This window comes from Corallococcus sp. AS-1-12 (genome assembly GCF_020036995.1).
Lineage (GTDB): Bacteria > Myxococcota > Myxococcia > Myxococcales > Myxococcaceae > Corallococcus.
The window spans coordinates 458,618-516,288 of sequence record NZ_JAIQDD010000006.1; the positions used below are offsets into that span (position 1 = coordinate 458,618).

Annotated in this window: 31 protein-coding genes (2 of these 31 running past the window's edge); 17 read left to right on the forward strand and 14 right to left on the reverse strand. The window is 72.8% G+C overall.

The features are described from left to right. The 4 genes in view from K8556_RS39755 to K8556_RS39460 are tightly spaced (at most 42 nt apart) and all read left to right on the forward strand, a layout consistent with a single transcriptional unit that may run on beyond the window. Positions 1–210, forward strand: the end of a protein-coding gene (locus tag K8556_RS39755; RefSeq protein WP_223740475.1) for an AHH domain-containing protein. The gene continues 1,785 nt to the left of window position 1, outside the view; 210 of the gene's 1,995 nt are visible here — the last part of the coding sequence; its start codon lies off the left edge, out of view; it ends in the stop codon at positions 208–210. Further along, positions 207–854: a hypothetical protein gene (locus K8556_RS13565; protein WP_223740476.1), complete on the forward strand. Its 648-nt coding sequence runs from the start codon at positions 207–209 to the stop codon at positions 852–854. The genes K8556_RS39755 and K8556_RS13565 overlap by 4 nt, the downstream gene beginning before the upstream one ends. A gap of 42 nt (positions 855–896) precedes the next feature. Continuing rightward, positions 897–2,924 carry a CHAT domain-containing protein gene (locus K8556_RS13570; RefSeq protein ID WP_223740477.1) on the forward strand — a complete coding sequence of 676 codons (2,028 nt, stop codon included), beginning with the start codon at positions 897–899 and terminating at the stop codon, positions 2,922–2,924. Beyond that, positions 2,921–6,577, forward strand: a complete 3,657-nt coding sequence (locus K8556_RS39460) for a hypothetical protein (RefSeq protein WP_304503960.1) — start codon at positions 2,921–2,923, stop codon at positions 6,575–6,577. Before K8556_RS13570 ends, K8556_RS39460 begins: the two co-directional genes overlap by 4 nt. On the opposite strand, the gene K8556_RS13580 is transcribed toward K8556_RS39460, so the two are convergent. Then, the gene (locus K8556_RS13580; protein WP_223740478.1) at positions 6,560–8,023 is read right to left on the reverse strand and encodes a hypothetical protein; all 1,464 of its coding nucleotides are present in this window, start codon (positions 8,021–8,023) and stop codon (positions 6,560–6,562) included. The genes K8556_RS39460 and K8556_RS13580 overlap by 18 nt on opposite strands. A gap of 160 nt (positions 8,024–8,183) precedes the next feature. Between K8556_RS13580 and K8556_RS13585 the strand changes: the two genes are divergently transcribed. From K8556_RS13585 to K8556_RS13620, 7 genes are all read left to right on the forward strand, one after another. Beyond that, complete coding sequence (locus tag K8556_RS13585) at positions 8,184–8,594, forward strand: response regulator transcription factor (protein WP_223740479.1); 411 nt, start codon at positions 8,184–8,186, stop codon at positions 8,592–8,594. A 155-nt stretch (positions 8,595–8,749) separates the two neighbouring features. Then, entirely contained in the window at positions 8,750–9,139 is a 390-nt protein-coding gene (locus K8556_RS13590; protein WP_223740480.1) for a response regulator, read from the forward strand. Between the two features lie 415 nt (positions 9,140–9,554). Further along, positions 9,555–18,872: an Ig-like domain-containing protein gene (locus K8556_RS13595; RefSeq protein WP_223740481.1), complete on the forward strand. Its 9,318-nt coding sequence runs from the start codon at positions 9,555–9,557 to the stop codon at positions 18,870–18,872. Then, a complete protein-coding gene (locus K8556_RS39465; protein ID WP_370639919.1) occupies positions 18,869–20,047 on the forward strand; it encodes a FecR domain-containing protein in 1,179 nt (392 codons plus the stop codon). The genes K8556_RS13595 and K8556_RS39465 overlap by 4 nt, the downstream gene beginning before the upstream one ends. Position 20,048: 1 nt before the next feature. Continuing rightward, positions 20,049–21,521, forward strand: a complete 1,473-nt coding sequence (locus K8556_RS13610; protein WP_223740482.1) for a CHASE2 domain-containing protein — start codon at positions 20,049–20,051, stop codon at positions 21,519–21,521. 128 nt (positions 21,522–21,649) lie between these two features. Continuing rightward, positions 21,650–23,449, forward strand: coding sequence for a diguanylate cyclase domain-containing protein (locus K8556_RS13615; protein ID WP_223740483.1), 1,800 nt, complete (start codon positions 21,650–21,652; stop codon positions 23,447–23,449). A 214-nt stretch (positions 23,450–23,663) separates the two neighbouring features. Then, entirely contained in the window at positions 23,664–24,695 is a 1,032-nt protein-coding gene (locus K8556_RS13620; RefSeq protein WP_223740484.1) for an LLM class flavin-dependent oxidoreductase, read from the forward strand. Here K8556_RS13620 and K8556_RS13625 read toward each other — a convergent pair. From K8556_RS13625 to K8556_RS13640, 4 genes are all read right to left on the reverse strand, one after another. Further along, positions 24,646–25,146, reverse strand: coding sequence for a DUF6232 family protein (locus K8556_RS13625; RefSeq protein ID WP_223740485.1), 501 nt, complete (start codon positions 25,144–25,146; stop codon positions 24,646–24,648). The two genes, K8556_RS13620 and K8556_RS13625, sit on opposite strands and share 50 nt — an antisense overlap. Further along, the gene (locus K8556_RS13630) at positions 25,139–25,504 is read right to left on the reverse strand and encodes a DNA-binding response regulator (protein ID WP_223740486.1); all 366 of its coding nucleotides are present in this window, start codon (positions 25,502–25,504) and stop codon (positions 25,139–25,141) included. Before K8556_RS13630 ends, K8556_RS13625 begins: the two co-directional genes overlap by 8 nt. 127 nt (positions 25,505–25,631) lie before the next feature. Further along, entirely contained in the window at positions 25,632–27,002 is a 1,371-nt protein-coding gene (locus K8556_RS13635; RefSeq protein ID WP_223740487.1) for a sigma-54 dependent transcriptional regulator, read from the reverse strand. After that, on the reverse strand, positions 26,980–29,112 hold the full coding sequence (locus K8556_RS13640) for a nitrogen regulation protein NR(II) (protein ID WP_223740488.1): 2,133 nt from the start codon (positions 29,110–29,112) through the stop codon (positions 26,980–26,982). Before K8556_RS13640 ends, K8556_RS13635 begins: the two co-directional genes overlap by 23 nt. Before the next feature lie 198 nt (positions 29,113–29,310). On the opposite strand from K8556_RS13640, the gene K8556_RS13645 reads away from it, so the two are divergent. Genes K8556_RS13645 through K8556_RS13665 form a run of 5 tightly spaced genes read left to right on the forward strand, consistent with a single transcriptional unit; the run spans position 29,311 to position 33,924 of the window. Beyond that, complete coding sequence (locus K8556_RS13645) at positions 29,311–30,006, forward strand: TetR/AcrR family transcriptional regulator (RefSeq protein ID WP_223740489.1); 696 nt, start codon at positions 29,311–29,313, stop codon at positions 30,004–30,006. Further along, a complete protein-coding gene (locus K8556_RS13650) occupies positions 30,003–30,803 on the forward strand; it encodes a CoA-transferase (RefSeq protein ID WP_223740490.1) in 801 nt (266 codons plus the stop codon). The genes K8556_RS13645 and K8556_RS13650 overlap by 4 nt, the downstream gene beginning before the upstream one ends. Further along, a complete protein-coding gene (locus K8556_RS13655) occupies positions 30,800–31,546 on the forward strand; it encodes a CoA-transferase subunit beta (protein ID WP_223740491.1) in 747 nt (248 codons plus the stop codon). Before K8556_RS13650 ends, K8556_RS13655 begins: the two co-directional genes overlap by 4 nt. A gap of 48 nt (positions 31,547–31,594) precedes the next feature. Next, complete coding sequence (locus K8556_RS13660; protein ID WP_223740492.1) at positions 31,595–32,632, forward strand: zinc-binding dehydrogenase; 1,038 nt, start codon at positions 31,595–31,597, stop codon at positions 32,630–32,632. 41 nt (positions 32,633–32,673) lie between these two features. Next, positions 32,674–33,924: a hydroxymethylglutaryl-CoA synthase family protein gene (locus K8556_RS13665; protein WP_223740493.1), complete on the forward strand. Its 1,251-nt coding sequence runs from the start codon at positions 32,674–32,676 to the stop codon at positions 33,922–33,924. A 77-nt stretch (positions 33,925–34,001) separates the two neighbouring features. On the opposite strand, the gene K8556_RS13670 is transcribed toward K8556_RS13665, so the two are convergent. Both K8556_RS13670 and K8556_RS13675 read right to left on the reverse strand, forming a co-directional pair. Beyond that, positions 34,002–35,372 carry a hypothetical protein gene (locus tag K8556_RS13670; RefSeq protein WP_223740494.1) on the reverse strand — a complete coding sequence of 457 codons (1,371 nt, stop codon included), beginning with the start codon at positions 35,370–35,372 and terminating at the stop codon, positions 34,002–34,004. Between the two features lie 44 nt (positions 35,373–35,416). After that, positions 35,417–35,731, reverse strand: coding sequence for a hypothetical protein (locus K8556_RS13675; RefSeq protein WP_223740495.1), 315 nt, complete (start codon positions 35,729–35,731; stop codon positions 35,417–35,419). Between the two features lie 140 nt (positions 35,732–35,871). Here K8556_RS13675 and K8556_RS13680 point away from each other — a divergent pair, with 140 nt between their 5' ends. Then, entirely contained in the window at positions 35,872–37,230 is a 1,359-nt protein-coding gene (locus tag K8556_RS13680) for a ferritin-like domain-containing protein (RefSeq protein WP_223740496.1), read from the forward strand. A gap of 1 nt (position 37,231) precedes the next feature. Here the strand turns inward: K8556_RS13680 and K8556_RS13685 are convergent, their stop codons facing one another. The 7 genes from K8556_RS13685 to K8556_RS13715 form a co-directional block, all read right to left on the reverse strand. Further along, positions 37,232–37,927, reverse strand: coding sequence for a c-type cytochrome (locus K8556_RS13685; protein ID WP_223740497.1), 696 nt, complete (start codon positions 37,925–37,927; stop codon positions 37,232–37,234). Beyond that, positions 37,924–39,189 carry a YncE family protein gene (locus tag K8556_RS13690; RefSeq protein WP_223740498.1) on the reverse strand — a complete coding sequence of 422 codons (1,266 nt, stop codon included), beginning with the start codon at positions 39,187–39,189 and terminating at the stop codon, positions 37,924–37,926. The genes K8556_RS13685 and K8556_RS13690 overlap by 4 nt, the downstream gene beginning before the upstream one ends. Further along, positions 39,186–40,481, reverse strand: a complete 1,296-nt coding sequence (locus K8556_RS13695; RefSeq protein ID WP_223740499.1) for a hypothetical protein — start codon at positions 40,479–40,481, stop codon at positions 39,186–39,188. Before K8556_RS13695 ends, K8556_RS13690 begins: the two co-directional genes overlap by 4 nt. Positions 40,482–40,568: 87 nt before the next feature. Further along, positions 40,569–41,471, reverse strand: coding sequence for a hypothetical protein (locus K8556_RS13700; RefSeq protein ID WP_223740500.1), 903 nt, complete (start codon positions 41,469–41,471; stop codon positions 40,569–40,571). A gap of 98 nt (positions 41,472–41,569) precedes the next feature. Beyond that, the gene (locus tag K8556_RS13705; RefSeq protein ID WP_223740501.1) at positions 41,570–49,627 is read right to left on the reverse strand and encodes a non-ribosomal peptide synthetase/type I polyketide synthase; all 8,058 of its coding nucleotides are present in this window, start codon (positions 49,625–49,627) and stop codon (positions 41,570–41,572) included. Beyond that, positions 49,624–52,647, reverse strand: a complete 3,024-nt coding sequence (locus tag K8556_RS13710; RefSeq protein WP_223740502.1) for a type I polyketide synthase — start codon at positions 52,645–52,647, stop codon at positions 49,624–49,626. Before K8556_RS13710 ends, K8556_RS13705 begins: the two co-directional genes overlap by 4 nt. A 2-nt stretch (positions 52,648–52,649) precedes the next feature. Next, a protein-coding gene (locus K8556_RS13715; RefSeq protein ID WP_223740503.1) for a type I polyketide synthase crosses the window boundary here: on the reverse strand, positions 52,650–57,671 show its 3' portion. 486 nt of this gene lie beyond the right edge of the window; the window shows 5,022 of its 5,508 coding nt (coding positions 487–5,508); its start codon lies off the right edge, out of view; the stop codon is at positions 52,650–52,652.

Sequence of the window (57,671 nt, forward strand, 5' to 3'; positions counted from 1 at the left end):
TCCTTGGGCAAGCGCAAGCCTGGCTCCAGCCTGACGCCCCGTGAAATCGAAGATGCGATTCTCGAGATCGAATTAAACCTTCGTGAGGCCATTGAGACTGGCAACCTCCCTGTGGACGTCCTCAAGGAGTTGCGCGAGGATGGCATCGTCGTAGGAGTCAAGCTAGCGCTGCTGGAACTCCCCGCCCACGAGGACTCACGCACGGCATGATGTACGCACTGACGGCCGACATCTCGCACATCGAGGAAGAAGATGTCTTCGACGCCGTCAGCATTGAGTTCGACGGCTTCGAGTCCGTGACGTTCCACAAGCCCGGCGTCGACTACCAAAGGGAACGCGGCGCTCCTGAGATCATCGAGTTCGTTGGCAACCTGGAGAACGCCGCTCGGCTCGACCACCTGTTCACCGCGCCCCGGGGGCTGCTGCTGATCTCCCGGCGCATGGTGCGCGTGCTCGAATCCGTGGGGCCATTCCATCACCGGCTCATCCCCACGGTCATCTACGCGGAACGCATCAAGCACCTGGTGCGTGATCGGTTCACCCGGCAGCGGACCTGGTACCCGGTACAAGACCCCACACTGAAGAACGAGGGCTTTGTCATCCTCCAATTGCTGGAAGAAACCGACTGCCTCGACCGGGAACGGACCCTCGTCAAGGGCGTGCCCTTCCACCAAACCGGCGCGGGACTTCTGGGCAAGGAGAAAGCCCGGCCCCTCGTGCTCAAGACACCGCCGGGAGGCTTTCCTCCTGTGTTCGCAGTTCCCGAACTGGCGTTCTACTGCTTCACGGAGGAGGCCCGCCATGCCTGTGAACAGGCAGGACTGAAGGGACTCTGGTGGAGGCCCCAGGTGTAGCGCCCAGATGCGTGGAGCGAGGGAATCAGGATGTGGGGTCAAATGAGCACGAGCGGAACAGCGGCGCCCGCATTCTGGCTGGAGGTCGACCTCGCGCTGGCGGGCGATGAGGTCAGCGCCACGGCGCGGGGCAGCGGCGGCCAACAGCCCGCGCCCCACAGGTTGGGGCACTCGCGCGAAGCCCTCCTCCGCTTTGGCGAGTGGGTGCGGGACGCGGCCGTGCGCGGGGTGCCCCTGGAGTCTCCCGAGCAGGCGCGGGCGCTGCACTCCGCCCTCTTCCGCGAGGGGCTCCAGGAGGTGCTGCTCGAGCTGCGCGGCGTGTCGCGCAACACCGGGAGCCAGAAGCCGCTGCTGCTGCGGCTCCTGCCTCGGGACCGGGAGCTCCAGGCGCTTCCCTGGGAGGCGCTCTGTGGACAGTCCGGGCCGCTCGACTTCCTCGGCATCTCGCCGGAGCTGTGCATCGTGCGCGGGGTGCAGTCCACGAAGCCCTGGCTTCCTCGCGAGGTCACCGGGGCCGTGCGGCTGCTCGTCGTCTCACCGCTGGACGAAGAGGCACCAGACCGCCTGCGCGCCATGCTCCAGCCGGCCATCGACTCCGGGGCGCTGGAGTGGATGCAGCCGCTCGTGGGGCCCCGCTCGCGGCGCGACTACGTCATCGACCGGCTCCGCTCGGAGCCCTCGCCGCACATCCTGCACTTCATCGGGCATGGCGGCGTGGACGCGCGGGGAACCCCGGTCCTGCAACTCACGGACGCGGACGGCGCGTCCGCGGGGCTTCCCGTGGAGCTGCTGGCGAAGGAGCTGGCGGGAGCCTTCCGGGGCGACCTGCGACTGGTGGTGCTCGAAGCCTGTCAGGGCGCTCAACCGGGGACGCTGACGAGCGCGGCGGAGCTGCTCGCGCAGGGCGGCGCGGACGCGGTGGTGGCGCACCTGTGGCCGGTGAAGACAGACGTGGCGCGCGGGTGCTCGCGGGCCTTCTACCGCGCGTTGGTGGGGGACACCCGGCACCGGGGCGACGTGGCCCGCTGCCTCCACGACGCGCGCAGCACGGTGCTGACGGAGTTCAGCGAGAGCGCCGAGGCCTTCTCCCCCGTGCTGTACCTGCGTGGCAGTGACACCACCCTCTTCTCCTTCCGCCCCGCCCGCGCGAAGCCCGCGCCCCGCGCCCCCGTGCAGGCCGAACCGGTGCGCGGAGAGGACCCGTCCCTGCGCGGGTTGATGGACCTGGTCTCACGTCCCTTCTCCCTGGTGCTGGGCGACCACGGAGGCACCACGGACGAGGACCTCCGGGAGCTCCTGCACGGCCGGATGCGGGGCACGCCGTGGGCCGTGCCGGACGCCCTGCCCATGAGCGCGCTGGCGCAGCGGTTCACGCTGCGCTTCGGGCCCAAGACGCTGGACTCGCACTTCCAGGAGGTGTTCCGGGATGCGACGCCCACGCTGCCGCTGGTGGAGTCGCTCGCGCGGCGGCTGGGGCCCGGCGTGCACATCACGCTCCTGCGCATGCCCGTGCTGGAGCAGGCGCTCGCGCGGCACCGGCCGGAGCTGCCGCTGTATGTCATCCAGCCCTCGTCGCCCGACGAGGGCTCCGCGCTGATCCGGCGGCGCCTGCCGGGCCAGGGCTGGGAGCCGATCGACGCGCTGCCCCTGGACTTCGATCCGTCGCGCGACGTGGCGCTGGTGAGGCTGTACCGGGGCTACCTGCCGGACCGCGTCTTCGAAACGCCCCTGCTCACGGAGGACGACTACCTGCACGGCGTGCGGGACCTGGAGTCCGTCCTCCCGCCGGACCTGGCGGACGCCATCCTGGGGACCCTGGACAGCCGGCCCGCGCTGCTCGTCGGACTGTCATTGCTGGCATGGCACCACCGCATGCTGCTGTCGCGGCTGTTCGGACGCCGGCCGCTCCCTCGCAAGAGCCTGGTGCTGCTGGAGCCCGGGGTGCATGAGGCGGAGTCGTGGAGGTCGGGCCGGGGCCTGCCCGCGGGCGCGGGCATCCAGGTGGTGCAGGCGGATGCGGACGCCGTGGCCGGGTCCCTCGGCACGGGGACGCCGGGAGGTTCGCGATGAGCGGCCCGGTGAATCCCTTCCTCGGTCCGCAGCCCTACCGCGCGGCGGACCGCGAGCGCTTCTTCGGCCGCGAGACCGTGACCCAGCGGCTGGTGAACCGCATCCTCGCGCACCCGTGCCTCACCCTCTTCGGTCCGTCCGGCGCGGGGAAGTCGTCGGTGATGCAGGCCGGCGTGATTCCGCTGCTGGAGGAGGCGCACGAGTTCCGCACGGTGCGCATCGACGGGTGGCTCGCGGGGGAGGCTCCGCTGGCGCGGCTCGTGCGCACGATGCACGCGGAGCTGGAGCTGGGGCCGCCGCCGGAGCAGGCGGGGACGGCGCAGGCGCTGGACGCGGCGCTGGAGCTCGCGTCGCAGCGCTCCGACCGGCCGGTGCTCATCTACCTGGACCAGTTGGAGCAGCTCTTCCTTCCGGGGCGCGACATCGAGGCCACGGGCACGCTGCTGAAGGGGCTGGACGCGCTGGCGCGCAAGCCGGTGCGCGGGCTGCAGCTCGTGCTGGCGATGCGCGAGGACTACCTGGGGCGCTTCCGGGACCGCGTGCGGGGCCGGCGCGAGCTGCTGGAGCAGGGCTTCCGGCTGGGGCCGCTCACCGTGGGCGAGATGGTGAAGGTGTCGTGCCGGCTGGCCACCGAGAAGGGCCTGCCCTCGCAGCCCTGGTCCGAGCAGGAGGTGCGCGCGCTGATGCGGCAGGTGCGCATGGCGGGCCAGGGCGAACAGGACGATGACGCCGAGGTGCAGGCCGCGTTCGCGCAGATCGTCTGCCGGGCGCTGTGGGACGAGCGGGCGCGGGGCCAGGCCGTGGAGCCTGTCGCCGCGGAGCCGATGGTGCACCGCTACCTGGAGGCGACGCTGGACGCGCTCGGCTCCGACAAGAAGCGGGCGGCGCGCCGGTTGCTGGAGCAGCACCTCATCGCGAGCGACGGCAGCCGGACCCTGCTGACGGAGCAGGAGGCTCGCGCCGAGCTGCCACCCGAGCACGCGGACGAGGTGCTGACACACCTGGAGGCGGCGGCGGTGCTGCACGCGGAGCAGCACCAGGGCAGCCGGTACTTCGAGCTGGGACACGACTGGCTCGCGCGCAAGGTCTTCGAGCTCAAGCAGCAGCGCATCGAGCGGGAGTCCGCGCAGCGACAGCGCCGGCGTGAAGCGGCCGAGCGGCGCAGGCTCATCGTCCTGGCGTCCGTGGCGGCGGGCGTGGCGGTGCTGATGACCCTGCTGCTCGCCTGGGCCTTGAGAGAGCGAAGCACGGCGGAGGGGGCAAAGAAGTTCGCGGAGAACGCGAAGCAGGAAGCCGATAAGCAGGCGCGAGACGCGCGGGGACTGGCGTTGATGACGGGGGCTCGCGACCTGCAGGGCCGCGGCTACACCGCGATGGCCACGAAGCTGCTGCTCGAAGTGCCCGAACCCGAGCAGGCGCGCTGGTGGACGCAGTTGGCGCATGACTTCTTGAAGGAACCCCTCCCGGAGGTGACGTTCCAGGGGACAGCCCCGCTGCACCACGCGGCCTTCAGTCCGGACGGCCAGCATGTGGCGGCGTCTTCGCCGGAGGGACTGGCGTGGGTGTGGCGCGTGGACGGGACGGGCACGCCCGTGGCGCTGAAGGGCCATCTGGGCTTCATCAGCTCCATCGAGTTCAGCCCGGACGGGCAATGGGTTGCCACGGCGTCCCAGGACGCCACCGTCCGGGTGTGGCGGACGGATGGGACGGGCAAACCCAGGGTGCTCCGGGGGTACGAGGACACCGTCCACTCGGCGGCCTTCAGTCCGGATGGCCAGTGGCTGGTGACGGCTTCCGCGGACATGAGCGCGCAGGTGCGGCGGGCGGATGGAATCGGAGAGCCCCTACGGCTCGCCGGGCACGAGGCATCGGTCCTGGCGGCGCGCTTCAGTCCGGACGGGCGGCGCGTGGTGACCGCGTCGTGGGATGGGACGGCGCGGGTGTGGCGGGCGGATGGGAAGGGCTCGCCCGTCGTGCTCAAGGGACACACCAAGCCCGTCTCCTCGGCCGAGTTCAGCCCGGATGGGCAATGGGTGGTGACGGCTTCCGAGGACAGGACGGCGCGGGTGTGGCGGGCGGATGGGAAGGGCTCGCCCGTGGTGCTCAAGGGACATGAGGGGATCGTGTTCTCCGCCACGTTCAGCCCCGATGGCCTGTGGGTGGTGACGGCTTCGGCGGACAAGACGGCGCGGGTGTGGAAGGCGGATGGAACGGGCACGCCCGTCGTGCTCGGAGGGCATGTGGACCCCGTCATGTCCGCGGGGTTCAGCCCGGACGGCCAGTGGGTGGTGACCGCGTCCCTGGACAGGACCGCGAGGGTGCGGAGGGCGGATGGTAGAGGCGCGCCCCTGGTGCTCAAGGGGCACCAGGGCTCGGTCGAGGAAGCGCGGTTCAGCCCGGACGGGCAGCGGATCCTCACCGCGTCCACGGATGGCGCCCTCCGGGTCTGGAAGGCAGGCGGGCCGGAGCTTCCCGTTGTGTTCCAGGACTCGGGCAGGACGGCCGGCGGGATCCAGACCGCGGCGTTCAGCCCGGATGGGCAGCACGTCGTCGCGGCGGGCGCCGACGGAGCGGCGCGCGTCTGGCGCACGGAGGGGACGGGAGCCCCTGTCGTGCTCGACGGGCGCGACGGCCCTGTTTCGTCGGCCGCCTTCAGCCCGGATGGCCGCTGGGTGGTGACGACCTCCGAGAACGGGAATGCGCGGGTGTGGCGAGCGGATGGAACGGGCGCTCCGGTGGTGCTGAAGGGAGAGCTGCTCAAGCCCATCGCCTCGGCGGAGTTCAGTCCGGAGGGTCAGTCGGTGTTGACCACGCTCCAGTACGGAGGCGTGCCCCGGGTGTGGAGGACGGACGGGAGCGGGACATCGCGGGCACTGGGGTCCGACCCGGCGCGCCTGGCCCGGTTCAGCCGCGACGGTCAGTGGGTGGTCACCGCGTCGGGCCGGACCCTGAAGGTGCTGAGGGCGGATGGGACGGGCACGCCCGTGGTGCTCGTGGGCCATGGAGGGGACATCCGTTCGGCCGAGTTCAGCCTCGATGGCCAGTGGGTGGTGACTGCGTCCGCGGACGCGACCGCGCGGGTGTGGAAAGCGGACGGAACGGGCACCCCCGTGGTGCTCAAGGGGCATGAGGGGGACGTCTCTTCCGCCCGCTTCAGCCGGGATGGCCAGTGGGTGGTGACAGCGTCCGCGGACAGGAGTGCGCGGGTGTGGAAGGCGGACGGAACGGGCACTCCCGTGGTGCTCAAGGGGCATGGGGGGGACGTCCTCTCCGCCAGCTTCAGCCCGGATGGCCGTTGGGTGGTGACGACATCGAGCGACAGGACCGCGCGGGTGTGGAGGGTGGACGGAACGGGCCTGCCCGTGGTGATCCAGGGCTGTGAGTGGGGAGTCACCTCCGCCGAGTTCAATCCGACCGGACCGCAGGTCCTGACGGTCTGCTTCGATGAACAGGCACAGCTCTGGCCCCTGGACGTTCCGGCGCTCCAGCGCCGGCTCCGGACCGTCAACAAGGACTGCCTTCCTCCGGACGTCCGTCGCAGCTACCTGGACGAAAGCGAGGAGCAGGCACGGAGCGCCTATGCGGAATGTGAGCGGGTCCAGGGACGGGATCCGCGCGTGACGCCGCCCCCGGCGCTACGGCTGCTGCCCTGAAAGCCTCGCGGCGGGGTCTCCGAGCAACACATAGCCGCGCAAGTCATTGCGCTGCATCCACTGATAACCCTGTCGCTTCGGGTCGACCGGATCCGGAATGCCATACACCTGCGCGTCCTGCCGCGCCCGGTAGCCCGCCAGCAGCGCGTCGTTGACGCCCCGGTACGCGCTCATCAACGCGTCCAGGGCGACGCCCGCGCGGCTGCCGTTGGACAAAATCTGGAGCGCGGAGAGCACACGCGACGCGCGGCCGCGCGTCATGTCCTCCGAGTCCAGGAACCCGAGCGTCCACGCGAGGTCGCTGTGGCCGATGATGCCCAGCGGGCCGCGCGGGTTCGCCAGCAGGGCCTGGGGCAGCGCCGCCACGAAGGGCCGCTCCCCTGCCCTGGGCAGGCTGTGCAGCACGGAGTCAGGACGCCCCGAGAACCCGCCCGCCGCGGCGAGCTGCGCGAGCCATGCATGGAACGCGCTGTCCGGCGGGGTCGCCGCGCCGAAGCACGCCACGCTGAACCACATGCCCCCAGGGAGGAAGGGCGTGTCCCGCAGCAGCGCTCCCGTGAGCGGCGGGCCTCCGCCCAGCGTCAGCGCGCCCTGCAGCGCCCGCTGCTCCTGCGGAGACGCCCACCCCTTCGAGGGCCGCCCCAACCCGTGCGCCACCGTGAGCATCACCGCCGAGCGCGCACCGGCCGCGGCCTCCAGGAGCGTGTCGGGGTCCGCCCAGTCATAGGGAATCTCGTGGACCTTCAACGCGGGCCGCTTCTGCTTCCACCGCGTCTCCATCACCTGCCGGCAGGGCTCCACCAGCTGTTGGTGGCCCGAGCTCGTCGCCGTCGTCCCGTCCCGCGCCGTGTACAGGAGCATGTCGGGGGCCTCCGGCGGCGCGCCCCGCCTCTCGGCCGCGCTCACCTTCTCCGCATAGGACGTATAGCCCGCGAGGTCCGGTGCACCGTCGGGCAGCCCCACGTGAAGCCGCCCCACGAACGCGCCATGCGCGAGCACGTGCTGCAACTCCATGGACACGTCGGGCAGGTCCCCGAGCAACAGCAGGTACCTGGGGCGCTCCTCCTCGGGGACGTCCTCGGCCCGGTGCACCGTCTCCTTCCAGCGCACCGCCGCGCTCGCGTCCATGCCGGGAGGGACGCGGTAGCGCATCACCGGCGCGCCCTGCTCCTGCTCGCGGTGCTGGAGGAGCGGCTCGATGGCGCGAAGCAGGGCATCGCCCGTCGCGCCCAGCGGCGCGATGACACCCCAGCGCTGCGCGGGCAGGTCATTGGGGTTCGCGTCGGGGCGCTCCAGCGTCATCCCCTCGGCGCGGCGGGGAAGCGGCGCGGGCCTGGGCGCATCCCGGGTGGAGTCCGCGGGGAGGCCGTCCTCCAGCACGGGCCGGCGGTCATCCGCGCGCGCGAGCAGGAGGTGCAGCGCTTCATCCTTCACGGGCTCGGGCATTCCGCGACAGGGTAGCGCTTTTCCGTCCAGAATCCGGAGACCGGTCCAGGAACTGGAAAGGGGCCGTCCCCCACAGCGCCTCCCTCCACTCAATCCCTTGCAATGATTGGGATTGGAGGATGACGCCCTGCGTGGCACAACCGCTGCACTGTTGTTGTGCATGCACGGTAAAATCCTCCTCCTCGATTCGAAGCCCCCGGTTCGTGGGGCGACGGCGCGTCACCTGACGGCCGCGGGCTTCACCGTCCTCACCGCTCGCACGGATTCCCAGGCGCGAGGCCTGCTGGACACGAACCTGTTCGACGCGGTCCTCATCGACCATCCCTTCGGCCGGCCCGGCATGGAGGAAGGGCTGCGGTTCGCTCGCGACCTGCGCCTGCACGACTCGCACCTCCCCATCCTGCTGATGACGGCGCTGCCCCTGGACGAGGTCCGGCACTCGGCGTGGGCGAGCGGCATCACCAAGCTGCTGCCCAAGCCGCAGTTGATGCCGGTGCTCATCCTCCACCTGTCCGCGCTCATCCCCGCCGCGGCCAACGAGGACCAGCCCCAGCCCATCCCCATGCGCTGAAAATCCGGGCTGCCGCCCTTGTCTGTTTCAGTCCGGATTCCGGAAAATGGATCCGCAAGCTGGACAAACGCGCGCGGAGTCCGGGTTTCGGGCAGGCCAAGTGGCTGTAACGACTTCATCGATTTATTCCCGGGGCCCTGGCCTCTCCCTTGCTCATGCGTCCTCGTGTGCCCCGGAACCTGCTGATCGTCGATGATGAAACGGTCCTGTGCTGGGTCCTGGGCCGCTTCTTCTCCAGCGCCGGGTACGAGGTCGACTCGGCCACGGACCTGGACGAGGCCCTGGAGCGCGTGAAGCGCGGCCGGTACGACCTGGTCATCAGCGACCTGCGCCTGAGCGGGACGCAGTCCGAGGAAGGGCTCGTCATCGCGAAGCGGCTGCGCGAGTCCTCCCCCGCCACGCGCATGGTGCTGCTGACGGCGTTCGCGACGCCGGACCTGGGGACGCGCGCGCAGGCGCTGGGCGTGGACCTGGTGCTGAGCAAGCCCCAGCCGCTGCCGGACCTGGCGGAGCACGTCTCGCATCTGCTGGAAGCTCCGCGCTAGCAGGACGCGCGGTCGCCAGCCCTTCCTCCCCCCTGACAAGCGCATCGCGCGGATCCACTCCGTGTCCTGGTCACCCCTGCCATGACACCGCCGCACGCGTGCGCGCGATTGCTCCGCGCCCCGGAGTGACGCACCGGGACTCGCGTGGGGGCGGATCCGGATTCTGGAAAGTGGATCCGCAAGCTGGACAACTCGCTCCGTGCGAGCGCGTCACCTATTCCAAACACTCGAAAGAATTCGGCCGTGCTCGTCCGGCAGCCCTGGCCCTGGCCTTGCTTTGCATTGCTTCGTGCCCCCACCGCCGCCCACCGCCGATTCGGTGCTCCCCCAGCACCTGAACCCGCCCGCACGAGCGCCAGGACATACGGCGGGAGCGGGTTCCCGCACACCCCCGCCGCCGGACCGATGGAGCTCCATGGACCCCACCCCCAACGACCTCCCCCTCGCTTCCGGCCGGCTCACCGCCCCCTTCGCGCGTGCCTGGATGTTGTCGTGCCTGGTGCTCCTGGCACTCCTTCCCCAGGGGGCCTCCGCCGCGCCGGCGCTGCGCTACCAGGTGGATCAGCGGGGCGACTTCGTGCTGTTCGGCAACACGCTGTCGCAGGAGTGCCGCTCCGGCACGCCGGCGCCGCTGACCGGGACGGTGGGGGCGTGCGGCACCAACACCACCGACCAGGCGTCCGACGTGCACTGGAGCACCGACGGCCTCACCGCGTTCGCGGACACGTCGGTGGCGCCCGCGGATTCGAAGAGCCAGGCGGTGCTGGTGCTGCCCGCGGGCGCGGTGGTGACGTACGCGCGGCTGTACTGGGGCGCGGTGCGCTCGGTGGCGAGCCGCACGGGCACCCTGCAGCCGGGCACGTCCGTGACGCTGTCGCGGGTGGGCACGGGCGCGTTCTCCACGAGCGTCACCGCGGACTCCAGCAAGGGCTACACGAGCGGCAGCAACTACGCCTATCAGTCCACGGCGGACGTGACGGCGCTGGTGCAGCAGCGCGGCACGGGCGCGTACCTGCTCGCGGGCGCGGACGCGCTGGACTTCCGCAACGTCAACGACACCTTCCCCTACTCCGGCTGGGCGATGGTCGTCTTCTACCGGCTGGCCAGCGAGCCCCTGCGCAACCTCACCCTCTTCGACGGGCTGGACACGGTGAGCAACGGCGTGAGCGCGACGGCCACCCTGTCCGGCTTCCTGGTGCCCGCCTCCGGCTACACGGCGAAGCTGGGCGTCATCGCCTATGAGGGCGAGAACTCGTTCACGGGCGACGCGCTGAACTTCAACGGCGTGGCCCTGACCGACGCGCAGAACCCGGTGAACAACTTCTTCAACGGGACGCGCAGCCGGCTGGGCGTGGCGCAGAACAACGAAGGGGACCTGCCTCGCTTCGCCGGCACGCCCGGCACCACCGAGGGCCTGGACCTGGACGTGGTGGACATCACCTCGCGCGTCTCCGCGGGCCAGACGTCCGCCACGGTGTCCGCCACCTCCACGGCGGATCAGTACCTGCTGGGCGCGTTCATCACGTCCATCTCCACGCAGAAGCCGGACTTCATCCAGACGGTGAAGAGCGTGGCGGCGGTGTCGCCTCGGCCGGACGGCAGCCTGCGCGGCGGCGACGTGCTGGAGTACACGGTGCAGACGACGAACACGGGGGATGACTCCGGCATCCTCACGGTGCTCACGGACAACCTGCCCTCGAACGTCACCTATGTGCCGGGCTCGCTGCGGGTGACGACCGGCGCCAACACGGGCGCGAAGACGGACGCGACGGGTGACGACCAGGGCGACTACGACGCGGCGAACCGCCGCCTCACGGTGCGCCTGGGCACGGGCGCCACCGCCACGCAGGGCGGCGTCATCAACATCGGCGAGAGCACGACCATCATGTTCCGGGTGACCATCAACGCGGGGACCTCGGGGAGCATCGACAACCAGGCCATCGTGCGCAGCACCGGGCAGCAGGGAGCGCCGGAGACGACGTTCCCGTCCTCGCCCCCGGTGGGGACCGGCCCCACGACGACGCCGGTGGGAGCGCCTCCCGCGCCCACGGTGGTGGCGCCCACGGCGGGCTCCACGCTGGCGACGGGCACGCCCACGTTCAGCGGCACCGCGGAGGCGGGCAACACCGTCACGGTGCGCGAGGGCACCACCGTCCTGTGCACGGCGACGGTGAACGCGTCCGGCAACTGGAGCTGCACCCCCTCCGTGCCGCTCCCGGACGGCGCGCACACGGTGACCGCGCAGGCGGCGGACTCCAGCGGCAACCTCAGCCCCACGACGTCCGTGGGGTTCAACGTGGACACGACGGCGCCGGTGGCCCCGGTCATCTCCACGCCCGCGCAGAACGCGCAGCTCAACACGGCGACGCCGACGTTCACGGGCACCGCGGAGGCGGGCAGCACCGTCACGGTGCGCGAGGGCACCACGGTGTTGTGCACCACCACGGCCAACGCCTTGACGGGCGCCTGGAGCTGCGCGTCCACTGTGACGCTGGGGTCCGGCTCGCACACGGTGACGGCGACGGCGCAGGACGCGGTGGGCAACACCGGCCCCGCGTCCGCCGGGCGCACGTTCGTGGTGGACGTGACGGCTCCGCCAGCGCCGGTCATCGTCGCGCCCGCGGCTGGCGCGGCGGTGGGCAGCACGACGCCCACGTTCAGCGGCTTCGCGGAGGCCGGGAGCACCGTCACCGTGGTGGTGGGCGGCGTCACCGTCTGCACCGCGACGGCCAATGCCTCCGGCGCCTGGTCCTGCGTGTCGGCCACGACGCTGCCCCAGGGCCCCCAGACGGCGACCGTCACCGCCACCGACGCGGCGGGCAACACCGGCCCGGCCAGCACGACCACCTTCAGCGTGGACACGGTGGCACCGGCCGCGCCGGTGGTGACGGCCCCCACCGCGAACCAGACGGTGGCCACGAAGACGCCGGTCTTCTCCGGCACGGCGGAGGCCAACAGCACCGTGACCGTGCGTGAGGGAACCACCGTCCTCTGCACCACCACGGCCAATGCTTCCGGGGCCTGGTCCTGCACCTCGTCGACGCTTGCGGACGGCTCGCACAGCATCACCGCCACCGCTCGCGACGCGGCGGGCAACACGGGCCCGGCGAGCACGGCCGTGCCCTTCACCGTGGATGCCACTGCCCCGGTGGCGCCGATTGTCTCGGCCCCGACCTCCGGCCAGACGGTGACCACGCAGACGCCGGTCCTCTCCGGTACGGCGGAGGCCAACAGCACCGTCACCGTGCGTGAGGGCACCACCGTCCTGTGCACCGCCACGGCCAATGCGTCCGGCACGTGGTCCTGCACGTCCTCCACGCTCTCCGAAGGTTCGCACACCATTTCCGCCACGGCTCGGGACGCGGCGGGCAACACCGGCCCGGCCAGCACCGCGGTCCCCTTCACCGTGGACACGGTCGCTCCGGTGGCCCCCGTCATCGCGTCTCCCACCGCGAACCAGTCCGTGGGCTCTCAGACGCCGGTCCTCTCCGGCACGGCCGAGGCGAACAGCACCGTGACCGTGCGCGAAGGCACCACCGTCCTGTGCACCGCCACGGCCAATGCCTCCGGCGCCTGGTCCTGCACGTCCTCCACCCTCGCCCAGGGGGCGCACACCATCACCGCCACGGCGCGGGATGCCGCGGGCAACACCGGCCCTGCCAGCGCGGCCGTTCCCTTCACCGTGGACACGGTCGCTCCGGCGGCTCCGGTCGTCACGGCGCCCACGGCCGGTCAGACCCTGACCACCCAGACGCCGGTCCTCTCCGGTACAGCGGAGGCCAATAGCACCGTCACTGTTCGCGAGGGCACCACCGTGCTCTGCACCACCACGGCCAATGGTTCCGGCGCGTGGTCGTGCACGTCCTCCACGCTCTCCGATGGCTCGCACACGATCACCGCCACGGCCCGCGACGCTGCGGGCAACACGGGCCCGGCGAGCACGGCTGTGGCGTTCACCGTGGACTCCATCGCCCCGGTGGCGCCTGTCATCGCGGCGCCCACGGCCGGACAGGTCTTGGCCACCCAGACGCCGGTCCTGTCTGGTACGGCGGAGGCCAACAGCACCGTGACCGTGCGTGAGGGCACCACCGTGCTCTGCACCACCACGGCCAATGGCTCCGGCGCGTGGTCGTGCACGTCGTCCACGCTCTCCCAAGGTTCGCACACCGTCACCGCCACGGCTCGGGACGCCGCGGGCAACACCGGCCCGGCCAGCACGGCCGTTCCCGTCACGGTCGACACCGTCGCCCCGGTGGCACCGGCCATCACGGCTCCCATAGCCAACCAGACGGTGGCCACGCAGACGCCGGTCCTCTCCGGTACGGCCGAAGCCAACAGCACCGTCACCGTGCGCGAGGGCACCACCGTGCTCTGCACCGCCACGGCCAATGCGTCCGGTGCGTGGTCCTGCAACTCGTCGACGCTTACGGACGGCTCGCACAGCATCACCGCCACGGCCCGCGACGCGGCGGGGAACACGGGCCCGGCCAGCACGGCCGTTCCCTTCAGCGTGGACACCACCGCCCCGGCGGCTCCGGTCGTCACGGCGCCCACGGCCGGTGAGCAGCTCGCCACGTCGACGCCTGTCATCACCGGCACGGCCGAAGCCAACAGCACCGTCACCGTGCGCGAAGGCGCCACCGTGCTGTGCACCGCGACGGCTGACTCCAGCGGCGCGTGGTCCTGCACGTCCTCCACGCTCACGGACGGCCCGCACACCGTGTCCGTCACGGCTCGCGACGCGGTGGGCAACACCAGCCCCGCTCGCACGGTGTCCTTCACCGTCGACGCCAGCGTGCCCGACGCGCCGGTCATCGCCACGCCGACGAATGGCTCCGTGCTGGCCGCGCCTCCCGCCACGTACAGCGGCACGGCCGAGCCCGGCAGCCGCGTCACGGTGACGGTGGACGGCACTCCGCTGGGCACCGTCACCACCAACGGCTCCGGTGAGTGGAGCATCACCCCCGGGCCCGCGCTCGCGGACGGTGGCCACACCGTCACGGCCGTCGCCCAGGACGCCGCTGGCAACAACAGCCCCGTTGCCACCTCCACCTTCAGCGTGGACACCACCGCGCCGAACGCGCCGGTCTTCACCGCTCCGGCCCTGAACGCGACCGTCACCACCGCGCGGCCCGCCATCACCGGCACCGCCGACGCCGGCTCGCAGGTGACGCTGGTCATCGGCGGTACCTCCTACGGTCCGCTGACCGTGGATGGCACCGGCCGCTGGAGCTTCACGCCCGCCACCGACCTGCCCCAGGGCACCCTCACCGTCACCGCCACCGCCACGGACGCGGCGGGCAATGTCAGCGACGCGTCCCAACTGACGTTCACCGTGGACTCGGTGCCGCCCGACACCGTCATCACCTCGCGGCCCCCGGTCGCGAGCAACAGCCCGTCCGCCACGTTCACCTTCCAGGGCACGGACGCGGACGTCGCCGGCTTCGTCTGCACCCTGGACGCGACCAGCGTGGCGTGCGCCTCGCCGTACACGGCGACCGGCCTGGACGAGGGCCCGCACACCTTCACCGTCGCCGCCGTCGACACGGCCGGCAACGTGGACCCCACGCCCGCCAGCTACACCTGGACCGTGGACCTCACGCCCCCCGACGCGCCCATCGTCCTCCAGCCCACCAGCGGCGAGGTGCTCACCTCCGCGTCGCCCGTCATCACCGGCACCGCCGAGCCGGGCAGCACCGTGTACCTGGTGCTCGACAACGGCGCGCCGCTGGGCCCCGTGCTCGTCAACGCGCAGGGGGAATGGAGCTACCCGGTGCAGGCCACGCTCGCGGATGGCTCGCACACGCTGAGCGCCACCACCACGGACGCCGCGGGCAACACCAGCCCGCCCGTGTCGCTCACCTTCATCATCGACACGGACGCGCCGGACACCACCATCGAGTCGGGCCCCGCCCAGCCCTCGAACAGCGCCAGCGCCACGTTCGAGTTCAGCTCGACCGGCGGCGGCATCGGCTACGAGTGCAGCGTGGATGACGCGGCGTTCAGCGCCTGCGACAGCCCCTTCACGCTCGACAACCTCTCCGAAGGCGAACACACCCTCGCCGTGCGCGCCGTGGACGCGGCGGGCAACGCCGACCCGACCCCGGCCGAGTACACGTGGACGGTGGACCTGGGCATCCCCGAGGCCCCGGCCATCACCTCGCCCGCGAATGGCGCCCTCTTCAACACCGGCGCGGTGTCCTACGCCGGCACCGCGGAGGCCGGCGCCACCGTGCGCGTGACGGTGGATGGCGTCTTCGTGGGCACGACCGTCGCTTCCGGCACCGGCGCGTGGACCTTCACCGCGGGCCCGGTGCTGGACACCGGCGCGCACACCGTCAGCGTCGTCGCCGTGGACGCGGCCGGCAACGTCAGCCCGTCCACGAGCGCCTCCTTCAGCGTGGACTTGGTGGCGCCGGACACGGCCCTCACCGCGTCCGTCCCCGCCGTCACGTCGAGCCGCGACGCCTCCTTCGAGTTCACGTCGAACGAGCCCACCGCGACCTTCGAGTGCCGCTTCGACACGGGGACCTTCATCCCGTGCACCAGCCCCCAGGCGCGCACGGACCTCGCGGACGGCACTTACACCGTGCAGGTGCGCGCGGTGGACGCGGCCGGCAACGTGGACCCCACGCCCGCCACCTTCACGTGGACCGTGGACACCACCGCGCCGGACACCTTCATCCGCTCGGGACCGGTCGCGAACGACGCGCCGAACCCGGCCACGTTCGACCTGGACTCCAACGAGGCGGGCGTCACCTACGCGTGCAGCCTGGATGACGGTCCGTTCACGGCGTGCTCGGATCCGGCGCTCTTCACCGTGACGGCCGGGCCCCACACCCTCGCCGTGCGCGCCACGGACGCGGCGGGCAACGTGGACGCCACCCCCGCCACCTGGTCCTGGTCCGCGACCGACGACGCCGACAACGACGGCCTCACCGACGCGGAAGAGGCCCAGCACGGCACCGACCCGCGCAACGCCGACACGGATGGTGACGGCCTCTCCGACGGCGTGGAGGTCCGCTCCGGCCGCACCGACCCGCTGGATGACGACTCCGACGACGATGGCCTGCTCGACGGCAACGAGGACGCCAACCACGACGGCATCACCCAGGACACGGAGACCGACCCCACCCTCGCCGACTCCGATGGTGACGGGCTGACCGACGGCCTGGAGCTGGGCCTCACCGAGCCCCAGGGCACTGGCACCGACCCGGCCCGCTTCGTCGCGGACGCGGACCCCGCCACCACCACCGACCCGCTCAAGGTCGACACCGACAACGGCGGCGTCTGGGATGGCTTCGAGGACAAGAACCACAACGGCAAGGTGGACCCGGGCGAGACGAACCCGCTCAACGCCGCCGACGACGTGGACGCGGACGGTGACGGCGTGGACAACGCCACCGAGCTGGAGCTGGGCCTCGACCCCTTCAACCCGGACAGCGACGGCGACGGCATTCCGGATGGCATCGACGGCCTGGTCGACACGGATGGCGACGGGCTCATCGACGCGCTCGACACCGACAGTGACAATGACGGCCTGTCGGATGGCGAGGAGGACGTGAACCACGACGGCATCACCCAGCCCACGGAGACCGACCGCCGCAAGGCCGACACGGACGGCGACGGGCTGAGCGACGGCATCGAGGTGCGCGGGCAGAACCCCACCGACCCCCTGGCCAGCGACACGGACGGCGACGGGCTGTCGGACGGCGAGGAGGACACCAACGCCAACGGCATCCGCGACGCCAACGAGGCCGACCCCAACAACGCGGACACGGACGGCGGCGGCGTGTCCGACGGCGTCGAGGTGAAGGGCGGCACCAACCCGCTCGACCCGGACGATGACTTCCAGGTGCTGGGCCGTGGCTGCTCCACGGGCGGCGCCGGGGGGCTGCTCCCGCTGGCGCTGGGCCTGCTGTGCGTGCCGCTCCTCGGGCGCCGCCGCCGGTCCGGCGCGGGCCGGGGGCTGGCGCTGACGGTGGCGGTGGGCCTGTCGCTGGGCGCCGCGTCGCGTGCGCAGGCCCAGGCGTCGGTGTCGCAGGCCATCGACGTGCAGCAGTACAAGCCGGGGCCCGGCGCTTACGACGTGCTCGGGGTCCACGGCGCCCGCGTCGCGCCGCACCTGACGTGGAACGTGGGCGCGTCCCTCAACTACGCGCACCATCCGCTCAACTTCTACGACCCGCGCGAGGAGACGTTCGTCTACCGCATCGTGGAGCGGCAGGTGTCGTTGGACCTGATGGGCGCGGTGTCCCTCTTCGACCGGTTGGAGGTGGGCCTGGTGCTGCCGCTGACGGTCACCGGCTCCCAGCCCGCGGGCGTCGTGTCGGAGCAGTTCGCGGACGGCGTGGGCACGGCGGGCCTGGGTGACCTGCGCGTGGTGCCCAAGCTGGCGCTCTGGAAGCGGGGCGCGCTGAACCTGGCGGTGGTCGCGCCCTTCACCCTGCCCACCGGCGGTGGAGAGCACTTCCTGGGCGCGGACGGGCCCACCTTCCAGCCTCGCGTCGCCGGGGAGTGGGCCACGCCGTCGCTGCGGCTGCTGGCCAACGTGGGCGTGAACCTCCGCAAGGCGCAGGACCTGCGCAACCTGCGCGTGGGCAACGAGCTCGCGTTCGGCGTGGGCGCGGAGGTGCCCATCACCCAGGCGCTGTCCGCGCAGGCCACGCTGGCGGGCGCGGTGGGCCTGTCGGAGTCCGACACGGAGGAGTTCCCCCTGGAGCTGCTGGGCGCGGTGAAATACCGCTTCGCCCGGGGCTTCGCCGCGCACGTGGGCGCCGGGCCGGGCCTCACGCGCGGCTACGGCACGCCCGCCTTCCGCGTGCTCGCGGGGCTGGCCTACACGCCGGGCGGGACTCCTGCCCCGGTGGCCGCCGCGCGGGCCCCCACCTGCGCGCTGGGGCCCGAGGACTTCGACGGCTTCCAGGACGACGACGGCTGCCTGGATCCGGATGACGACAACGACGGCATCCCCGACGTGAGCGACACCTGCCCCACCGAGCCGGAGACGGTGAACGGCTACCGCGACGACGACGGCTGCCCGGACACGGTGCCCGAAGCGAAGCCGGAGCCGAAGCAGGCCTCGGAGGGCGCCCCGCCCCCGGCCGCGCTCGCCCTGCCGCCCGCTTCCGCGGACACGGACGGCGACGGCATCCCGGACGCGGAGGACCGCTGCCCCACGGCCGCCGAGGACAAGGACGGCTTCGAGGACGAGGACGGGTGCCCGGATCCGGACAACGACAAGGACGGCATCCCGGACGCGGACGACCAGTGCCCGCTGGAGGCGGAGGTCATCAACGGGGTGAACGACGAGGACGGCTGCCCGGACAAGGGCGAGTCGAAGGTGCGCCTGGAGGGGTCGCGCATCGTCATCCTGGACAAGGTGTATTTCGCCACCGGCAAGGACGTCATCCTGCCCAGGTCGTTCCCGCTGCTGGCGCAGGTGGCCTCCATCCTGCGCGCCCACCCGGAGCTGGAGCGGGTGCGCGTGGAGGGCCACACGGACAGCCAGGGCGACGACGCGAAGAACCTGGACCTGTCGCAGCGGCGCGCGAACACCGTGCGCGACTGGCTGGTGAAGGGCGGCATCGCGGCGCAGCGCCTGGAGGCGGTGGGCTATGGTGAGACGAAGCCGGTGGACACCAACGCCACGGCGAAGGGGCGGGAGAACAACCGCCGCGTGGAGTTCAACGTCCTGAAGACCGCCGGCCAGGCGGAAGGAGTGTCGCCGTGAGGAAGGCGGGCGCCCCCCTGATGCTGTCGCTGCTGCTGTCGGCCTCGCCTGTCACGGGGCTCGCGGCGGAGGCGGAGAGCGCCTGCGGCGGGCTGACGTTCGACAACGGGCGGCTCACGACGGGCCAGCCCCTGGAGGCGAAGGGGCCCCGGACGGAGGCCTGCCTGCGAGAGGTGGCGCAGGCCGTGAAGGCGCGCCCCGCCATCCGGGGCCTCACCGTGGCCGCGAAGCTGCCGGACGCGGAGCGGCTGGACGGCCAGGGCCTGGCGGTCGCGAAGGCCGCGGCGGAGGTGCTGGTGAGCGCGGGCGTCCCCCGCACGCGCGTGTCCTTCGTGGCGCCCCCGGCCGACGCCAACACGCCGGGCCGGCTGCAGCTCGCGTACGTGGAGCGACCCACGCAGGTCGCGGTGGCCCGGCTGCGCACGGCCAGCGGACAGGTGACAGCCAGCACCGGCGAGGGGCGGCCCACGCCGAGGCTGGCGGGGGACTCGCTGTACGCGGGCGAGCTCGTGGCGACGGACGACACCGGCCGGGCGGAGCTGGGGCTGGCGGACGGCAGCGTCCTGTTCCTGTCCCCCCGGAGCGCCGTGCGCCTGGGCACGCTGGAGCTGACCGCCGAGCGCCAGCGCAAGGTGCTGTTGGACCTGGTGAAGGGCACGGTGGAGACGCAGGCGGCGCCGGGCGGCGCGGGCTCCACGTTCGAGGTGCGCACGCGAGGCGCGGTGGCGGGCGTGCGCGGCACGCGCTTCCGCGTGTCCCAGCAGGAGGACGGCACCAGCCGCCTGGAGACGCTGGAGGGCAAGGTGGCCCTGGGCGCGGAGGCAGGCTCCGTGGACGTGGACGCGGGCTTCGGTTCGCGGGCCCGGCCGGCCCAGGCGCCGGAGGCGCCCCGCGCGCTCCTGGCGGCGCCGGTGCTGGAGCGGCCCCGGGGCGGCACGTACCCGAAGGCGCCGTCGCTCGTGTGGAAGGCCGTGCCGGGCGCCAAGGTGTACCGGGTGGAGCTGGGGGCGACGGCGGACTTCGCGGGCGACGTGAAGGTCCAGGAGTCGGCCCACCCCACGGTGGACGCGGCGGCGCCGGGCGCGGGGAAGTGGTTCTGGCGGGTGCTGGCGGTGGATGCCGACGGCTTCGTAGGCTACCCGTCGAAGATCTTCAGCTTCGACGTCGCCGGGTGAGATGACGCTGCCTGCTCGCGGTCCCAGGTCCACGTGGCTGTCCTCCCCCGCCCTGCCCCGGTGGCTGGGCGTGGGCGTGGGCCTGCTGCTCGCGGTGGGCACGGCGGTGACGGGCGGCGCGCCGGGCCCGGGCGAGCGGGCCCTGTACGACTTCGCGGTGAGCCGGCTCCTCCCGCCGCTGCCGCCCACCGCGGACCTGGTGCTGGTGGAGGTGGACGACCGCGCGCTCGCGGCGCTGGGCGAGCGCTGGCCGCTGTCGCGCGCCACCTGGGCGAAGGCCTTCCAGTCACTGGCGGCCTACCGTCCCAACGCGGTGGTGGTGGACGTCCTCTTCGACGCGCCGGAGTCCCGCGACGCGCTGGACCTGGGCGAGGACGTGCTGGAGCGCCTGCGCGCGTCGGGGCTCGCGGACACGCCCGCGGGCGCGTCGCTGGCCCATGACCTGGAGGCCCGGCTGTACGCGCAGGACGGTGACGCGCGGCTCACGGAGTCCTTCTCCGGAGCGGGCACCGTCATCCTGGGCAGCATGGCGCTGGCGGAGGACACCGGCGGCGTGCCCGTGCCGGGAGATCCGCTGACGCCGGTGCCCCTGGACGCGGACCGGCTGCGGCTGGGCGCCCGGGGGCTGTCAACGAACCTGGCCCCGCTGCGGCTGGCGGCCTGGGGCAGCGGGACGCTGAACGTGCTGCCGGACGCGGACGGCGTCATCCGGCGCTATCCCTACGCGGTGCGGGTGGCGGGCAGGGCGTGGCCCTCGCTCGCGCTGGCGACGGCGCTGCGCCTGTGGCCGGAGCGTTCGGAGGCGCTGCTGCGCGTGGCGTCCACCGACGACGGCGCGCCCCTGATGCGGCTGCCTGCGCCGGACTGGCTGCCGCGCGTGAGCCTGGCGGACGTGCTGGCCGCGGGGCCGTCCTCCGTGGGGCTGGACCTGGCGCTCCGGGAGAAGACGGTGTTCGTGGGCGTCACCGCCACGGGGCTCCACGGCCAGAGCACCCTGCCCGGCCAGCTCGCCGTGCCGGGTGTGGAGATCCACGCCTTCGCGATGGACAACCTGCGCACCGGCCGGGTGCTGCGAGCCACCGGGCCCGCGGAGTTCGTGGGCCTGGTGGAGACGTCGCTGGTGCTGGGCCTGCTGCTGTGGCGCAGGGGCCGCGCGCGGAGCCTGGGCGCGGTGGTGGCCCAGGCCGCGCTGCTCGTCGCCGCGCACACGGTGTTCGTGGGCTGGCTCCTGGCGGACCCGGGCTGGGTCGTGCCGCTCCTGCCCGCGGTGGTGGGCGTGGTGCTCGTGACGCTGGCGGAGGCCGTGGCGCGCACCGACGACCTCCAGCGGCAGAGCGGCGCCCTCAAGCGCCTGTTCGGCCGGTTCCCTCGCGAGCCAGCCCCTCCCCCCTCCGAGGCACATGACGCGGGTGCGGCCCCGGGCGCGGCGGCCTCCGGGGCCTCACGCCCGCCGCCGGGGGAGCCGCGGTCCTGACGCGGACGTTGTCCGTCGTGGAAATCCCCTAGTGTCTCGCACCGTCGGCCCATGGACGGGCGGCCCTCATTTGGACAAAGGGCCAGGGTACGCAACGGCGATGCGCGTGGCAGCATGAGCGGACCGCCATGCCTCGCTACGCCCTCATCGCCGAACCGGATCGCCATCGTGCCGCGGGACTGCTCGCGCTGACGCAGCAAGAGGGGCTGGAGGGCGCGGTGGCGCGCGATGGCGCGGAGGCCCAGGAGCTGGTGCGCCAGCGCGGCGCGCCCACGCTGCTGGTGACGGACCTGGCGCTGCCCCGGGTGGACGGGTTCGCGCTGCTGGCGTGGCTGCGGGGCCGCTCGGACGCGCGCGACACGGCCGTGATGGTGGTGACGGCGTTCGACGAGCTGCGCGTGCGCGCGTGGCAGCTCAAGGACGCGCTGGGCATCCACGCCCTGCTCAGCCGGCGCGCGGGGCCGGAGGCGATGCGCGACGGCGTGCGGCGCGCGCTCGCGGGACAGCTCGCGGGCCACGGCCAACTGGAGCTCAACGCGGACGAGGAGAAGCGGCGGCTCGCGCGCATCGACGCGCTGAGGCTGGTGGACCCGAACCTGCCCGAGCAGGAGCTCCAGGAGCTGGTGGCGGAGGTGGCGCAGGCCTTCGGGGTGCCCGTCGCGCTGCTGACGCTGGTGCTGGGGGACAAGCAGTGGTTCAAGGCGCACGTGGGGCTGCCCGCGGCGCTCGCGAAGGACCGGGGCACGCCGCGCGACTGGGCCTTCTGCCACCACGTGGTGCAGGGCCGCGAGGCCCTGGTGGTGCCGGACGCCACGCGCCACCCGGTGTTCTGGGACAACCCGCTGGTGCGCGACGGCATCGTCGGCAGCTACGCGGGCGCGCCGCTCATCACCTCCACCGGGGACGTGCTGGGCTCCCTGTGCGTCATCGACACGCGGCCGCTGATGCTGGGCCCGGAGGACCTGGCGGCGCTGCGGGAGCTGGCGAGCCGCGTGGCGGAGGACCTGGAGCACTCGTCGGGGCGGGCACGGCCTCCTCCCGCCCTGCCGCGTCCCCAGGCCGCGGCGGAGCCGGTGCTCAGCGAGGCGGCGGCGCTGGCGCTGGTGCGCGAGGCGGTGAGCGCCCTGGAGGTGCCGGTGCTGGTGGTGGCGCCGGGCCGCAAGCCCTTCGCCGCCAACGCGGCGCTGGCGGAGCTGCTGGGGCTGCCGGAGGAGCGGCTGTCGGGCATGGCCTTCGATTCGCTGTGCCAGCACATCGCGAGCCTGACCGCGGACCCCGGCGGCACGCTGCGGCAGTTGGACCTGGCGGCGGAGAGCTCGCGCGGGCTGCACCTGACGCTGTCGCTGGAGCGGCCCCGGCCGCGCGTGGTGCGCTGGGTGGCGCGGCCCTTCCTGGTGCCCGGGGGCGTCGCGCAGCTCCTGTCGCTGATGGACCTGGGCATCGGCGCGGACCTGAAGGGCAAGCGCGAGCGGCTCCTGCGCCAGGACGCGCTCACCGGGCTGGACACCCGGCGCTTGGGCGAGGAGCGGCTGGCCAAGGAGATTGGCCGCTGCCGCCGGGAGGGCCTGCCCATCAGCCTGCTCCTGGTGGACCTGGTGGAGCTGGGCGCCATCAACCGCGCGCGCGGCTACGACGCGGGCGACGCGGCGCTGCGGGAGCTGGCCCGGCGCGCGGAGGAGCTCTGTCCTCCCCCGGGCTTCGGGGTGCGCTGGACGGGGGACACCCTCCTGCTCGCGCTGCCCGGGGCGGACGCCGTGGTCGCGGAGGCCGCGCGCCAGCAACTCCACGACGTCCCCGCCCAGCCCGCCTGCGTGTCCATCGCCGTGACGGTGCAGGGAGAAGAGGATCCGCACGGAACCCTCGCCCGCGCCCACGCCGCGCTGGTCCGGGCGAAGTCGGAGCGCAAGCCGGCGCCCCCGCGCGATTGAAGCCGCCCCCGGGCGCGGCCGGCGGAAAACCTGTCCGACTGTCGGACAGGTTTTCAGGCGGCGGTCCCCGCCCCCGGCGACAAGCCCGGCTGATGGGTGGCATGGCCCCTGCCTGCCGGGCCGGGGGGCCTGGGGGGCGTCAATGGCGTGAAAACCCCGGGGGCGCTGGCTATCGAAGGGCTTTTCCGCCCCCCGTGGCGCGAGGGTCCCCCCGATGATCCCCTTCTCCGTCCTCGACCTGTCCCCCGTCATCTCCGGGGGCGACGCCGGCCTGGCCCTCCGCAACAGCCTGGACCTGGCCCGCCACGCGGAGGCGTGGGGCTACAAGCGCTTCTGGCTGGCCGAGCACCACAACATGACGGGCATCGCCAGCGCGGCCACGTCGGTGGTCATCGGGTACGTGGCGGGGGGCACGAAGACGATCCGCGTGGGCGCGGGCGGCGTGATGCTGCCCAACCACGCGCCGCTCATCATCGCGGAGCAGTTCGGCACCCTGGAGACGCTCTACCCCGGCCGCATCGACCTGGGCCTGGGGCGCGCGCCGGGGACGGATCAGCGCACCTCCGCCGCGCTGCGCCGGGGGCTGGGGGGCGCGGACAGCTTCCCGCAGGACGTGGTGGAGCTGCAGAACTACTTCAAGGACCCCACGCCGGGGCAGGCCGTGCGCGCGGTGCCGGGCGCGGGCCTGCACGTGCCGCTGTGGCTCCTGGGCTCCAGCACCTTCAGCGCGCAACTGGCCGCGGCCCTGGGGCTGCCCTTCGCGTTCGCGTCGCACTTCGCGCCCGCGCAGATGATGAGCGCGCTGCACCTGTACCGCACGCAGTTCCGCCCGTCGGACGTGCTCCAGAAGCCGTACGCGATGATCGGCGTCAACGTCTTCGCCGCGGACACGGACAAAGAAGGGCAGCGCCTCTTCACGTCGCTGCTCCAGGCCTTCCTCAACCTGCGCCGGGGCCGGCCGGGCCCGCTGCTGCCGCCGGTGGACAGCCTGGATGGTCAGCTCAACGAGATGGAGCTGGCGGAGATCGAGCACATGCTGGCGTGCACCGTGGTGGGCTCGCCGGACAGCGTGCGCGAAGGCCTCCAGTCGCTCCTGGAGCAGACCGGGGCCGACGAGCTGATGGTGACCGCGCAGATCTTCGACCACGCGGCGCGGCTGCGCTCCTTCGAGATCGTCTCCCAGGTGCGCGAGCAGCTCACCGCCGCGGACACGCGGCCCGCACCGTCCCCGCAAGCCGCGCGATGAGCTGGGCGTCGTGGCTGCCGAAGACGCGGCGCGAGCCGCCCGGCAGCCCCAGCACCAGGTAGTGGGTGTCCTCCACCACGAGCAGCGCGGCCATGGACGCGAAGAGGCCCAGGGCGGTGAGGCCCAGGCCCGCCTCGTACGCGCCCTTCAGCGCCGACACGCTCACGGACAGCCAGGACAACAGCGGCAGCCCCAGCGCCGCGGCCAGGCCCACCGCGAGCAGGTAGGGCCACACCTTCGGGGTGCGGCGCGCGGTCTCCACCTGGAGCACGTCGCGCAGCGCCCAGCTCTGGCCGCCCACGACGAGCCGCTCGCCGGTGACGCGGACCTGGCCCGCATGGAAGAGGGAGGTCTCCCCGGCGTCCGGCACCGGAGCCACCGGGCGGCGCTCCGCTTCACGCAGGGGGACAACGGGGCGCAGCACGGTGACGACGGCCATCGGTTCACCCATGGGTGGTCTCCAGCAAAGGGAAGTGCGAGCGCAGGAGGGCGCGAAGCTCATCGAGCGGGCGGCCCAGCGCGAAACATGCCCGGGCCCCCTGACACAGGGCGCGGGACACCAGGCGCTCGTCCGCGAAGGGCAGCAGGACGACGACGGGCGCGGCGGCGGCGCAGACCCGCGCGTGCGTCAGCACCGGGAGGATGGCCTCCCCACGCTCCACGTGCGCCAGCACCAGGTCCGGCCGGGCCGCGTCCCCCGCGTCCAGGAACAGGGCGATGCCCAGGTCGCCCAGCACGTCCGCCAGCAGCGACGCCAGGGACTCATCCGCACCGAGCAGCAGGGCCCGGGTTGTGCGCAGGGACGCCACGGCCCCACGTCACAGCAAGCGACATGCCGGAACCACCGTCCCCCGGGGCCACCGAGTGATCACCCGTGGACCGTGGCAATCCGCCATCCCCCCGTGGCGCATTGCCACGCCCCCTGGCGTGACGCGCCTACCGCTCCCGCTCGCGGCGATGGATGGTGGACACATCGATGCCCAGCAGCTCCGCGGCGCGGGTCTTGTTCCCGCCGCAGTGCTGGACCATCCAGTGGATGTACTCCCCCTCCAGCTTGCGCAGGGTCCACACGCCCTCCCGCGCCTGGGCGAAGGGCGTGGCCTCCTCCGCCGAGAGCACCGGCGCGTGGGGCCGCAGGTCCTCCAGCGTCACCGTCTCCCGGGGCACGAGCACCACCAGCCGCTCCACCAGGTTCTCCAGCTCGCGCACGTTGCCCGGCCAGGGCATGGCGCCCAGCGCGGCCACCACCTCCGGTGACAGCGACGTCACCCGGGAGCGCGGGTTGCGCGCCCGGGAGCGGGCGGTGAAGTGCTCCACCAGTTGGGGGATGTCCTCCCGGCGCTCCTTCAGCGAAGGCACCCGCAGCGTGACGACGTTGAGCCGGTAGAAGAGGTCCGCGCGGAAGCGCCCCTCCCGCACGCGCGCCTCCAGGTCCTGGTGCGTGGCGGCGACCACGCGCACATCCACGGTGCGGCTGGCATCCGAGCCCACCGCGCGCACCTCGCCGTCCTCCAGCACGCGCAGGAGCCGCGCCTGGAGCTCCGTGGGCATGTCGCCAATCTCGTCCAGGAACAGCGTGCCGCCGTGCGCCTCCACGAACAGGCCGCGCCGCACGGACGTGGCCCCGGTGAAGGCGCCCTTCACGTGGCCGAACAGCTCGCTCTCCAGCAGCGGCCCCGGCAGCGCGGTGCAGTTGACGGCCACGAAGGGGTTGGCCGCGCGCGGGCCCTCGACGTGGAGGGCGCGGGCCACCAGCTCCTTGCCGCTGCCGCTCTCCCCCCGGAGCAGCACCGGGGCCGCCGCGTGCGCCACGCGGTCGATGAGCTCGTACAGCCCGCGCATGGGCGCGCTCCTGCCCACCAGCGCGCCCAGGCCGGAGCGCTCCTGCGAGGCCTGCTTCAGCGCCCGGTGCTCCGCGCGCAGCCGCCGGTCCTCCAGCGCGCGGCCCAGGTACAGCCGCACCTCGTCCAGGCGGAAGGGCTTGGTGAAGTAGTGGTAGGCGCCCCGGCGCATCGCCTCCACCGCGCTCTCCACGCCGCCGAAGGCCGTCATCAAGAGCACGGGCAGCGCCGGGTCCACCGCGCGGGCGGCGTCCAGCACGTCCAGGCCGTCCACCTTCTCCATGCGCAGGTCCGTCAGCACCGCGTCGTACACGCGGGAGCGGATGAGCGTCAGCGCCTCCTGCCCGCCCGTGGCCAGGTCCACCGTCCAGCCCGCGTCGGCCAGGGGCTCCTGGAGCATGCGCCCCATCTCCACGTGGTCGTCCACCACGAGGATGCGCGCGTCAGACGGCGAGTCGCTCGGCATTTCGTTCCTCTGGGACGGCGCGGGCCACCGGCCACAGCACGGTGACGCGGGTGCCCTGCCCCGGCGTGCTCTCCAGCTCCACCCGTCCGCCGTGGTTGCGCACGACGTGGGCCACCATCGTCAGCCCCAGCCCCGTGCCCTGCCCGCGCTTCTTCGTCGTGAAGAACGGGTCGAACACCTGGTTGAGGCGCTCCTTCGGGATCCCGCACCCGTCGTCGCGCACGGTGAGCGCGACCAGGCCCCACGTGCCCTCCTCCGGGCCCGCCAGCGCGGAGGCCGAGACCTCCACCGCGCCGCCCTCGCTGCACGCGTCGCACGCGTTGAGCGTGAGGTTGAGCAGCACCTGCTGGAGCTGATCCGCGTCCGCCGCCAGCGCGGGCACGGACTCCGGCACGTCCACGCTCAAGCTCACCCGCCGCCGCTCCGCCTCCACCCGCAGCAGCTCATGCACGCTCCGGGCGAGCGGCCCCAGCGACACCGGCCGCACCATCGCCGGCTGCAGGCGCGAGAAGTCCAGCAACTGGCGCAGCGTGCGGCTCACCCGGTCGATCTGCTCGACGATGACGCCCAGCCCCGGCCCCTGGGGGTGCGAGGCGCCCAGCTTGCTTTGCACGTACTCCGCCCGGCCGCGCACCACGCCCAGCGGCGTGCCGATCTCATGCGCGATGCCCGCCGCCAGCACGCCCACGGTGGCCAGCTTCTCCGCGCGCAGCAACTGCGTCTCCAGCGCGCGCACGTCGCTCAGGTCCTCCACCACCAGGAGCGCGCGCGTCTCCTCCTTCGGGTCCTCCGCGGTCAGCGGCACCGCGTGCAGGTTGTACGTGCCCTCGTCGCCGAAGAGCGCCAGCGGTTCGCCCAGCAGGCTCAGCGGCCGGTCCTCCTTGCGCGCGGACGCCACCAGCGCGGAGAGCCGCTCCACCACCGGCGCGGGCGCCCCGGGGAACGCGGACGCCAGCGGCGCGCCCGTCACGTTGCCGGGCACGCGCGAGCGCAGGGCCTGGTTGACGGCGCTGATCCGCCCGTCCTCCGTCAGCGCGAGGACGCCCGTGGGCAGGTGGTCCAAGATCTTCCGCGTCCGGTCATGGAGCGCGGCGAGCTGGGCCGCGTGCCGGCGGCTCTCCGTCAGCGCCACCGCCCTGCGCCGCGCCAGCACCACGTACACCGCGAAGGTCACCAGGAAGAACGCCACCAGCGCGCCCGCGCCCAACAGCCGCACCACCAGCGACTGCTCGTGCGAGCGCAGCGCCGCGGTGGACACCAGCGTCGCCACCGCCCAGTGGCTGCCGCCGCGCATGCGGATGGGCGTGTAGACGGCCACCACCTCCGCGCGCCCCAGCCCCAGCCGCTCCGCCTCCTGCTCGGACAGGGGCAGCATGCCGCGCGCGCCGGCCTTCAGCCGGGACACCAGGAACGCGAAGCCCGGCACCCCGGCGTCCTTCTGGCCCACGCGGGCGAACCACTCCGCCAGGGCCGGGTCGCTCGCGGGCGTGGGCTGGCCGTGCGTGCCCACGAGCAGCATCCGCGCCTCCAGGTCCGAGGTGACGATGCGCAGCGGCGCGAAGAACGTCTCCGTGTCCACCAGCACCGCCACCGCGCCCTCGGGCTTGCCGTCCGTCGCGGGCAGCGCGGTGGCCAGGATGCGCAGCCAGCCGCCGTTGGCCGCGTCCAGGATGGGCGACGTGGTGAGGTCCCCCGGCGGACGCAGGAGCGCGCGGCGCGCCGTGCCGGCCATCTCCGCCACCAGCCCTTCACGCGACAACTGCGGGTCCGGCTTGCGGTCCAACAGCAGGAGCCGCTCCGCGCCGTCGCCGTCGTACGCCGCGATGGCCTTGTACTGGCCCACCGCCTCCAGCAGCGCGCGCAGCTCCCGCCGGTGCTCCGCCAGGCTCCCCGGCTGGGACATCAGCTCCCCGGCGAAGCGCAGGTTCTTGCCCACCTCCTCCAGCGAGTCCGTGACGCCGCCCACCGCCTCGTCCAACTGCTTCTGCCGGTCACCCGCGAACTGCTCCACCAGCGCCGTCCGGCTGCGCTTCACGAGCGTCCAGACCCCCACCCCCACGCTCGCCAGCGCGGCGCACAAGAGGAGGATGGGCAGGAGCGTGGACCGCATGGGTGACCCGCAACCTAACCCGTTGGGTGGGTCCAAGTCCTTGTTTCCAATAGCTTTTATCCCACCTGTCCTCCGGTACTTGCCCGTTGACGAACCGCGTCGCCGAGTGCTACCTACCGGTCGGTAGGTGGAGTGACCTACCGGTCGGTAGGTCGTCTTAACCCGGCAACGGCAGGCAGCCGGCAAGGGAAGGCACGCATGACACCCACGGGGCGCAAACCGGACGAGGGCGAGCGGTACCGGGCCATCCTGGAGACGGCGGCGCGGCTCATCTGCGAGCGCGGCTACGAGGGCACGTCGATGCAGGAGATCGCCGCCGCGTGCCGGATGACCAAGGCGGGGCTCTACCACCACATCCAGAACAAGGAGCAGTTGCTCTTCGCCATCATGAACTACGGCATGGACGTGTTCGAGGAGCAGGTCCTCGCGCCCGTCCAGGACGTGGCGGATCCGGTGGAGCGGCTGCGCCAGTGCATGCGGCAGAACATCCACCTGGTGACGAGCGGCCGCAGCAAGGAGGTCATCATCATCCTCCACGAGCACGCCACGCTCACCGGTGAAGCGCGCGAGTACATCGACCGGCGCAAGAAGCGCTACGTGCGCTTCCTGGAGGACGCGTTCGCGGAGGCGAACCGCCTGGGCCGCCTGCGCGGCGTGGTGGACCCCACCGTCGCGGCCTTCTCGTTCCTGGGGATGATCCTCTGGGTCTACAAGTGGTTCAAGCCGGACGGGCGCCTCACCGAGGAGCAGATCGCCGACGGCATGGTGGAGCTGCTCTTTCCCTCCGGAGCGGCGGCCGTGAGCGCCCCGGCCCCTGCGGGTGAAGACGCGCCCGCGCTGCGCATGGTGCCGCGCGCCGCTTCCAGCTCCGGTCCTGGAGGAGAGCCCCAGTGAACCGCGCGCGTTGGAGTTCCCTGTCGGAGGCGGTGGCCTCCATCCCGGACGGCGCGTCGCTCGCGGCGGGCGGGTTCATGCTGGGCCGCGCGCCCATGGCGCTGGTGCTGGAGCTGGTGGCGCAGGAGAAGCGCGGCCTCCAGCTCATCTCCCTGCCCAACCCGCTGCCGGCGGAGTTCCTGGTCGCGGGCGGGTGCTTGAAGCGCGTGGAGCTGCCCTTCGGCGCGCTGGTGCTGGAGAACCGCGTGCGTCCCCTGCCCTGCCTCAAGAGGGCCATCGAGGCGGGCGAGATTGAGTGGCGCGAGCACGACGGCTACCGCGTGGTGCAGCGGCTGCGCGCGGCGTCCATGGGGCTGCCGTTCATCCCCGCGCCGGACGCGGACGTGTCGGAGCTGGCGGAGGTGGACGCGCCGCGCACGGTGGAGGACCCGTTCACGGGCCGCCGCGTGCCGGTGGAGCCCGCGTACTACCCGGACGTGGCGCTCATCCACGCCCGGGCCGCGGACGACAAGGGCAACCTGCTGATTGAAGACCCCACCACGGACCTGCTCGTCGCGGGCGCGGCGAAGCGGATCATCGCCACGGTGGAGGAGCGCGTGCCCAGGCTGTCGCGCGTCACCATTCCCGCCTTCCAGGTGGAGCGCGTGGTGCTCGCCCCCGGCGGCGCGCTGCCCACGGGCTGCCTGGGCCAGTACCCGCATGACGACGCGATGCTCGCGGCCTACCTGGCCGCGGCGGACGCGGGCGAGGCGAAGGGCTTCCTCATGTCGCTGCGCGCGACGCGGAGCGCGGCATGACGACGACGACGGTGGACGCGACGCCCGCGGAGACGGTGGTGTCGCTGCTGGCGCGGGAGATCGAGGACGGCTCGGTGGTGGCCACGGGCGTGGCGTCGCCGCTGGTCATCCTGGCCATCGCGGTGGCCCGGGCCACGCACGCGCCGGGGTTGACGTACCTGGCGTGTGTCGGTTCGTTGGATCCGGCGCTGCCGGAGCTGTACCCGTCGTCCGAGGACCTGCGCTACCTGGACGGGCGCTCCGCGGAGGTGAGCATCGCGGACCTGTTCGACCACGCGCGGCGGGGCCGGGTGGACACGGTCTTCTTCGGCGCGGCGGAGGTGGATCCGGCGGGCCGCACCAACATGACGGCGTCCGGCAGCCTGGACAAGCCGCGCACCAAGTTCCCCGGCGTGGCGGGCGCGGCGACCTTGCGTCAGTGGGTGAAGAACCCGGTGCTGCTGGTGCCCCGGCAGTCGCGCCGCAACCTCGTCCCCCAGGTCCAGGTGGCCACCACGCGCGACCCCAGCCGTCCGGTGCGGCTCATCTCCGACCTGGGCACGTATGAGCTGGGCGGTCCCCGTGGGGCGAGGCTGTTGTCGCGTCACCCCTGGGCCACGGTGGACGGCATCGCCGAGCGGACCGGCTTCGAGTTCGCGGTGCCGGACGCCATGCCCGTCACCCCGCTCCCGGACGCGCGCACGGTGTCGGCCATCCGCGCGCTGGACCCCCGCAACCTGCGCGACGCGCTCGTCGGCGGCTGAAAAGCACTGCTCCCCCACCTTCAAAGCCACACGGAAAAGAGGCACCGCATGGAAGCCGTCGTTCTTCGCCAGTTCGGCAGTGCAGAGAACCTGCGCCTGGAGACCGTGCCGGTCCCCCGGCCGGGCAAGGGCGAGGTGCTGCTGAAGGTCCACGCGTGCGGCGTCTGCTACCACGACGTCATCAACCGCCGCGGCAACCTGCCCCGCACGCACGTGCCCGCCATCCTGGGCCACGAGGCCGCGGGCGAGGTGGTGGAGGTGGGCCCGGACACGGTGGGCTGGAAGGTGGGCGACCGCGCGGCGACGCTGCAGCGCATGTCCTGCGGCGAGTGCGCGCTGTGCCTCTCCGGCCGCAACAGCCTGTGCAAGACGGACAACCGCTTCTTCGGCGAGGAGCTCCAGGGCGGCTACGCGCAGTTCATGGTCGCCCCGGTGCGGGGCCTGGGCCGCGTGCCGTCCGACCTGCCCTGGGCGGTGGCCGCCACGGTGTGCTGCACGCTGGGCACCGCCGTGCACACGCTGCGCACGCGGGCGAAGGTGAAGGCCGGTGAGACGGTCCTCATCACCGGCGCCAGCGGCGGCGTGGGCCTGGCCGCCGTGCAGTTGGCCAAGGTGGACGGGGCGCGCGTCATCGCCATCACCTCCGGCGAGGCGAAGGTCGCGGCCCTCAAGGAGGCCGGCGCGGACGAGGTGATCGTGTCGCGCGGCCTGGACTTCGGTTCGGAGGCGCGCAAGCGCACGCAGGGCCAGGGTGTGGACGTGGCGGTGGAGATCGTCGGCAGCGCCACGTTTGATCAGACGCTCAAGGCCATGGCGCCCGGTGGGCGCGTGGTGGTGGTGGGCAACCTGGAGTCGGGGGTGGTGAACCTCAACCCGGGCCTGGTCATCGTGAAGGAGCTGGAGATCCTGGGCGCGTACGCGACGACGCGCGAGGAGCTGGACGAGTCGCTGCGGCTGACGGCCCGGGGCCTCATCCGCCCCTTCGTGTCGGAGGAGGTGGCGCTGGCGGACGCGGGCCGCGCGCACTTCCGCCTGGAGAACCGGGAAGTGGCGGGCCGGCTGGTGCTGGTGCCGCCCGCGGCGTGAGGCCCACTGGATTCGCGACCTTTTGACTTGAGGAGTTCCCCATGAAGAAGCGGGTTGGAATCGAAGCGCTGGCGGTGGCGGTCCCCCGGCGGTACGTGGACATCGAGGACCTGGCGAGGGCGCGCGGCGTGGACCCGGCGAAGTTCACCGCGGGCCTGGGCGCGAAGGAGATGGCGGTCAACGACCCGGGTGAGGACTCCGTGTCGCTGGCGGCCACGGCGGCCGCGCGCCTCATCCAGCAGCAGGGAGTGGACACCTCCAAGCTGGGCATGCTGGTGGTGGGCACGGAGACGGGCGTGGACCACTCCAAGCCCATCGCGTCGCACGTGCACGGGTTGCTGAAGCTGCCGCGCGGCATGCGCACGTTCGACTCGCAGCACGCGTGCTACGGCGGCACGGCGGGCCTGATGGCGGCGGTGGAGTGGATCGCCTCCGGCGCGGCGGCGGGCCGCTCCGCGCTGGTGGTGTGCACGGACATCGCGCGCTACGGCCTGAAGACGGCGGGCGAGCCCACGCAGGGCGGCGGCGCGGTGGCGCTGCTGGTGTCGGAGACGCCGGACCTCTTGGCGGTGGACGTGGGGCTCAACGGCGTGAGCACCGCGGACGTGTACGACTTCTGGCGGCCAGTGGGCCGGCGCGAGGCGCTGGTGGACGGGCACTACTCCATCACCTGCTACCTGGACGCCATGGCCGGCGCGTACCGGGGCTGGCGCGAGCGCGCCATGGAGCAGGGGCTGGTGCGCTGGGACTCGAAGCTGCCCAGCGAGCAGTTGGCGCGCATCCTCTACCACGTGCCCTTCTGCAAGATGGCGCGCAAGGCGCACGCGCAGGTGCGGCTGTGCGACCTGGAGGACTCGGGCAACGGGCCGGCCACGCCCGAGGCGCGCGACGAGGCGGCGAAGTCGCAGGCCAGCTACGACGCGCAGGTGGCGAAGTCGCTGGGGCTGAACGCGCGGGTGGGCAACGTCTACACGGCGTCGCTGTACCTGGCGCTCGCGGGCCAGTTGCACGCGGAGGGCGCGGCGCTGGCGGGCCAGCGCATCGGCCTCTTGTCCTACGGCAGCGGCTCCTGCGCGGAGTTCTACTCCGGCGTCGTGGGTGAGAAGGCCGCGGAGCGCATGGCCCGCGCGGACCTGGACACGGTGCTGGCCAAGCGCGAGCGCGTGTCGGTGGAGGAGTACGAGCGCCTGATGAACCTGCCCTACGACGCGCCGGAGGCGATTGCCCCGGAGCCGGGCACGTTCCGGCTGGCGGAGATCCACGAGTTCCGCCGCAAGTACGCGGGGGCGTAGGGCTCCACGGCTTCCAGGCAGTCCCTACGGGCGATGCGCGCTTCAAGAGCGTGCATCGCCCGTTCGCGTTCGCAGGGTCAGAGCGAATCGAACTCGTCCGAGAACAGCAAGCGCTGTCCCAGGATCGCCAGCTCCAGGAAGGCCACGAATTCACCATCCTTCCCCTTGAGCGACCGGACCCCGATGGCGGGACTGATCCGGATCAAGCCCTTGTAGTTCTCGGACGAGGCCGTCGCGACCGAGAGGTAGGCATTGATCCTGAACAGCCCAAGGAACCGCTCCTCGCCAGTCCCAATCAGCAGATCCGGTCCGGCGCTCAGTCGCCAGTTTCCGCGGGCTTCATCGACCCCGCCGATAAAGGCCGCGAGCTGGACTCCGTTTGAATGAGCGGGTCCCTTGAAGACCGCTTCATTGCACACCTCGCTCGGCACCGTCGTGGAGGGGTCGTCGTCGTCCAGGGGAACATCGCCCTCGGGCCGGCACCAGCTCACCTTCTCCTTCGATGCCGTCCACTCCGAGCGGTAGTTGGCGAGCCCCTCCAGCGTCAAGGAGACCGGCCCGCGAGCAAGAATGCTCGAGAAGGCGGCGCCAGCCTTCCCGATGACTGGCGTCTTGGACTGCTCGAGCAGGACACCCGCCCCCTGCGAGCGGGCCTCCCGGTATTTGAACGAGGCCCTCCCGACCTTCATGCCCAGCCGGGCGTTCCAGGGCGGAAACCGTCGGACGAAGGGACTCTCGGCCTCCAGGTACATGCGATTGCCGGCCGCACACAGGTTCTCCGTAGGAAAACCCACCGGATCCTCAAGGGGCCAGCCAGGGAGCGTGCACCCCTCACGGCCATAATCGGCGCACCGCGCATCGCATGCCTTCGCGGCCTCCAGCTTCTTCTCGATGCTCACCCCCAGGTCCGGCTCCTGTTCCGCTGCCCGAGCCATCTCCTGCTGCCCCCCACAGAACGCCTCGGGTGGCACGCTGAAGAGCGCCTGGCCTGCCCGGTCCTTGAGGTACGTCATCCTGCTCTCGCAGAACGTCTTCACATCCGGCGTGCTGGACACCCCGCACATCTGCTTGCAGTGGGCATAGGCGCTGTCCTTGGCCCTCGTAATCGGGTGCTCGTCGCCAGGGCCAATGAACTCGTCAGCATCGCTGATGCCACTGGCCGCCGCGGTCACGCCCAGGGTCCACGGCAGGGAATCGCCGGATTCGCCAGAGCCAGCGCCCCAGAAGGTGGCAATCCCATTCGTGGTGCTGACTTCATAGGTCCCCGTCACGGACATATCGACTTGTTCAGTGGCCGCCCAGATTGTGCCCGCCCCCACCTTGAACATGCTGTCGCCGCTGGAAGTCGCCTTGAGTGACACAGGCAACAGATAGGCGGTGCTCCGCTTTGGACTGGCATCCTCGGCTGCCGCCACGACCATCGGCATGAGCCAGACGAGCACCCCCATCCCAGTCGCCACCAGGCTCCGGGGTACGCGGCACACGGAGCGCCTCATCGGGCCACCGCGAAGACGAAGTTGATCCCATGGAATCCTGACTTCGCGGTGTCCGAAGAATACTCTTTGAACGGCTGCTCCTCTCCGTCGCGATAGGCTTTGATCGTGAAGGCCCCATCCCCACCCTGGAGCTGGACCCAGTACACATAGAGCCCCGGGTCAAGAGTGACAGGAGCGCTTCGCAAGGTGGGCCGCATCTTCACGCCTTTGTAGAGTGCAGGTGCATTTCGCTGGACCGGGGCGCGATAGATATTTCCGTAGCCATTCAGGGACGGCTTGTCTGCCTTCATTCCGAACGTAATGACGGGCATCTCTCCTCCTATGTCTGGCGTTCAAGAGAACGCGACACCTCCGATTCCTTGCCCCCGGGAACGGGCCATGTCCCACGCGGCCGGGGTCGCGTGTCCAAGGGGCGCGGGCCCGATGCCCGCGCCTTGCCCTTGAGGGGACCATGAACGTCTATCGGCTGCGGCTTCTCTTCTCCCATGCCCTGCGGGTCTCCCTGGCCACGCCCCTGCTGCTCACGGGGTGCCAGGGTGAACCCGGCGGGGAGCCTCCACCGGAGCCAGGGCCCGTCGACCTGAGCCAGCACTCGGACGTCGCGTGCGAGAACGGCCTCCCCGCCCTCACCGGGCTGGCCATCGACCCGGCGCCAGACGCGATCCAGCTTCGCGTCGTGAACCACCGGACCCTCCCCCATGACGTCCAGCTCGTGACGTCGGAGGGCGAGCCTTGCGCGACGGCGTCGGATCCCCAGGCGTGCCTGGCGCGCATCGAAGCGCTGGAGGTGACTCGCGGCTTCCCACGCATCTGTGGCTACAGCATGGAGTGCACCGAGGGCTTCTTCGTCACGACCCGCGGCGACGAGGTGACGGCGTACACGACCGCGGACGCCGTCAGGGCATTGCTGGGCCGCATCGACACTCCGCAGGAGGCCGCGCTCCTGGCCTACGCCTCGGGCTATGCCCTGTGCGGCCAGCCGGCCTACGAGCGCGGCAAGGTCCGGGCCCTTCCAGACGGGACCTTCAGCGTCGTCAGCATCCAGGACTACGACTGTGAGACGAACGTGTACGAGACCCGGCACGACCTGAAGGTCACGGCGTCCGGCGTCGTGACGGAGGAAGGCACGTTCCCCCTCAAGGAGGGGACGCCCGACTGCGTCGTCGGCCGCAGGCCCGTGGGACTCCAGCGCGGCCGGGCTGGGGACTGCGCGGACGCCAGGGGCGGCTACTTCGCCAACGCCGCCCGGCTGGAGGCCGCCGCCATCCACGCCTTCCTGCGCCTGCGCGAGGAGCTGGCCCTGCACGGCGCGAGCAGCGAGCTGCAGGACGCGGCGCTCGCCAGCGCGGCGGACGAGGTGCGGCACACCGAAGTCACCTTGCGCCTGGCCCAGCGCTTCGGCGCCACGCCGGTACCGCCCGCCGTCACCGACCTGCCGCTGCGGCCCTGGAGCGAGGTGCTGCTCGACAACACCGTGGAGGGCTGCGTGCGGGAGACCTATGGCGCGCTGGTGGCGCACCACCAGGCGCTGCACGCGCGCGACCCGGAGATCCGCGAGGCCATGGCGCGCATCGCCGAAGACGAGACCCGGCACGCGGGCCTGTCCTGGGACATCGACGCGTGGGCCACGCCCGGCCTGTCCCCTGAAGCACGGGCCGCCCTCCACGACGCCCGGCGGCAGGCCATCGCGGTGCTGCGCGCGGAGGTGGCCGCGCCGCTCGACCCCGAGCTCACCGCCGACGCCGGCCTGCCCTCTCCCGAAGTCGCGGCGGCGCTGCTCGACTCGCTGGAGCAGGCGCTCTGGGCCTGAGTCACAACCCCAGGTAGGCGAGCACCGCCGACAGGTCCTCGTCCGACAGGGCCTCCCGGCTGTAGAGCGGCATGGTGCCGCCGACGCCGAAGAAGCTGCCATGACGCAGCTTCTCGATGACCACCAGCCGCCGGGGAACGCCGGGGAAGAGCGTGTCGTAGTCGTCCATCACCTCCGGCAACACCGACGCGAACGACGTCAGGCGCCCCTCCCCGGTGTGCGTGGCCCCATGGCACGTCTGGCAGGCGGCGCGGTACACGGCGCCGCCCCGTCCGGCATCACCGGCCGGCACGTCCTGGATGTCCTTCACCACCGTGAAGGGCAGCGCGGGCGCGTCCGTGTCCGGGCTGATCCGCACCAGGTATTCGTACAGGGCCCGCGCCTTCGGGTCCTCGCGCGTGAGGGGCGACACGCCGCGCATGAAGCTCAGGTAGCAGAAGTTCACCGCGCCCAGCAGGTCCGTCTCGTAGCCGCCCCACCAGGTCTGGCGGAACGCCACGTTCTCCAGCGGGTAGCCCGCGAGCATCCGGTCCGGCTCCGGCCTGGCGCTCGTGGCGTGGCAGGTCGCGCAGGAGAAGCTGTTGTACTGACTGCCGGACAGGCGGGCATCCTGGAAGAGCGCCTCACCGAACTCCGCCGCGGGCGTCGCGCCGCCGCAGCCCGCCACCAGCGCGCCCAGCACCCAGAGCCACCTCATGGCCGGCTCCCCAGCAGCGCCACCGAGTCCGGGAAGAGGCCCACCTGCACCGTCTTCACCACCCGGCGCTCCTCCAGCGACACGACGTGGAGCGTGCCCGGCCCCACGTGATCCCCTTCGCAGACCGCGAGCGCGTAACGCTCGTCCGGCGTCAGCATCACCTGGTGCACGTTGAGGCAGCCGCTGGGCGCCAGCGGAATCTCCCCGGGCACCGCCTCCGGGTGGTCCGGATCGATGATGGCGATGGAGTCCACCGACTGGTACGGCATATAGAGCGTGCGCCCATCCGCCGTGAAGACCCCGAACATCGGCGCGCCCGGCAGCCACACCGTGCGCTGGGGATCCATCGTGAGCGTCACCGGATCCAGGTACTGCACCGCGCGGCTCGCGAGCGAGCTGACCCACACCGCGCCCGTCGTGGGCGACACCGTGAGCGCGTAGGGCTGGTGAAGGGGCCGCACGGCCGTGCCGGCGGTGTCCGCCACCTTCACGCGGCGCACCGGGTGGTCCGCCTGCTCCAGGTCCACGATGGCCACCTCGTCCGACCAGCAGGCGACGTAGGCGCGGCGCCCGTCCAATGACAGCCGGACCGCGTGGGGCGCGGGGCAGACGGGCACCATCGCCGTGCGCGTCATCGTCCGCGCGTCGAGGATGGCCATCCGCGCGTCCATCTCCGACTCCTTGCCTCCCCGCCGGGCCACCTCCGCGATCTTCAGCAGGTCGAAGTGCGTCTGGAAGAGCGTCCGCCCGTCCGCGCTGAGGAAGACGTCGCCCGGGTTGGGATCCACGCGCACCGAACCCACGACGGCGTGCGTGGCCGCGTCCAGCTTGAGGCAGTAGCCATCCGCCTTGCCTGAACCATGCGTCCCGTGCGGTCCGGAGCCGGAGCCGGGCACATAGTTGGAGATGCCCACGTAATAGAAGTCGTTGTCCGGCGAGACGACCGTGTGGTGCGGCCCCTCCAGCTCCACCGGGTTGAGCCCCACCGGGACGCGCGCCAGCTCCCCCCAGGTGGAGGACGCCATCCCGTCCAGGTCCAGCAGGCTGAGGGTGTCCTCCATGTTGTTGGTGATGATCAGCCGCCCCGCGGGCCCCACGGGCGGCAGCGGCGCGGACACCGGCCAGGGGGACTCGACGCCGTAGTCCAGCTCCGGCACCTGGAGCGTCCCCGGGTCCGTCTCCCCACAGGCCCCGAGCACTCCCAGCAGCAGCCAGCAGCACGCCCCGGCGACGCGCCCCGGGCGAAGCCAGGACCCCGTCATGACCGGCGGCTCCGAGCCGGCGCTCCCCTTCGAGACCGGCGCCCCCACCCCGCCAGGAGCACCAGGAGCGCGCCCGGCACCAGCCCCGGCGCCGCGGCGCAGCCATCCGAGGCCGCCGGCGCCAGGGGCTCGGAGGGGCCCGCGTCCTGCGTGGGCCCCACGCCCCCGTCCGGCCCCGCGCCGTAGAGCTGCGCAAGCTGCGGCCAGAGGGCCGGGCACCGCTGCTGCACGGGCGTCGAGGCGGGGCACAGGTGCGCGCCCTGCACGTCGCCCAGCTTGAACATCGGGTCCCAGGTCGTGCCGTCGTCCGCGCTCTTCGCCAGCGCCCAGCCGCCCGTCCAGCCCGGGCCGCAGCCATAGAGCGTCCCGTCGCGCTTCAGCGCGCAGGCGTTCCCGTTCGGCTCCGCCAGCTCCGTGAAGGGCCCGTCATCCTGTCCCCGGAAGAGGTGCGTCGTCGTGGAGACCCAGACCGTGCGCCCGTCGGGGGACGCCTCCACGCTGCCGATTCGCTCGTAGGTGTCCATCACCGCCGTCAGCGTGACGCCGCCGTCCGTGCTCTTGAGCAGCCAGTCGTGCCCCTGGGCGGAGACCTTCGCCCACAGCACGTCCGGGGAGGCGTCGCTCACGCGCAGCAGCACCAGGTCATACGGGAGCTTCAACGCGGCGAGCGGCTGGGGCAGCCGCGTCCACACGCGCCCGCCGTCGTCACTGCGCGCGAGGAACTGCCCCTCCGCGTCCTGGCCCGACGCGTAGAGGCGCAGCGGATCCGACGCGGAGACGCGGATGGCGGAGAACTGCGAGCCCGGCGTCGGCGCCAGCGCCTGGACCCAGGACTCGCCGCCGTCCTCGGAGCGGTACAGCCCGTTGTTCTGGGACGGCCGTCCCGTGCTGACGTACAGGAAGCGCTCGTCCACCGGGTGCACCGCCAGGCTCGTGACCCACGTGTCCTTGAAGGCACCGTGCGCCGTCCAGGTGCAGCCGCTGTCGTCGGAGCGGATCAGCGCGCTCCCCGTGGCGGCCAGGATGGCCCCGCCGGACAGCCAGAAGTAGCGCTCCGGACGCCAGATGGCGATGCCCATGCCCTCCGGGCAGATCCACCGCCAGGTCGCCCCCTCGTCGCGGGAGATGAGCGCGCCGGAGGCGTCCCCCATGATCCAGTCGGACGCGTGCCCCCGGCGCACGGTGATGCTGCTCGCCTCGTCGGGCATGCCCCAGTGCGCCCCGGCGGGAACCGCCCACAGCGACACGAGCAACGGCAGCCTCCAGGACAGGAGGACGGATGTCTTCTTCACGGTGTGGCTCCTGCGCTGGGAGAAACAACGAGCGGCCGCGCACCGGAGCCGCTCCGGTGCGCGGCCGCTCGCCTTGGGGGGCACGGCTTAGTTGGGCGCGCTGCGGTACTCGAAGTCCTCGAGCGTCATCAGGTAGTCCTTCTTGTCCTCGCGGTACCGGATGCAGTAGCGCGTCGGGTAGAGGCCGGAGACCTCCATCGCCGGAGGCGCCTTGATGGGACGGCAGTCCTCGGCGGGCTTGCTCTTGGCGAAGCCGCCCTCGACGACGGTCTCGAAGTACGTGATGTGGCCGTCATAGGCGCCGTAGACGAACGCCTGCGTGAAGGGCTCGCCGTTGAAGGGCGACTCGGCGATGTCCGCCAGGTGGTTGCCCATGCGCGCGGACACGCCCTTCTGGTTCTCGAAGCCCGTCGGGTAGAAGGGCGCCGGCGGATCCTTGATGGCCTTCGCGTAGTCGTTGCAGTCCGTGTAGACGCCGCACGGGCCGGTGCGGATGAAGTTCCGCGTCACGAAGTCCTGCATGAAGAAGTGCAGGTCGAAGTGCCCCTTGTCGAACGCGCCGATGGGGCCGTGGCCCCGGCCCTGCCAGTTGAACATGATCCACTGGAAGGGGACGTCCTTCATCTTGGGGAACCAGAGCACGCGCTCGTGGCCGCCGTTGCACTCCTTCTCCGGGTCCGTCACGCCGTCGTTGTTCATGTCCCAGCACGTCTGCCCGTCGTTCGTCGGCAGGTGGGGCAGCATGGGCAGCGTGTCCATGGCGGCCTGGTCCACGGTGACGCCGATGGCCTTCACGGAGCCGTCCGCGTTCTTGTGGACGATGGACTGCACGTAGCCGTCGCCGAACGACACGCGGTTCTCCATCAGGTCGCACGTGCCGCGGTACGCGCCGTCCTTCAACTTCTTGGACAGCTCCTTCTCGGAGATCTTCTGGACCTTGTTGTCGACACAGGCCTCGACGGTCTCCCCTTCATCGGAACAGCCGGCCATGCCCAGCAGGGCGGCACCCACAATCCACGGACTCAGACGATGAAACACGGTTGCACTCCTTGTGAACGAAACGAGATGAACGAAGCAGCAGCCCCGGCTCAGGCGCGCAGGGCGGACGACAGCGAGCCCACGAGCGCGTCGAGCCCGTGGCTGAACAGCGTGTAGTGGTTGCCTTCCAGCTCCACGAGCTGGCCGCCCGAGGTGAGCCCCAGCCACGCCTCCGCGTTCTGCCGCGAGGCGCCTCCGGGCTGCGCGCCCCGGCAGAACCAGACGCGGCCGGCGTAGGGCCGGGCCTGGTACGCGGTGAGGGCGCGCATATTCGCCTTGAACACCTCCGCGTGCGCCCCCAGCGTCGCGCGGTCGAGCTCCGGAGCGATGGCCTCCTGCGCCCGCAGGTCCTCCACCACGCGCTCCAGCACCGCGTCCGCGGGCAGGTCCCGCAGCGCGCCGGCATCCACCGACACGCGGCGGGCGGACAGCGCGCCCAGGTCCTCGGCGAAGCGCGCCATCAGCGCCGCCTCGTCCATGGCGTCCCCGCCCTGCCCCGCCGGCGGGACGAGCACGTCGATGAGCGCGAGCGTGGACACGGTGTCCCCCGCCGCCTGGAGCTGGCGCGCCATCTCGTAGGCGACGACGCCGCCCATGGACCAGCCGCCCAGGTGGTACGGGCCGCGCGGCTGCACGTCGCGCAGCGCCTCCAGGTACGCCGCGGCCATGGCCTCGATGGACCGGGGCGGCGCGCCGGGCGGCACCTGGAGCCCGAAGACGGGCTGATCCGCCCCCAGCTTGCGCGCCAGCTCCGCGTAGCAGAGGACGCTGCCGCCCACCGGGTGCACCAGGAAGAGCGGCGGACGCGTGCCCGAGGGCTGGATGGGCACCAGCGCGCCCCGCCCCTCGCGCCTCGGCGCCTCCGGCCCCTCCAGGGACGCGGCGAGCAGCGCCACGGTGGGCATCTCGAAGAGGGTCGCCAGCGGCAGCTCCCGGCCCAGCTCCTGGCGCAGCCGCGCCATCAGCCGCACCGCGAGCAGCGAGTTGCCGCCCACCTCGAAGAAGTTGTCGTGGATGCCCACGGGGCCCGGCAGGAGCCCTTCCCAGAGGCCGGCCAGCGTCTTCTCCAGCTCGGTGCGCGGCGGCACCCGCACGCCGGTCTGCTTGGGCTGCTGCGTGCCCTCCAGGGCCGGCAGCGCGCCGCGGTCCACCTTCCCGTTGGCGCTGAGCGGCAGCGAGTCCAGCGTCACGAAGGTCTGCGGCACCATGTACTCCGGCAGCTTCGTGCGCAGCGCCTCGCGCAGCGCGTCCAGCGCCGGGGGCGCCTCCGCGTCCAGCACCACGTAGGCCACGAGCCGCTTGTTGCCCCGCTTCTCACCCACGGCGGACGCGACGGCGGCGCGCACACCCGGGTGCTGGAGCAGCGCGTTTTCAATCTCGCCCAGCTCGATGCGGAAGCCCTGGACCTTGACCTGGAAGTCCTCGCGGCCCAGGAACTCGATGTCGCCGGACGGCAGGAAGCGGCCCAGGTCTCCCGTGCGGTACAGCCGCTCGCCCGTCAGCGGGTGGCGGATGAAGCTGGCGCGGGTCTTCTCCTCGTCCCGCCAGTAGCCGCGCGCGACGCCCACGCCGCCGATGAAGATCTGCCCCGGCACCCAGGTGGGGCACGGCATCAGCGCGTCGTCGAGCACCAGCATCTGCTGGTTCAGCATCGCCTTGCCGTAGGGGATGCTGGGCCACGCGGGGTCCACGTCCCCGATGGGGTACACGATGGACCAGATGGCCGCCTCGGTGGCGCCGCCCATGCTGTAGACGGCGGCGTTCGGGGCCACGGCGCGGATGCGCTCCGGCAGCGACACCGGGATCCAGTCGCCGCTCATCATCACCGTCTTCAACTGGGGCCACGTCTCGCCCAGGCCCGCCAGGTGATCCGCCATCATCTCCATCAGCGCCGGGACGCTGTTCCACACCGTCACGCGGTGCTCGCGCACCAGGTGGAGCCAGCGGCCGGGCTCGCGCAGGTCGCCGGGCTGGGGGATGACGAGCGCGCCGCCCGCGGCCAGCAGGCCGAAGACGTCCCACACCGACAGGTCGAAGTTCATCGCGGACAACGCGAAGCCCCGGCTGTCCGCGTCGACGCCGTAGCGCGTGTTGACGTCCAGCAGCGTGTTGAGCGCCGCCCGGTGCTCAATCATCACGCCCTTGGGGTGCCCCGTGGAGCCGGACGTGTAGATGACGTACGCCAGGTCCTCCGGACGCTGCACGCTCGGCAGCGCGTCCGCCGGGGGCCGCTGCGCCTCCGGCCCGTCGATGGCCAGCACCGCGCCGGGGTCCACGCCCGACAGGTCCAGCGTGAGCCAGGACTGGGTGAGCACCTGCCGGGCCCCCGTGTTCTCCAGGAGGTAGCGCAGGCGCGCCGGAGGCAGGTGCGCGTCGATGGGCACGTACGCGGCGCCGGCCTTGAGGACGCCCAGCGCGGCGACGACCTGCTCCCAGCCCTTCTCCATCACCAGGGCCACGAGCGCGTTGGGCCGGGCCCCCTGCTCGCGCAGCCAGTGCGCGACGCGGTTGGAGGCGGCGTCCAGCTCCCCGTAGGTGAGCGTGCGGCGCGCGGTGATGATCGCGGGCCGGTCCGGCTGGAGCGCCGCGGCCCGCACGAACGGCTCGTGCATCAGGCCCTGCGCCACGGGCGCGGCGGTCGCGTTGGCCAGCCGGCGGACGTCCAGTTGCTCCGGAGGCACCAGCAGCCGCGTGCGCTCCGTCCAGGCCGCGGGCTCCGCCGCCAGCCGCGTCACCAGGCCCGAGTAGGCCTGGAACATGGCGTCGATCATCCCCGCCGGGAACAGCTCCTCCACCACGTCCCAGTTGAGGACGAGCCCGCCGCCGTCCTCCACCACCTGGTGGTCCAGGAACACCTGGGGCGTGCGGATGCTGCTGTGGATCTCCTCGCCGCCCGTGCCCATGGTGAGCAGGTGCTGCGCGAGGCCCGCCGGCGCGGCGTCGCCTTCGCGCGAGTGGAAGTTGATGGTGCTCGCGTAGACGATGGGCATGCGGGCGCGCCGCATGTCGCCGTCGCGCCGGTTGAGCTCACGCAGCACGCGCACGCCGCTGAACGACGCGTGGTCCAGGTCGTTCCACAGTTGCTGCTGGAGCCGCTGCGCCCGCGAGGCGATCGACTCCGCGCGCTCCACCTGCACCTCCAGCAGCGTGGTGGCGCTGAAGTTGCCGAGCACCCGGTCCACGTGCGGGTGCAGCGGCACGCGGTTGAAGAACAGCACGTTGAGCGTGAAGGCGCGGCTGCGGCCCCAGGTGGCCAGGACCTCCGAGTAGGCCGCGCACATCACCATGGAGGGCGTGACGCCCGCCTCGCGCGCCAGCTCCTTGAAGCGCGCCCACTGGGGCTTGGGCAGCCGGAACGAGCGGTGCGTGAAGCGCGGCAGCTCCAGCGTGCCCGGGTGGCGGGCCATGGGGAGCTCCGGCGCGGGCGGCAGCTTGGGGACGCGCTCGAGCCAGTACTTCTCCGCGGCGGCGTACGCGGGGCCGGACTCCAGCGCCTGCACCCCCAGGACGTAGTCGCGGAAGGTGATGTCGATGGGCCGCAGCGCCCCGGCGCCCTCGCGGTACACGGCGGACCATTCCTTGAAGAGCAGCGACGTGCTCCACGCGTCCACCACCAGGGCGTCGAAGCCCAGGTGCAGTCGCGTGCGCTCGCCGTCCAGCCGCGTGGCCCGGACGTCGAACAGCGGGAAGCGGTCCGTCTGGAAGACCTGGGTGGCCATCTCCGTGCGCAGGGCCGCGAGCGCGCGCTCGACCTGGGCCGCGTCCTGGCCCCGCAGGTCCACCGTGCGGATGACGAACGAAGGCACCGTGGACAGCACCCGCTGCTGCCCGTCCGGCGTCACCACCGCCCGCAGCATGTCGTGGCGCTGGATGATGACGTCCAGGCTGGAGCCCAGCCGCTCCAGGTCCACGCCCAGCAGGTCCACCTCCAGGAAGAAGTAGGTGGACACGCCGCCCAGCTCGAAGGAGCGCGTGCGGCCCAGCAGGTACGCCTGCTGGAGGTCCGTCATGCCGAAGGGCTGGTGGCGCCCCTCCCCGTCATGCACCAGCACCTCCACCGGGGCTGCTTCCGCGCTCGCGGTCCGCGCCGGCTCCACCGCGCCGCTCGCGGGCGGGGCCTCCAGCGAGAGCTGCCCGAGGATCTCCGAGCACAGCGCCTTGAGGCTCGCGCCCGCCAGCAGTCCGCCGAGCGACAGCGCCACGTTCAGCTCGTTGGCGACCGCGCTCTTGAGCTCCAGCGCCATCAGCGAGTCGAAGCCCGCGTGCGCCAGCGGCGCGTCCACGTCCACGTCCGAAGCGGACGCGCGGAGGATGACGGCGACCTGGGCGCGCAGCCACTCCACCAGCCGGGGCGTGCGCTCCGCCACCTGGAGGCGCGAGAGCACGTCCCGCAGGCCCGACGAAGCGGGACGGGCGGCGCTCGCCGCCGGGGTGACCTCCGCGCGCGTCACCTTCTGGAGCGCCTGGACCGTCGTGCGCTTGAGCAGCGCCCCCTCCGCGCGCAGGAAGACGCGGCCCTGCGCGTCCGCCACGTCCACGTCCGCGACGATCGTCGTGTCCCCGTCCTTCCAGGGGCGCAGCCGCACGTGGGCCCGGGTCGCGGCCGCCGGGGTGGCGGGACCGACGACGAAGCGGGCGACCTCGACGATCATGTAGATGGCGTCCTCGGGCACGTCGCCCGGCAGGCACGCGAAGACCGCCTGGAAGAGCGCGTCCACCAGGCCCGGGTGGACGCGGTAGCCCTCCGCCTCCTTCGCGTCGGGCGCGCGCATCGTCGCGAGCGCCTCGCCCTCGCGGAAGCGGACCTGCTCGATCCACCGCGCCGAGTGCCCGAGCACCAACTGGCGCTTCTCCATGCGCGCGTAGAACTCCGCGCCGTCCAGCGTCCGCTCGCAGCGCGCGAGGATGGCGTCCACGGACTCCAGGCCCTTCTCTTCACGGGCCTCCGCGAGCCGTCCCTCCACGTGCACCGCCCAGGCGCCGGAGTCCTCCGAGGCGCCCGGCGGCAGGCTGTGGAGCGCGAAGCTCCGCTCACCCTTCGCGTCCGAGGGCTCCACCACCAGGTGCGCGACGCGCGTCTCGTCGTCGTCCATGAGGAGCCCGCGACGCACGGACAGGCCGTCCACGCGGCAGGCGCCCGCGCCCGGCGTCAGCGCGTGCCAGGACTGGAGCGCGGCCTCCAGGAAGACGCCCACGTTCACCACCCGCATCCCGCCCATCCGGCAGTCCGCCAGGCACGGGTGCTGGGCCGCGTCGTACCGCACGCGGAACTGCGCCGCGGGCAGCGGCGACGGCAGCCGGTGTCCCAGCAGCGTCGTGGCGCCCGCCTCGACCTCCTGCGCGGAGGCCGGGGACCGGGCCGCGGCACCGGGCGCGGGCGCGGCGTACCAGTACCGCTTCCGGTCGAAGGTGTACGTCGGCAGGGGGACGCGGCGCGGCTCCAGGCCCGCGTGCAGGTGGTCCCACTCCAGGTCCGCGCCGCGCGTGTACAGGGCGCCCGCGCTCTCCAGCATGGAGCGCTGGGCGGACAGCCCCTTGCGCATGGAGGGCAGGAAGGCGCGGTCGCCCGCGGGCGCGTAGCGCTTCACCATGCCGATGAGGTGGGGCGCGGGGCCCACCTCCACGAACGTGTCGAAGCCGTTCTCGAACAGCCACTCCATGCTGGCCTGGAAGCGCACGGCCTCGCGGGCGTGGTCGCGCAGGTAGCGCGGCCCCAGCGTGCCGGGCTCCACGGGCCGGCCGGTCAGGTTGGAGATGAGCGGGAGGGACGGCTCCTGGAACGTGAGCCCGGACGCGGCCTGCTCCAGCGCGTCCAGCATCGGATCCAGCAGCGGCGAGTGGAACGCCTGCGAGACGTTGATGCGCTTGTGCTTGTGCCCCTGCGCCGTCAGCGCCTGGAGCACCTGCTCCACGGCGTCCGCCTGGCCGGAGATGACGATGTTGTCCGGCGCGTTCACCGCGGCCACGGACACGCGGTCCGCCATGCCCTCCAGCGCCGAGCGCACCTGGGCCTCGCTGGCGAAGACGGACGCCATCGCGCCCGCCGCCGGGAGCGCCTGCATGAGCGCGCCGCGCACGGCGAGCAGCGCCACGGCCGCCTCGGGCTCGAAGACGCCCGCGACGCAGGCCGCGACGTACTCACCCACGCTGTGGCCCAGCACCGCGGCGGGGACGACGCCCCAGCTCTTCCAGAGCATGGCGAGCGCGTACTCCACGGAGAAGAGCGCGGCCTGGGTGTAGCGGGTCTGATCCAACAGCCCCGCCGTGAAGCCCTCGCCGCGCAGCAGCGTGAGCAGCGGCACGTCCCAGTGGGACTTCAGCGCCTCCGCGCAGCGGTCCAGCGCCTGCCGGAACACCGGCTGCGAGGCGTGCAGCTCCACCGCCATGCCCGGGAACTGGCTGCCCTGGCCGGTGAAGAGGAAGGCCACCTTCGGCCCCTGCCCCACCTGCGCGCGGCCCAGGGACGCGCCCGCCGGCAGCTCACCCGCCGCGATGGCGGACAGCGCGTGCTGGAGCGACTCCAGGTCATCCACGGGCAGCGCCACGCGCTCCGCGAAGCGGGCCCGGCCGGTGTTCACGCTGAAGCACACGTCCTCCAGCAGCAGGTCGCGGTGGGAGGCCAGGTGCGACGCGTGCCGCCCCGCCAGCCGCGCCAGCACCGCGGGGCTGCGCGCGGACAGGGTGAAGAGCTGCGTGCCGGGCTCGAAGGTCCGCGCCGGGCGGACCACGGCCGGGGCCTCCTCCACCACCAGGTGGGCGTTGGTGCCGCTCGCGCCGAACGAGCTCACCCCCGCGATGCGCGGGCGCTCCGCGCGCGGCCACGCCTGCGGCCGGGTGGAGATGGCCACCGGCAGCGCCTCCAGGTCGATCTCCGGGTTCAGCTCCCGGAACTGGACCTGGGGCGGCAGCTCCTCGTTCTGGAGCGCGAGGATGACCTTCATGAGGCCCGCGGCCCCCGCCGCCGGCTCCAGGTGCCCGATGTTGGCCTTGATGGACCCGATGTGGATGCGGTCGCCCTCCGCGCGCCCCTCGCCCAGCGCCGCGCCCAGCGCGCGGACCTCTATCGGGTCGCCGAGCGGCGTCCCCGTGCCGTGCGTCTCCACGTAGCTGACGCGGTCCGGCCCCACGCGCGCGGCCTTGAGCGCGCCGCGGATGACGTCCTGCTGCGCCGCGGGGTTGGGCACCGTGAGGCCGCCGCTGCGGCCGTCCTGGTTGACGCACGAGCCGCGGATCAGCGCGTGGATGTGGTCCTTCGCCGCCACCGCGTCCGACAGGCGCTTGAGGACGAAGACGACGCAGCCCTCGCCGCGCGTGTAGCCGTTGGCGTCGCGGTCGAACGTCTTGCAGTAGCCGTCCGGCGACAGCATGCCCGCGCGAGACAGCACCACGAACCACTCGGGCGACAGCAGCACGTTGACGCCGCCCGCCAGTGCTAGCGAACACTCCCCCGCGCGCAGGCTTTGACATGCCTGGTGCAGGGCGACGGCGGAAGATGAACAGGCGGTGTCCACGGAGAGGCTGGGACCGCGCAGCCCCAGCCAGTACGACAGGCGCCCGGCCGCGAACGTGGACGCGTTGCTGGTGAGGCAGTAGGCGTCCAGTTGATCAATCGGCGTCTCCTGCATCAGCTTCTGGCAGTAGTCGTAGTTGGTGATGCCCACGAACACGCCGGCCATGCTCCCCTCGAGCTTGTCGAAGGGCTGCGCGGCGTTCTCCAGGGCCTCCCAGCTCACCTCCAGGAACAGGCGCTGCTGGGGGTCCAACGTCGCGGCCTCGCGCGGGGAGATGCCGAACACGCCCGCGTCGAACCGGTCGACCTGATCCAGGAATCCGCCCTTGAAGGGCTGGCCGTCCGGCGTCGCCCCGGCGCCGCGCTCCTGGGGGAACGCGCGGATGCCGTCGCCTCCGGAGCGCAGGAAGCGCCACAGCGAGGACGGATCGTCGTTTCCGCCCGGCAGGCGGCAGGACATGCCCACCACGGCGATGGGCTCGGAGCGCTGGGACTCGACGGCGTCGAGCTTCCCGCGGAACTCACGGATGCGCTCCAGGGCGCGCTGGAGCAGTTCGTCGCGGTTGGACGCTTCGTTGGAAACCGGCGGGGTGCTCATGACAGGTCCTTGCTGGAGAGGGAGGAGGTCTCTTCGAGTTCCCGGGCCAGGAGGTCGGCGATGCTGTCCTTGCCGCCTCCGGTCTCCAGGCTCGGGCCTCTGGGCGGTGGGGGTGCCTCGCGCCGAGGAGTGCCCGGCGCCGGAGGCGGCGTGAGGAAGGTGCCCAACTGCCGGGACAGCCGCTCCACGGTGGGGTTCTCGAAGATGACGGTGACGGCGAACTTGCGTCCCAACTGCTGCTCCAGCCGGTTGCGCAACTGGCCGGCCATCACGGAGTCCATGCCCATCTGGAAGAAGCCGCCCTTGGGGTCGAGCCGCGCGGCGTCGAACTTCAGGATGCGCGCCACCTCCGCGTGCACCAGGCTCCGCAGCTTCGTGGCGCGCTCGCGCTCCGGCAGCTCCGCCCAGCCGGTCGGTTGCGGCGAAGCAGGGGCGCGCACCTCCGCGGGGCGCCGGGCGGGTTCGGGGGGCGTGTCACGCACCACCTCGCGGGCCAGCTCCATGCGGGTGGGGCGCACCGACGTGAGCATCGTGACGGGCCGCTCCTTGAACCAGAAGGACTCGCGCTCGAAGGGATAGGTGGGCAGGCGGAGGAAGTGACCGTGGGGCGCGAGCAGCCGCTCCAGGCGCAGGCCCAGCCCCGCCGCGTGGAGCGCCGCCGCGGACGTCAGCAGGGCCGCCAGCGCGTCCTCGCTTCCACGGAGGCAGGACACCGCCAGCACGTCGGTCAGCCCCTGGCGCGCGGCGGCCTGTGCCACCGGCGCGGTGAGCACCGGCTCCGCCCCCAGCTCCACGAAGAGCACGTGGCCCGCGCGCAGCGACTCCTCGATGCCCGGGACGACGCCCGGCGCGTTCCGGCGCAGGCACCGCGTCCAGGCGCCGGCGCCCAGGGACTCGCCGTCCAGCACCGTCCCGTCCGCCGAGTACAGGGGCACCGCCGTGGGCCGGGGCGCCAGTCCCGCCAGCGCCGCGCTCAGCGCTCCGGCCGCAGACTCTCCCTTCGCCAGCAGGGCACCGCACTCGCGGGCGACGCGCGCGGCGTCCTCCAGCGACAGCGCTCCCGCGACGTGCGCGGCGGCGATCTCCCCCACGCCCTGCCCGAGCACCGCGCCCGGCTCCACGCCCCACGAGCGCCACAGCTCGGCGAGCGCCACCTGCACGGCGAAGTGCTCCCCCACCCCGTCCGCGCCCGGCTGCACCTGGAGCGCGCCGCGACACCGCTCCAGGGCCTGGGCGAACACCGGACAGTCGCGGCCCAGCGCCGCGAGCCGGGCCCCCGACAGCCTGGGCTCCGCGGGGAAGAGGAACACCGGGCGTCCCGGCCTTCCGGCGGTGCCCGTCCATGCGCCCGGGGGCCGGACGTCCTGCTGGAGCGCGCGCAGTTGCTGGAGCGCCTCCTCGCGGGTGCGGACGACGAGCCCCACCCGGTGGTCGTGGTGCGTCCTGCGCAGCGCGGCCGTGGCGCAGACGTCCTCCAGCGTCTCATGCTGGCCGGCGCCGCTCGTCAGGTGGTCCGCCAGCCGCCGGGCCACGTTCGCCAACGCCGTGCGGCTGCGGGCGGAGAGCACCAGCAGGTGGGCGCGCTCCGCGCCGGGGACGGAGGGGCGCGCGGAGGACTCGGGCCGCGCGGACTCCAGCGTGCCCAGCACGACGTGCGCGTTGGTGCCGCCCGCGCCGAACGAGCTGACCGCGCCGTACCGCCGCTCCGCCGGGTCCGTCCACGGCGTCGACTCCGTGGGCACGTAGAGGCGCGAGCCCTCCAGCGAGATGTGCGGGTTGAGCGCCTGGAAGTGCAGGTTCGCCGGGATGAGGCCGTGCTTGAGCGACAGCGCCACCTTGAGGATGCCGACGATGCCGGCGCCCGCCTCCAGGTGACCGATGTTCGTCTTGATGGAGCCGAGCGCGCAGGGCCGTCGCTCGCCCTCCGCGGCGCCGTAGATTTCGGAGAGGGCCTCCACCTCGATGGGGTCGCCCAGCGAGGTGCCCGTCCCGTGCGCCTCGATGAGCCCCACCTCCGCGCCGGTGAGCCGCGCGCGCTCCAGCGCCTTGCGGATGACGGCGCGCTGGGCCCCGCCGTTGGGGGCCGTGAGGCCGTTGCTGAGCCCGTCCTGGTTGACGGCCGAGCCGTGGATGACGGCCCACACCGGGTCTCCGGCCGCGAGCGCGTCCGACAGGCGCTTGAGCACCACGACGCCGCAGCCCTCGCCGCGCACGTAGCCATCCGCGCGCGCGTCGAACGTCTTGCAGCGCCCGTCCGGCGCCAGCGGCAGGCCCTTGGAGTGCGCCATCGACACCACGGGCGACAAGAGCAGGTTGAGCCCGCCCGCGATGGCGGCGGAGCTCTCCCCGTTGCGCAGGCTCTGGCAGGCCTGGTGGACCGCGACGAGCGACGAGGAGCAGGCCGTGTCGAAGGCCATGCTCGGCCCGCGCAGGTCCAGCAGGTACGAGAGCCGGTTGGGGATGATGCAGTTGGTGCCGCCCACCAGCGAGTACGTGCCCAGCACCTGCGGCTCCGCGAGCTGGAGCTGGAGGTAGTCGTTCCCGTTGGCGCCCACGAAGACGCCGGTGTCCGAGCCCGCGAGCGCCTTCGCGCTCAGGCCCGCGTCCTCCAGCGCGTGCCACGCCACCTCCAGGAAGAGGCGCTGCTGCGGATCCATCTGCTCTGCCTCACGCGGAGAGATGCCGAAGAAGTACGGGTCGAAGCGGTCGGGCGCGTCGAGGAACGCGCCGTAGCGCATGTGCATCCGCCCCGGCGTGGCCACGTCCGCGTCGTAGTAGCGCGACAGGTCCCAGCGGTCCGCGGGCACCTCGCTGACGGCGTCCACCTTGCCGCGGAGCATCTTCCAGAGGGACTCCGGGGTCTCCCCGCCCCCCGGGATGCGGCACCCCAGGCCGATGATGGCGATGGGCTCCCGGCCCCGGGACTCCAGCGCCTCGAACCGGGCCCGGAGGTCCTTCAGCGCGTCGAGGCTGCGCTTGAGCAGCGTGGGATCATTCGCGGTGGGCAGTGGGGCCGTCATGGTCAGGACTCCTTGATGAGCTGGTGCACCTGGGCGAGTTCGGCCTCCAGCAGCCGCTCGAGCTCCAGGTCGGAAGGCAGGGCCGCGTCAGCGGGCACGGGCACGGGCACGGGCGCTGGCGCGACTGCGCGCGCCGGGGCGGACCGGGCCGCTGGCGCGGACGAGGCCTGGCTCAGGACGAAGGCCGTCAGCGCCTCCACCGTGGGGTGGTTCCAGAGCGCGGTGGCGGAGAGCCGGATGCCGGTGCGCGCCTCGATGCGGTTGCGCAGCTCCAGCGACATGACGGAGTCCATGCCCAGCGTGCGCAGCGGCTGATCCACGGGGACCCGCGCCGGGGCCAGCTTGAGCACCGTGGCCACCACCTGCCGCAGCTCGTCCTCGGCGCGCGCCCGCCGCCGAGACGGCTCCAGCGCGCCCAGCTCGTCGAGCAGCGTCCGGGACGCGGCGGCGACCGGGCGGGACTCGTCACTCCGGGCGGCGGCGGGCCGCGCCACGTCGAGCGCGCGGACCTTCAGCCCGTCGACGTGGAACAGGGGCTCGCCCGCGTCGGTGAACGCCACCACGTCCACGAGGAACACCGGGCCCTCATCGCCCGAGCGGCGCCGCGCGTGGACGTGGAAGGGCCCCTCCGGGAGGCGGTGGAGCGAGAACCCGTCCACCCCGACGCTGATGAGCTGCCGGCCCCGGAACACGAGGCTGGGCGGCAGCGTGGCGATGGAGAGCTGGAGCGCGGAGTCGATGCAGGCCACCTGGGCCAGCTCCGGGTCCACGGAGGCCGGGGGCGGCAGGACGCGCCCCAGCGCCTGCGCCTCGCGGGACCAGACGCAGTCCACGCCACGGAAGGCGGCGCGGTACTCCAGCCCGCAGCCCGCCAGCAGCTCGTAGTACCGCACCGAGTCCAGCAGCATCGCCGCGGAGCCGCGCAGCGAGTCCCGGAGCGCCAGCGCCTCCTGCGCCCGCTCGCGTCCCACCGCCGGCGCCGGCCCCGTGTCCACCAGCGCCCGCGCGTGGGGCACCCACGTGCGGCCCTCGCCCTGGGAGAACACCTGGAGCTCGCGCTGCGAGTCGCGCACGGAGAGCACGGTCTGCACGCGCGGCGCGGACTCGGAGCCCTGGCCCAGGACCAGCGGCTGCGGGAAGGCGATGTCCCGCAGCGCCACGGGCGCGGTCCCCAGCGCCTCCTTCGCGGCACGCAGCGCCATGGACAGGAAGACGGCGCCGGGGACCACGGCATCACCGGCGACGCGGTGGTCGGCGAGGAAGCCGGACACGTCCGCGCCCCACTCCGCCTGCCAGTGGTTCAGCCGAGGCTCCACGGCGGACGGGAAGTGGCTACCCAAAAGCCCCTCGCCGCTCGGACGGCTGGCGGAGACGGGGGCGCGGACCGCAGGCGCGGGCTCCAGCCAGAAGCGCTCGCGCTGCCAGGGGTAGGAGGGCAGCGGCACCCCGGGGCGCCCCGCGCGGGTGATGGCGCTCCAGGCAGGCTCCAGGCCTCGCGTGTAGAGCGCCGCCAGGGAGCGCAGCAGCGTCTCGCGCTCGGACTCGTTGCGCCGGAGCGACGGCAGCACCTCGCCCGGCTGGTCCACGTCGGCCAGCTCCTGCTCCACGGCGGGCAGCAGGATGGGATGCGGGCTCATCTCGATGAAGACGTCGTGCCCCGCCGCGCGCGCGCGGCGGACCGCCGAGGCGAAGAGGACGGGGTCGCGCAGGTTGCGCACCCAGTAGCCCGCGTCGAAGTCGCGGCCGTCCGTCACGGCGTCCAGGACCGTGGAGTGGATGGGCACCGCGGACGGCGAGGGCCGCACGTCCGCCAGCACCTCCAGCAGCTCGCCCTTCAGCGCGTCCATCTGCGGGCTGTGGGAGGCGACATCCACCTTGACCCAGCGCCAGAACACGCCGCGGGCCTGGAGCGCCTGGGAGATGACCTCCAGCGCCTGCGGCTGGCCCGACAGCACGGTGGAGCGGGAGCTGTTGCTCACGGCCACGGCGACCTGCGCCTCGTGGCCGCGCAGGACCTCCCGGGCCTCGTCCAGCGTGAGCTCCGCGGCGAGCATGGCGCCCTGCCCGCTCACCCGGCGCAGCAGTTGGCTGCGGCGGCAGATGATCCGCGCCGCGTCCGCCAGGTCCAGCGCGCCCGCGACATACGCCGCCGCGACCTCGCCCATGCTGTGGCCGATGACCGCCTTCGGCCGCACGCCCCAGGAGCGCCAGAGCGCGGCCAGCGCCGCCTCCACGGCGAAGAGCACCGGCTGCACCACGTCCACCCGGGCCATCCGGGACGCGGACTCGGACGCCTCCAGCTCCTCCAGCACGGACCAGCCGGTGAGCGCGTGGATGGCGGCGTCGCACCGCACCAGCTCCGCGCGGAAGGCCGGCTCGTCGCGCAGGAGCTGCCGCGCCATCCCGTGCCACTGCGAGCCCTGCCCCGGGAAGACGAACACCACCGAGGGCGCCTGCGCGAGCGCCGGGGTCACCAGCCGCTCATGGGGTTCCCCCCGGGCGTACGCGTCCAGCGCCTGGGCCAGGTCCTCCCCGCCGCGCGCGACCACCGCCAGCCGCTCCGCGTGGTGCGTCCGGCGCAGCGCGGCCGTGGCGGCGACATCCTCCGCCTGCGTCCAGGGCGCCTGGCGAAGCGCCCCGGCCACGCGCGCCGCCAGCTCCCGGAGCGCCTGCGGGGTGTGGGCGGACAGCGGCACCAGCGCGTCGCGGGTGGCGGAGGGGGCCGCCCCCGCGCATCCCAGACGGAACAGCGTGGCGCGCGCTTCGTACAGGGCCAGCCGCTCGTCCTCGTCCCGCGTGGTGGACGGCAGGACGACAGGCGGCGGCTGCCGGGTCTCGGCGGCCTGCTGCAGGGCGCCCACCAGCACCGGGTGCGGGCTGAGCTCCACCAGCGCGACCACGCCGTCGGCCACCAGCGACTCGAGCACCGGGGCCAGCCACACCGGCGTGCGCAGGTTCTGGCCGAAGTAGCGCCCGTCCACCTCCGGCCCCTCCATCCGCCGCCGCAGCGCGGTGGAGATCATCGGCAGGCGCGCGGGCTTCGGACGGAGCCCGGCGAGCACCGCCTCCAGCTCCGGGAGGATGTCGTCGATCTGCGGGCTGTGCGCGGCGACGTTCACGCGGATCCGCGCGCACAGCTCCTTGCGGCGCTTCAGCTCCGCGAGCAGCGCGTCGAGCGCGGCCGGGTCTCCCGACAGCACGGTGGACCGGGGGCCGTTGTGTCCGGCCAGCACCACCGCCCCGCCCGTGGCCTCCAGGAGCCCGCTCAGCGCGTCCGGCGGCAGGTTGACCACGGCCATGCCGCCCTTGTCCGCCAGCAGCTTCTGCAGGCGGCTGTAGTGGTGGATGACGAGCGCCGCCTCCTCCAGGTCCAGGATGCCCGCGATGTGCGCGGCGGCGATCTCCCCCAGGCTGTGCCCCACGACGACGTCCGGGGTGATGCCCCAGGCGCGCCACTGCTCCGCCAGGGCCACCTGGAACGCGAAGAGCAGCGGCTGTACCACGTCCACGTCGTCGTAGCGGGCGACGCCCTCCGCCTTGAACAGCTCCTCCCGGAGCGACTGGCCGGAGTGGACCGCCAGGGCCGCGTCCACGCGCTCGAAGGCCGCGCGGAAGGCGCCCTCCGTGAGCAGCATGCGCCGGCCCATGCCCACCCACTGGCCGCCCTGCGGGGCGCAGACGAAGGCCACCTTCGGAGGCCGGCCGGACGCCGTCCCCAGCGTCACCGTCCCCGCCACGCCGTCCAGGAACGCGCGCAGGCGCGACTCCAGCTCGCCCGGGGTGCGCACGCACACGGTGAGCCGGTCCGGGCCGGAGGCCTCCAGCGCCAGCGTGGCCTGGAGCGCGTCGAGCGGCACCCCGGTCCCCAGTGCCTCCAGCGCGCGGCGGGCCTCGGCCTTCAGGCCCTCCGCGCCGGACGCCGCCAGCCCCACCCAGGCGAGCCGCGACGGCGGGGCCTCCTGGATGACGACGTGGGCGTTGGTGCCGCCCCAGCCGAACGCGCTGACGCCCGCCACGGCCGGCCCGTCCTGCACGGGCCACGCGCGCGTCTCCCGCGAGACCTCCAGCCGCAGCGCCTCGAAGGGGATGAGCGGGTTGGGCCGCGTGAAGTGGAGGCTGGGCACCACCGTGCGCCGCTCGACGCACAGGCAGGCCTTGAGGAAGCCGGCGATGCCCGCGGCCCCCTCCAGGTGACCGATGTTGGTCTTCACCGAGCCGATGAGCAGCGGCGGACCCTCCCCGCGCGCCTTCGCGAACACGGCCCCGAGCGCGCCCGCCTCGATGGGGTCGCCCAGCGCCGTCCCCGTGCCGTGCGTCTCCACGTAGCCCACCGCGCCGGGCGCCACGCCCGAGCGCGCGTGGACCTGCCGCACGAGCTTCTCCTGGGCCTCCGGGTTGGGCGCCGTGAGGCCGTTGCTCGGCCCGTCGTTGTTGCTGCCCGTCGCACGGATGACACAGCGGACGGTGTCGCCCGCGGCGAGCGCGGCGGAGAGCGGCTTGAGGACCACCACGCCCCCGCCCTCCCCGCGTCCGAAGCCGTCCGCGCTCGCGTCGAACGCCTTGCACACGCCGTCCGGCGACAGGCCGCCGAAGCGCGACAGCGCCACCATGGTGTGCGGCGAGGCCATCACGCTGACGCCGCCGACGATGGCGGTGGTGCTCTCCCCGGACCACAGGCTCTGGCAGGCCAGGTGCACCGCCACCAGCGACGACGAGCACGCCGTGTCGATGACGAGGCTGGGCCCCTGGAGGCCCAGCACGTACGACAGCCGGTTGGCGACCATGTTGAGCGCCTGCCCGGTGGCCGTGTGCGGCGTGATGCGCTCCGGCTGCGCGCCGCCCAGCTCCGCGTAGTCCCGCCAGATGGCGCCGACGAACACGCCCGTCGCCGTCGCGTGCAGCTCCCTCGGGACGATGCCCGCGTCCTCGAGCGCCTCCCACGCGAGCTCCAGGAACAGGCGCTGCTGCGGATCCATCTCCGCCGCCTCGCGAGGGGAGATGCCGAAGAACAGCGGATCGAACCC

What these genes read in the sequence shown, in the direction of transcription:
- K8556_RS13565 (WP_223740476.1), top strand. Translation starts at nt 207, where the DNA reads ATGATGTACGCACTGACGGCCGACATCTCGCACATCGAGGAAGAAGAT.
- K8556_RS13570 (WP_223740477.1), top strand. Translation starts at nt 897, where the DNA reads ATGAGCACGAGCGGAACAGCGGCGCCCGCATTCTGGCTGGAGGTCGAC.
- K8556_RS39460 (WP_304503960.1), top strand. Translation starts at nt 2,921, where the DNA reads ATGAGCGGCCCGGTGAATCCCTTCCTCGGTCCGCAGCCCTACCGCGCG.
- K8556_RS13580 (WP_223740478.1), bottom strand. Translation starts at nt 8,023, where the DNA reads ATGCCCGAGCCCGTGAAGGATGAAGCGCTGCACCTCCTGCTCGCGCGC.
- K8556_RS13585 (WP_223740479.1), top strand. Translation starts at nt 8,184, where the DNA reads ATGCACGGTAAAATCCTCCTCCTCGATTCGAAGCCCCCGGTTCGTGGG.
- K8556_RS13590 (WP_223740480.1), top strand. Translation starts at nt 8,750, where the DNA reads ATGCGTCCTCGTGTGCCCCGGAACCTGCTGATCGTCGATGATGAAACG.
- K8556_RS13595 (WP_223740481.1), top strand. Translation starts at nt 9,555, where the DNA reads ATGGACCCCACCCCCAACGACCTCCCCCTCGCTTCCGGCCGGCTCACC.
- K8556_RS13610 (WP_223740482.1), top strand. Translation starts at nt 20,049, where the DNA reads ATGACGCTGCCTGCTCGCGGTCCCAGGTCCACGTGGCTGTCCTCCCCC.
- K8556_RS13615 (WP_223740483.1), top strand. Translation starts at nt 21,650, where the DNA reads ATGCCTCGCTACGCCCTCATCGCCGAACCGGATCGCCATCGTGCCGCG.
- K8556_RS13620 (WP_223740484.1), top strand. Translation starts at nt 23,664, where the DNA reads ATGATCCCCTTCTCCGTCCTCGACCTGTCCCCCGTCATCTCCGGGGGC.
- K8556_RS13625 (WP_223740485.1), bottom strand. Translation starts at nt 25,146, where the DNA reads ATGGGTGAACCGATGGCCGTCGTCACCGTGCTGCGCCCCGTTGTCCCC.
- K8556_RS13635 (WP_223740487.1), bottom strand. Translation starts at nt 27,002, where the DNA reads ATGCCGAGCGACTCGCCGTCTGACGCGCGCATCCTCGTGGTGGACGAC.
- K8556_RS13640 (WP_223740488.1), bottom strand. Translation starts at nt 29,112, where the DNA reads ATGCGGTCCACGCTCCTGCCCATCCTCCTCTTGTGCGCCGCGCTGGCG.
- K8556_RS13645 (WP_223740489.1), top strand. Translation starts at nt 29,311, where the DNA reads ATGACACCCACGGGGCGCAAACCGGACGAGGGCGAGCGGTACCGGGCC.
- K8556_RS13655 (WP_223740491.1), top strand. Translation starts at nt 30,800, where the DNA reads ATGACGACGACGACGGTGGACGCGACGCCCGCGGAGACGGTGGTGTCG.
- K8556_RS13660 (WP_223740492.1), top strand. Translation starts at nt 31,595, where the DNA reads ATGGAAGCCGTCGTTCTTCGCCAGTTCGGCAGTGCAGAGAACCTGCGC.
- K8556_RS13665 (WP_223740493.1), top strand. Translation starts at nt 32,674, where the DNA reads ATGAAGAAGCGGGTTGGAATCGAAGCGCTGGCGGTGGCGGTCCCCCGG.
- K8556_RS13670 (WP_223740494.1), bottom strand. Translation starts at nt 35,372, where the DNA reads ATGGGGGTGCTCGTCTGGCTCATGCCGATGGTCGTGGCGGCAGCCGAG.
- K8556_RS13675 (WP_223740495.1), bottom strand. Translation starts at nt 35,731, where the DNA reads ATGCCCGTCATTACGTTCGGAATGAAGGCAGACAAGCCGTCCCTGAAT.
- K8556_RS13680 (WP_223740496.1), top strand. Translation starts at nt 35,872, where the DNA reads ATGAACGTCTATCGGCTGCGGCTTCTCTTCTCCCATGCCCTGCGGGTC.
- K8556_RS13685 (WP_223740497.1), bottom strand. Translation starts at nt 37,927, where the DNA reads ATGAGGTGGCTCTGGGTGCTGGGCGCGCTGGTGGCGGGCTGCGGCGGC.
- K8556_RS13690 (WP_223740498.1), bottom strand. Translation starts at nt 39,189, where the DNA reads ATGACGGGGTCCTGGCTTCGCCCGGGGCGCGTCGCCGGGGCGTGCTGC.
- K8556_RS13700 (WP_223740500.1), bottom strand. Translation starts at nt 41,471, where the DNA reads ATGGCCGGCTGTTCCGATGAAGGGGAGACCGTCGAGGCCTGTGTCGAC.
- K8556_RS13705 (WP_223740501.1), bottom strand. Translation starts at nt 49,627, where the DNA reads ATGAGCACCCCGCCGGTTTCCAACGAAGCGTCCAACCGCGACGAACTG.
- K8556_RS13710 (WP_223740502.1), bottom strand. Translation starts at nt 52,647, where the DNA reads ATGACGGCCCCACTGCCCACCGCGAATGATCCCACGCTGCTCAAGCGC.